32 protein-coding genes and 1 tRNA gene (2 of these 33 cut by a window edge) are annotated in these 57,671 nt (G+C 61.2%); 28 read left to right on the top strand and 5 right to left on the bottom strand.

All coding sequences use genetic code 11. The annotated features are described in order from the left end of the window. On the bottom strand, positions 1-26,339 hold the 5' portion of the coding sequence (locus ACYVIA_RS00720) for a tandem-95 repeat protein (RefSeq protein ID WP_460836921.1). Its footprint begins 11,980 nt before the window's first position; only the first 26,339 of its 38,319 coding nucleotides appear in the window; the start codon lies at positions 26,337-26,339; its stop codon lies beyond the left edge, outside the window. A gap of 588 nt (positions 26,340-26,927) precedes the next feature. Between ACYVIA_RS00720 and ACYVIA_RS00715 the strand changes: the two genes are divergently transcribed. Genes ACYVIA_RS00715 through ACYVIA_RS00700 form a run of 4 tightly spaced genes read left to right on the top strand, consistent with a single transcriptional unit; the run spans position 26,928 to position 29,562 of the window. Next, positions 26,928-27,668: a DUF4124 domain-containing protein gene (locus tag ACYVIA_RS00715; protein WP_460836920.1), complete on the top strand. Its 741-nt coding sequence runs from the start codon at positions 26,928-26,930 to the stop codon at positions 27,666-27,668. Positions 27,669-27,727: 59 nt separating this feature from the next. After that, complete coding sequence (locus ACYVIA_RS00710; protein WP_460836918.1) at positions 27,728-28,651, top strand: Lcl C-terminal domain-containing protein; 924 nt, start codon at positions 27,728-27,730, stop codon at positions 28,649-28,651. A gap of 15 nt (positions 28,652-28,666) precedes the next feature. After that, positions 28,667-29,296 carry a tetratricopeptide repeat protein gene (locus ACYVIA_RS00705; protein WP_460836916.1) on the top strand — a complete coding sequence of 210 codons (630 nt, stop codon included), beginning with the start codon at positions 28,667-28,669 and terminating at the stop codon, positions 29,294-29,296. A gap of 23 nt (positions 29,297-29,319) precedes the next feature. Next, positions 29,320-29,562, top strand: coding sequence for a diguanylate cyclase (locus tag ACYVIA_RS00700; RefSeq protein ID WP_460836914.1), 243 nt, complete (start codon positions 29,320-29,322; stop codon positions 29,560-29,562). Positions 29,563-29,856: 294 nt separating this feature from the next. Here the strand turns inward: ACYVIA_RS00700 and ACYVIA_RS00695 are convergent. Next, a tRNA-Arg gene (locus ACYVIA_RS00695) sits at positions 29,857-29,933 on the bottom strand. A gap of 447 nt (positions 29,934-30,380) precedes the next feature. On the opposite strand from ACYVIA_RS00695, the gene ACYVIA_RS00690 reads away from it, so the two are divergent. The 11 genes from ACYVIA_RS00690 (at position 30,381) to ACYVIA_RS00640 (ending at position 42,447) form a co-directional block, all read left to right on the top strand. Continuing rightward, positions 30,381-31,829: a PAS domain-containing sensor histidine kinase gene (locus ACYVIA_RS00690; RefSeq protein WP_460836913.1), complete on the top strand. Its 1,449-nt coding sequence runs from the start codon at positions 30,381-30,383 to the stop codon at positions 31,827-31,829. Positions 31,830-31,898: 69 nt separating this feature from the next. Further along, positions 31,899-32,549, top strand: a complete 651-nt coding sequence (locus ACYVIA_RS00685) for a response regulator (protein ID WP_460836912.1) — start codon at positions 31,899-31,901, stop codon at positions 32,547-32,549. 167 nt (positions 32,550-32,716) lie between these two features. Then, positions 32,717-34,471 (top strand): GGDEF domain-containing protein, encoded by a 1,755-nt coding sequence (locus ACYVIA_RS00680; RefSeq protein ID WP_460836910.1) that lies wholly within the window; start codon positions 32,717-32,719, stop codon positions 34,469-34,471. Between the two features lie 768 nt (positions 34,472-35,239). Continuing rightward, positions 35,240-36,769: a flagellin gene (locus ACYVIA_RS00675; RefSeq protein ID WP_460836908.1), complete on the top strand. Its 1,530-nt coding sequence runs from the start codon at positions 35,240-35,242 to the stop codon at positions 36,767-36,769. A gap of 70 nt (positions 36,770-36,839) precedes the next feature. Continuing rightward, entirely contained in the window at positions 36,840-37,214 is a 375-nt protein-coding gene (locus ACYVIA_RS00670) for a flagellar protein FlaG (protein ID WP_460836906.1), read from the top strand. Positions 37,215-37,320: 106 nt separating this feature from the next. Continuing rightward, entirely contained in the window at positions 37,321-39,306 is a 1,986-nt protein-coding gene (fliD, locus tag ACYVIA_RS00665) for a flagellar filament capping protein FliD (protein WP_460836905.1), read from the top strand. Between the two features lie 11 nt (positions 39,307-39,317). Further along, a complete protein-coding gene (gene fliS / locus ACYVIA_RS00660) occupies positions 39,318-39,812 on the top strand; it encodes a flagellar export chaperone FliS (RefSeq protein WP_460836904.1) in 495 nt (164 codons plus the stop codon). A 4-nt stretch (positions 39,813-39,816) separates the two neighbouring features. Beyond that, positions 39,817-40,155 (top strand): flagellar protein FliT, encoded by a 339-nt coding sequence (locus ACYVIA_RS00655; RefSeq protein WP_460836902.1) that lies wholly within the window; start codon positions 39,817-39,819, stop codon positions 40,153-40,155. 5 nt (positions 40,156-40,160) lie between these two features. After that, positions 40,161-41,279: a flagellar hook-length control protein FliK gene (locus tag ACYVIA_RS00650; RefSeq protein WP_460836900.1), complete on the top strand. Its 1,119-nt coding sequence runs from the start codon at positions 40,161-40,163 to the stop codon at positions 41,277-41,279. Further along, positions 41,266-41,553, top strand: a complete 288-nt coding sequence (locus ACYVIA_RS00645; protein WP_460836899.1) for an EscU/YscU/HrcU family type III secretion system export apparatus switch protein — start codon at positions 41,266-41,268, stop codon at positions 41,551-41,553. Before ACYVIA_RS00650 ends, ACYVIA_RS00645 begins: the two co-directional genes overlap by 14 nt. Positions 41,554-41,682: 129 nt before the next feature. Continuing rightward, complete coding sequence (locus ACYVIA_RS00640) at positions 41,683-42,447, top strand: flagellar brake protein (RefSeq protein WP_460836897.1); 765 nt, start codon at positions 41,683-41,685, stop codon at positions 42,445-42,447. Between the two features lie 300 nt (positions 42,448-42,747). On the opposite strand, the gene fliE is transcribed toward ACYVIA_RS00640, so the two are convergent. After that, a complete protein-coding gene (gene fliE / locus ACYVIA_RS00635; RefSeq protein ID WP_460836896.1) occupies positions 42,748-43,098 on the bottom strand; it encodes a flagellar hook-basal body complex protein FliE in 351 nt (116 codons plus the stop codon). A gap of 258 nt (positions 43,099-43,356) precedes the next feature. Here fliE and fliF point away from each other — a divergent pair, with 258 nt between their 5' ends. From fliF to fliR, 13 genes are all read left to right on the top strand, one after another. Then, positions 43,357-45,009, top strand: a complete 1,653-nt coding sequence (gene fliF, locus ACYVIA_RS00630; RefSeq protein WP_460836894.1) for a flagellar basal-body MS-ring/collar protein FliF — start codon at positions 43,357-43,359, stop codon at positions 45,007-45,009. Further along, on the top strand, positions 45,002-45,997 hold the full coding sequence (gene fliG / locus ACYVIA_RS00625) for a flagellar motor switch protein FliG (protein ID WP_460836893.1): 996 nt from the start codon (positions 45,002-45,004) through the stop codon (positions 45,995-45,997). The genes fliF and fliG overlap by 8 nt, the downstream gene beginning before the upstream one ends. Before the next feature lie 154 nt (positions 45,998-46,151). Continuing rightward, positions 46,152-46,820 (top strand): flagellar assembly protein FliH, encoded by a 669-nt coding sequence (locus tag ACYVIA_RS00620; RefSeq protein ID WP_460836892.1) that lies wholly within the window; start codon positions 46,152-46,154, stop codon positions 46,818-46,820. A 2-nt stretch (positions 46,821-46,822) separates the two neighbouring features. After that, a complete protein-coding gene (fliI, locus tag ACYVIA_RS00615) occupies positions 46,823-48,214 on the top strand; it encodes a flagellar protein export ATPase FliI (protein WP_460836890.1) in 1,392 nt (463 codons plus the stop codon). 29 nt (positions 48,215-48,243) lie between these two features. Then, a complete protein-coding gene (gene fliJ / locus ACYVIA_RS00610; RefSeq protein ID WP_460836889.1) occupies positions 48,244-48,684 on the top strand; it encodes a flagellar export protein FliJ in 441 nt (146 codons plus the stop codon). A 7-nt stretch (positions 48,685-48,691) separates the two neighbouring features. Next, complete coding sequence (locus ACYVIA_RS00605) at positions 48,692-49,897, top strand: flagellar hook-length control protein FliK (protein WP_460836888.1); 1,206 nt, start codon at positions 48,692-48,694, stop codon at positions 49,895-49,897. Between the two features lie 224 nt (positions 49,898-50,121). Next, entirely contained in the window at positions 50,122-50,640 is a 519-nt protein-coding gene (fliL, locus tag ACYVIA_RS00600; protein WP_460836886.1) for a flagellar basal body-associated protein FliL, read from the top strand. A 7-nt stretch (positions 50,641-50,647) separates the two neighbouring features. Then, entirely contained in the window at positions 50,648-51,652 is a 1,005-nt protein-coding gene (gene fliM, locus ACYVIA_RS00595) for a flagellar motor switch protein FliM (RefSeq protein WP_460836885.1), read from the top strand. Further along, a complete protein-coding gene (gene fliN / locus ACYVIA_RS00590; protein WP_460836884.1) occupies positions 51,645-52,067 on the top strand; it encodes a flagellar motor switch protein FliN in 423 nt (140 codons plus the stop codon). Before fliM ends, fliN begins: the two co-directional genes overlap by 8 nt. Next, on the top strand, positions 52,064-52,543 hold the full coding sequence (fliO, locus tag ACYVIA_RS00585; RefSeq protein WP_460836882.1) for a flagellar biosynthetic protein FliO: 480 nt from the start codon (positions 52,064-52,066) through the stop codon (positions 52,541-52,543). Before fliN ends, fliO begins: the two co-directional genes overlap by 4 nt. Positions 52,544-52,586: 43 nt before the next feature. Beyond that, on the top strand, positions 52,587-53,315 hold the full coding sequence (fliP, locus tag ACYVIA_RS00580) for a flagellar type III secretion system pore protein FliP (protein ID WP_460837620.1): 729 nt from the start codon (positions 52,587-52,589) through the stop codon (positions 53,313-53,315). A 9-nt stretch (positions 53,316-53,324) separates the two neighbouring features. Next, entirely contained in the window at positions 53,325-53,594 is a 270-nt protein-coding gene (gene fliQ, locus ACYVIA_RS00575; RefSeq protein WP_460836881.1) for a flagellar biosynthesis protein FliQ, read from the top strand. Between the two features lie 128 nt (positions 53,595-53,722). Further along, positions 53,723-54,508, top strand: coding sequence for a flagellar biosynthetic protein FliR (gene fliR / locus ACYVIA_RS00570; RefSeq protein WP_460836880.1), 786 nt, complete (start codon positions 53,723-53,725; stop codon positions 54,506-54,508). Positions 54,509-54,550: 42 nt separating this feature from the next. On the opposite strand, the gene flgL is transcribed toward fliR, so the two are convergent. Next, positions 54,551-55,771 (bottom strand): flagellar hook-associated protein FlgL, encoded by a 1,221-nt coding sequence (flgL, locus tag ACYVIA_RS00565; RefSeq protein WP_460836879.1) that lies wholly within the window; start codon positions 55,769-55,771, stop codon positions 54,551-54,553. 26 nt (positions 55,772-55,797) lie between these two features. Then, on the bottom strand, positions 55,798-57,671 hold the 3' portion of the coding sequence (gene flgK, locus ACYVIA_RS00560) for a flagellar hook-associated protein FlgK (protein WP_460836877.1). The gene runs 79 nt beyond the window's last position; the window shows 1,874 of its 1,953 coding nt (coding positions 80-1,953); its start codon lies off the right edge, out of view; it ends in the stop codon at positions 55,798-55,800.

The raw sequence follows: 57,671 nt of genomic DNA, 5'->3' as shown, positions 1-57,671 counted from the left end.
TCCATGCCGGTCACGGTCTCCACGTCCGCAAGCGCGATGCGCTCGATGCTGACCACGGTGTCCTGGACCAGCGCACCGGCACCGATCATGACGGTTTCGCCGGTTGCCGCTGCGACGGAACCGCCATCCTCGCGGCTCACGACCACGCCTGACGGCGTGGCAGTACCCGGGTCGTTGTCGACGAGCTGGGCTGCGTCGATGGTCAGGCTGATGTCGGTCTGGCCGATAGCCTGCATGACCACATTGCCGTTTTCATCGAGCACGCTGGTCAAGTGCACCACCGAGACGATGGCACGGCCCGCCTTCAGGGCGGTAATGAGGCCATCTTCACTCACGCTCGCAATGCTCGGATCGGAGACCAGGTAGCGCGTGCTGCGATGCAGTGCCTGGTTGGAAACATGAACATCCACGCGCTCGCCGGTGCGCGGATCATCCGCATGCACCTTCAGTTGCCTTGTTGCGCCCGGCACCAGTGCCAGCGTGCCGGGGTACACATCCACCAGCACCTGCGGAACGCCAATGGTGGCGTCCACAAGGTCGCCAACGCGGCGCGGAATGGTGACGATCTGCGGGTTGATGATGGTGGAGGCCTGGATGGTCCTGCCGATGCCGTCGGTACGCGACACAAGGATGTGCGCCGGGCTCAGCGTGGTGACGCGGATACGGTCGTTCGCATCGTCGATTTCGACCGGGTTGGTGACGACTGCGCCCATGCCGGCCATGTCGCCCAAACTGACATTGAAGTAACTGGCGTCGCTGATGACCACGCCCTTCTCGTCTTCGAAGTCCGCCACTGCGGAGACCACGGCGCTTTCACCCATGCGCATTGCCGGCAGGCTGGCCAGGTGAATTGCCAACAGCTTGGCGCCGCTGACATCGACCAGGATTTCAATCGGTGCACTTTGCGAGAATCCGTCATCCGCCACTAGCGTGATGCGGGCTTGTCCGCTATAGCCTGCCTCGGGCGAGAAGCTTAGCGTACGGCCGTCCACGCTCAGTGCGGCGCTGCCATGGCTGACGCCTGCAATGCGCCAGAACACGGTATCGCCTTCGAGATCCTCGGCAACGCTGCTCAGGCTGGTGCGCATGCCGAGGTCGGTATGCGTCTTGAGCTGCGGCTGCGCCGCGGCAGGCGTCGGCGCCTGGTTGGCCTGGAAGCCGGTGTTTGCAAGCAGCACCTGACGGTCCTGAGCATTAAACTGTCCATCGCCAGTGATATCGGCCTTGCTGTCGCCGGCAAGTGCCGCAGCCTGCCATTGCTGGCTGTCTGCGCCATCCACCTTTCCATCGCGGTTGAGGTCGCCGGCGACGCTGACACGTACGCTGGCGGCGCCGTCGGCGCCATGGAGGCGGATCAGCTTGACGCCATCCACGATGGCACGTACCAGCAGCGTCGTCTTGCCGTTGACGCTGGCCGTACCGAGCAACTGGACGCCCGTCACGTCGATCTGGGCGCCTGCGGGCAGATCGGCTTCGATCGCATAGATCACCGCGCCGGCACTGCCCGGTACATGAACTGCGGATGCAATTTCACTGGCACGCACTGCAAAGGAGATGCTGGTGGTACTGTCGGCGCTGACGTTGCCGTTCCATGTATTGGTCGCGGAGGCGCCTTGCCAGTTGACGGCAGCGCCGAGGCTGGCCGTGACCGTGTCACTGAGCAGCCCACCTTGCGAATCGTACGCGTAGGCCTTGCCGGTGCTGCTGCCATCCATTTCACGTGCCAGGATCAGGCGACCGATTGCGTCATAGCGATAGGCAATGGCGGCCGGCTGTCCCGAAGCATCGCGGTAGGAAACGCGGTTGATCCGCCCTTCGGCATCGCGCTGGAAGTCGATGCGGTCAAGCACGTTGCCATTAGTGGCGACGATGCCGGCATCGGAGACCAGCCAGCTTGCGCCATCGGCGAAACTGATTTGCGTGACATTGCCGCGCGCATCCAGCGTGTAACGCGTTCCGTCCGGCGCGGTCAGCACGAATGCGGTCGGCACCCATGGCAGGCCGGTCGCCTGGCTGTACAGGTATCCGCCCTGGCGGACGACAGGGTCGCCGAGCACATTGGAAGCGAAGGGTTCGGATCCGCTCCAGGCTCGCAACTGCCAGCCCTGTGCGTTGGTGAAGACCGGATAGAACACACGCGGTGCGCCCACGCCCTGCCCTGCCGGTGCCTGCGTGCCTAGCGTGAAGGAGAGACTGGTCAGTCCCGCACCGGCGGTCGCAAGTTGTGCCGGTACCGTCAGCCAGACGCGCGCACCTTCGCTCCAGGGTGCGGTTGCGCCGGACGCGGTGGTTGCCGGCTGGTCGGCGGTCAATTGCGTCGAAAGCAGCGGCAGGTTCCAGTTGCCGAAGTCGCCCTGTCCCTGCATCACCTCGCTCCATTCGCGGGTGAACGCGAACTGGTGACCGCCGAGCGTCGCGGTGAAGTCGGTTTCCGGACGTGCGCCGAAGTTCTTCTCCGCGCTGTCGACGATCACATGCGTGTTGAGTTCGGTGGAACGGCCTGCGACATCGAAAGCCACCAGCCGCAGCTGGTACACGCCGTTGGCAAAACGGCGCGGATCGATGGTCGCCAGGCTGACCTGCCCATCGAGCTGGGCTGATTTTCCGTCCTGCGATGCGAGCAGCGTCCATGCATCGGAATTGGCCGGAGCAATACCAAGCTGCCAGCCGAGCAGTTGCAGTTCGGTGATACGTGCAGCGAGGTTCGACAGATCCGAGAGCACCACCGGGGCGCCGGATTCAGTCGATCCGGTCAGCGCACCCGCCCAGCCCAGTTGCGGCGCCGCCGTATCGGCCGGGTCCTTGACCCGCAACGTCTGGACGTGCGTGGACACAAAGCCGTCGTTGTCGGTTGCGGTTACACGCAGTTCGATCAAGCCTGCCTGGGCAGGCACGATCTTCAGACGGCCAGCGCCATCCAGCGCGACCGGCTGCCACGCGCCGTCCGTGGCGCCCAGCGCACGCATTTCGACGGTAATGCCGGCAATGCCACTCCAGGCGTCGGCGCGCACGGTGGCGACGACAGCCTGCCCCGGCACAACCGGAGTAGACGGTGTGGTCGAAACCAGAATCTTCGGTGCGTAGGCTTCCGCTTCGGAAATAACGCGCAGCACAAAGGTGCTGGTCGTCACAGTGCGGCCATCGCTGACGCGCACCGTCACTGTCTGCTCGCCGACCTGTCCAGGACCAGGCGTCCAGACCAGGCGGCGGGTCTGTGCGTCATAAGACGCGCCTTCCGGCAGGTTGATGAAGCTGACAGCGAGCACCGCAGTCTGGTTCGCACCGTCCGCATCGGCGACGGTGATTCCGGAACCCGGGGTGCCGCCGAACTGCACCGGCAGCGACAAGGTGTTGCCCACCAGGACTGCATGGTTGGAGACCGCAATGGTTGGAGCACGGTTGACGTCGAGGACGCGCACCTGGACGGTCTGCGTCGTGACGGCCGTGCCGTCGCTTGCCTTGAAGGTAAAGGTATAGGCGCGGCTGGACTGTTCCGCGTTGTCGACGGTATTCGGACCGGGCGTCCATTCGAAACGGCCTGTGGCTGCATCGAAGAACACACCGGGCGGAGTATTGTCGTCGTACACCAGTGAGATCAGCGCAGCGTCGTTGTCGGCATCCACGGCCTGCACCTGGAAGCTAAGGGTTTCCCCTTCGTTCACCAGTTGCAGCGGCACCGGCTGGATGCGCGGCGTGCGGTTGACGTTCTGCACCGTCACTTCAATCGTGCGGGTGAATTTCGCCATGCCATCGTTGCCCGTGACCATGAAGCGCCACAGGCCCGGCGTACCGGTATTGCTGTCCTGGGCGGCAAACATGTCCGGCGTCCATGCCAGTCGTGCGTAACCCACAGCCGGCACATCAAGCTTCATGCCGCGCGGCAGCCCGGACGTGGTCCAGGTGATCAGGTCGGAATCGGTGTCCTGGCCGAACAGTTCGATGGAGAACGGCACCCCTTCACTTGCATTGACTCGCACCGGCGTCGCAGCGCCGGTATCGGCAACCACATTGCCGGTGACTTGCACGGCGAGCAGCTCCGGCGCCGCATTGGCGGCGCGGACGCGCAGGCGCAGGATCTGCGTGACCGTGTTCGGCACCGGATTCTGCGGCGTCGTGTAACCGCTTCCTGCAGGCGGCAGGCCGCTATCGCGCAGCGTGATCTCCACGTCGTGGTCGCCAAGGTCGTCGGCAACCGGCGTCCAGACCAGTGTCGCCTGGCCGTAGGAAGCGCCCGGCACCAGGACGGCGCCCGGCGGCAGGCCGGCGGCGCTCCAGGTGAGTGCGTCCTGGTCGGCGTCACTTGCCGAGAGTGCCAGCTGGAGCGTCTGTCCAACCACTGCAACGACCTGCTTCGGCGCGGTCAGCACCGGCGCTTCGGAGACGCTGCGAACGGTCAGCACGAAACTCTTCGAGTCGATCTGGACCTGGTTGACATCGCCGTCGCCGTTGTCGCGTGCAGTGACGGTGATGGTGTAATCGCCGCGATCACCCTCACCCGGCGCGAACCGGATCACGCCGGATACGCTGCCGTTCGCACCAGACCCATTTTGGGTATACGTGGCGAAAGACGGCAGTCCGCTGATGGTGATCTCGAGCGGATTGCCTTCGGCATCGAGCGCGCTGACCGGGATTTCCAGCACCGCGCCCTTGTCGACAAAGGCGTTCTGCAGTTCGCCCACCACCGGTGCACGGTTGGCGTTGGCCACCGTAATCGGGATGATGATCTGGCTCGAAGCGGGCGTGCCCGTGCCGTCGCCGTTGTCAGTTGCGGTCACGGTGATGTGGTAGGTGCCGGCCTGCCGGCGTCCCGGCTCCCAGACAATTTCCAGAGTTTCCTCGTCAAAGCTCGCACCTTCCGGCAAGCCCTGGATGTCATAGGTGACGGTCGGCGCAATGCCGGTCGAGCCGCCCTGCGCCGGCGTACCGGTCTGCAGACGGATTTTGGGTGCGAACGCCGGATTATCCGGGTCGAAGGCGAACACACTGATGCGCAGCGGCTGGCCCTCGAGCACGTTCCACTCTCCGGTTTCGACGAACACCGGCGCGCCGTTGGCGTTGAGCACATTGAAGCTGATGTCGCGCGTCACGCTGGTGGTGGTGAGCTTGCCGTTTGGCGCACGCCATTCGGCCACCAGGGTGACCGGAACGGTGAAGCTGCCGTGCTGGTTGAAGCCCGGCGTCCATTCCAGCCAGCCGGTGTCGCGGTTCAGGGTGGCGCCACCCGGCAGCCACGACGTCACGTAACGCAAGGTGACCGTCGTGCCATCCGGCTGGACCAGTCCGCCCGGCACGCTGCCAGCGAGTTGCAGCGAGTAACGGTCGCCTTCGCGCAGCGTCTGCGTGGCGATCGCCTGCAGTACCGGTTGCGGGCGGCTCTGCGCGACTGCAAGGTTGAACGTACGTGTCGAGGTGACGATGCCGTCGCTCGCCACCACAGTCAAGTTTTCATAGATGCCGGCCTGGTCGTGCGTCGGCGTCCAGGTCAGCACGCCGGTGGCGGCGTCGAACACCGCGCCCGGAGGCAGGTTCCTGAAGGTGATCGCGAGGTGATCGCCGTCCGCATCCGCGGCGGAGACCGGCAGGGTCAGCGTCTGTCCTTCCGCAAGGATGATGTTGCCGATGATGTCCACCACCGGAGCATGGTTGCCGCCATTGACCGGCACATGGAAACGCTTGGTGGCAACACCGCCACGGCTGTCCTGCACGCGTACGATAATTTCCGTGTCTGCCGCGGCGCCTGCGCCCGGCGTCCAGCGCAGGGTGGCGCGGGAATGATAACCGCGCTCGGACGGTGTGATGTCGGCGGACGGCGTGAGGGTGACGCCCGGGGGCGCCTGCACCAGCTGCCAGTGGAAGCGCGTGCCGTCGGCATCGACCGCCTCCAGGTTGCCGGTCCATTCCTGGCCGATGGTGGCTGCCGGCAATTCGACCGCGAGCGGCGAAGACGGATTGGTAATGCCCTGTACTGCCAGTTGCGGCGGCACGTTCTGCTGCGGCAAGGCATACACGCCATGGCCGAGTTCAGCCTTGACCAGGTCGGCCATGCCCGGATGGGTAGCGAACAGGCTGGCCGGAACGATCGTGACCGTGATGTTCGTCAGTTTTGCGCCGGCGACGAACTTGCCGCCGCTGGCCGCCAGTGCGGACGTCAGGTCGACGATCCATAGGCTGGACTGGTCACCGCTGCCTTGGGTCGCGTCTTGGATCTGGCCGCTGAACATGCGGTTCGGGTCGAGCAGCAGTGTCAGCGGACCCTTCAGGTCGTCCGTGCCGATATTGGTGATATCGATGTCGTAGCTGATTTCGCCGGTTGTGCGGTTGGCCCGGGTATTGGCGAAATCGAGCTTCACGCTGGTCGTCATGTCGAGCAGCGCAGTGAAGCGGAGTGTGTGGGTCTGCTTGAGCGGCATTTCCGCGCTGCTCAGCAATTGGGCGCCGACCTTCAGTTCATATTCGCCCGGCTGGACACCGGCCATGTCAAGCCACGCGGTGCGTGTCGCGGCATCCCAGCGCACGGCCTGCGGATGCAGGACGGCCGCGCCGGCAGCACCGATGACGGTGAGTGAGAAATTGTCCGGATTCAGCACGCTGCCCGCATCCGAAACCTGGCCGATCCACATGTCCTGGTCGAACACCACGCCGACCTGCGTCATCGGCACCGGTACCAGGGCGCCGTCGGCAATGGTGACCGACTTGACGAGCGGAGCCTGGCGCGGCGCGATCTCATCGATGCGATGAGTCTGTGCCACGAGGATATGGCCTTCTGCCGTCACCACGATGCTTTCGCCGCGCGTGCCGCCGCCCGCCACTTGCAGGGCGCGGCGCGTGGCCAGTTCGATCATCCAGACGCCGGACTGGTGCGGCGTGTTCTGCACACCGTTGACGACCGCACGCTGCTTCAGGTTGCTGGATGCCACCAGCACGCCTTCCAGCGGCGAACCCGCCTTGCCGAATGCAATGCTGTCGATGATGCCTGCCAGGCGGTATTCCAGCTCCGCGCGGCCGGTATTGGGTCCGCTCATCGGGAAGCTGATGATGTCCGTGGTCGGACTGACGCTAGCGGCAGTGATATCGCTGCCGCTCCAGCGCACGCCCCACAGGCGGCCGTCCGAACCGAAGGCCAGATCGCCGACGCGCTGCTTGCTGAAGCGGGTCCATGCCTGGGCGAGATCGGTTGCATCCGGATTGAAGATTTCGATGCCTTCGCCGGACGACACATAGATGCGTCCGGTCTCGGGATGAATGGCGAGTGCATGCGTGAGTGGCGCGTCGCCGGGGCCCTTGTAACGTTCGAGCACCGAGCCGCTTTCGACATCAACCAGCAGCAGTTCGCTGCCCGTCATGACCCACAGCTGGCCCAGCCTGTCGACGGCCATGTCGAGGACCGGCGAATCGAGCGTGAAGACCGGCGTCGTGCTGCGGCCGCCTTCCTTGCTGTAGCGATAGACCTTGTTGCGCTCCTCGCCTGCACTGACGAGGATGCTGCGATCCGCCAGCTCGACCATGGCGAGCGCGCCGATGTCGGCGTCGCCCGAGGTAAAGCCATCTGCGAAGCCGCGCAGGGTGAACGGCGCGAGAACCGTGCGCAGGTCACCGGTCTGCACGCTGGCCACCCGTCCGGGCAGCTGCTGCATGGCTTGGTCGAATAGCGCATTGTCGGCATAGCTGCGGTCGGTCGTGGCAACCGGCATCTCGGCAGACGAGGTGACGGTTTCGTTGGCGCCGATACCGTCCAGAACCTGCTGGCGCGCACCGTCGTCCGGCAGCACCGCATTGGAGACCGATGCCGCCTCGCGGTTACCCGCCAGGTCGGTGGCGACGGCAAGGAAGTCGTAACGCTTGCCGGTCTCGCCGGTGAACACGGCCTGGGTCTGGCCCGGTTCGACCTGGCGCAGCCATATCTTGAAGTCGCCGCCGTTTTCGGCGACGTAGACGGTCACCGACTTGACGCCGCTGGCGTCGTCTTTTGCCGTCCACTTGACGTCATAGGCCGGCGCCCCTTCCGTGTTGTTGCCGAGCGAGGTCACCGTCAGCGTGGTGACCGGCGCCGCCGCATCCAGCTTGGCGCTGGTCGACGAGCTCGCAACCGGAGGCGACTTGTCGAAGGTGATGCTGGCCGAGCTGATCACTTCCGCGCCGGATTTCACGCCGGCGGCGGTACGGACGGTGTAGCTGACGAAACCGCGCTTCTGCAACGAGGCATCGCCACTTGCGGCAGCAAGCAGGAGTCCGCGTACCGGATCACGCAGCACTTCGCCGGTATCCGGATCGATCGCCTGCAACAACCAGGTCGCGGTGCGTGTGGCCAGGTCGACGCCTGCACTCACGCGCAGGACGAATCCCTTGCTGCCGGTGAAGTCGAAATCGCCCTGGAAGTTGGCCCGGTCATCGGGAATATGGATGTTGATATCGCCGATCTTCAGGTCACCCAGGCGCAATGTGCGCGCATCGAGGTCCGCATCAAGCTGGGTGGTGATACGCAGCTCGCCGACCGCATTCGCGGAAGGATTGCCGAAGGCAATGTTGTACGGAAGCGCGGTCTCGACCGGCAGGTAGCTGTTGCCGTCGGCGCCCAGCACCGGCTGTGGTCCGCGCACGCTGACCAGGCCATCCGTTGCCGACGTTTGCTGGCGCGATTGCAGGTACTGCATCAGGTTCAGGCTGGCCGGACCGACCGGTTCGTAGTTGCTGTTCAACAGCCCGATCTGGCGCAGGTATTCGAGCTCGGCCTTGTCACCGGCGAACACGTTGAAATTGATGAAGTGCGTGTCCTGGGTGGCATTCAGGTCGAAGAAGGCCGGGTCCGCCATGTTGCCGACGCTTCCGCTCGTTGCCTTCATGGCTTCCGGATCGCCGGCCCAGCGCGCGGTGTCTCCATACCACTGCTGCACCTTGGTGAAGAAGCCAAGAATGTCACCCTGCGAACGATAGTTGTCGCCGCCCTTGCTCAGCAGGATGCCGCTGGCCAGCGTGGCGTTCAAGCTGATGACTTCGACGTTGTCCCGGATGGGCGGAGCTTCCGAAGATGGACGCAGCATGCCCGCAACTTCCAGGGCTGCAAGCCAGCCGGATACCCACTGTGCCTCGTTGGAAGCGAGCACCGTCAACGCGGCAGGAGAATTGACGTCGTTCAGGATCGCCATGCGCAGGCGCTTGGCGTGCTTCGTCTGGTCAGCAATGAATTCCTCACGCGTCAAGGGGGTCACTGCGCCGACCACATTGAAGCGGAACGGTAATGCCTTGGCTTCTGCCTCCGTAAAGTGGATCGAGTCAGGTCCCGGCGGCGACAGGAATTTCGCAGTCAGTCCCTCGGCAATCTTGTCCAGGTCCTGAACACCGCCGTCGAGCAGGCCTTGCGCCTTCCAGTCCGGACGGATCATGTACATCTTCTCGCGGAAGCCTTCGAAATCGTAGGCCAGCCATTCCTTCAGGCCCGGATAGGTCTGGATTTCGAAAGTCATCCCCGCAAAGCCGTTGGCAGCCACATCGAAGGCATAGCCCGGCGTCAGGTTGAAGCCGTTGGTGTTCAGCGTGCTGTCGAGGCTCGCCCACGGGATGTCGCTGCGTCCTGTTCCATTGGTTGGCGTCGGCCCGTAACCCTGCGTATTGGCAGAGTCGGCACGGGTCTGACCGTCAGGCGCGCCGCTGACATTACTCGTATAAATCAGGTAAGGCAGGTTGAGAAGACCCAGCATGCTGCCATTGCGGCCCATTTCGGGCGCGCCAAAATCGAAGCGCACATATGGCGTGTCGACGTTCGTCAGGCTCTGCAGCGAAACGCTGTAAGTGCCCTTGTCGCCCGGTTCCATTTTGCGCGGGCCGCCGATGCCGATGGTGACATCGGCCTCGATGCCGCGCTCCACGAGATAGCGGGCCGCCTCGACGACGCGTTCGCCGTTCGGGTTGATGACCACGACGTCGTACAGGCCGTGCGGCATGAAGCGCATGTCGAACACGGCACGGATATGCGTGGCGTCCAGCACCTGCCAGCGCTCCGACTCGGCCTCATGCACGCCCGGACGGACCAGCTTGACGAGCGCGCCCGGCTTGAAGCTGGAGCCGTAGATGTCGAGCGTGACCCAGCGATGGTCGTTATCGCCGGTTCCGCCCTGGTCGGGCGTGACCTTGGTGACCGATAGCGGCAACAGTTCGGCGCGCAACTGGACCGGTGTATTGGCCGCGCTCTGGCGGGCCCTGACCAGCACGTAATAGTCGCCTGCCTTGGTGCTCGGAATCACGACCTGCTGATCCACCGACAGCGGGTTGCTGTAGGCGGCATCGAACGCAAAGCTGGTCGGTATATCACCGTAACGGATGAAGAGCTCGTTGGCGCCATCGGCAGCCGATGAATCCAGCAGCACACGCAGCGTCTCGCCGCTGCCTACCGTGATCTTGTAGAGCCTTTCCTGGCCGGCGCTGAGCGTGGTGCCCAGCGTGTTGGCGATTTGCAGTGCCGGCACGGTCGTCTTGATGGTCGACGACGAGGCCGTGCGATTGTTGGCTTCGCCCGGCGCCATGTTCAGGCCGGTCGATGTATAGACAATCTTCCCTTCGTAGACCTCGTTGTAGATATCCGGACGGACGATGATGCGCCAGTTGCCGTCGCGCAGCGGCGGCAGCTTGGCCTTGAGGACACCTGTGTAACTGCCGTTGGCGCCCAGGTTGCCGACATGCTCAGCCTTGCCGAGCAGCACGTCGCCAATATCCCAGTTGCCGTCGGCGGACAGGTAAAGCGCATCGGTCCAGCGGCCGTACGCAATATTGTTCGAGTCATTGGCGATGGTGAAGCTGATCTCCACTTCATCGCCAACTTCCGCTTCGGCCGGCACATTGATGCCGTTGACCTTCAGGTCCGCAGGCGGTGGAAGCTCGATCAGGATCGGCTGGACCGTTGCAGTGGCATTGTTCTGGTCCTTGCCGAATTCGCGCACGAAGCCGAATTCCTTGCCGCCCCATATGTTGTTGGGGTCGGTTACGACGAAGAGGTAGTACGGGCCTTCCAGGTTGCCCGGGGCAGTCACCTGCAGGGTGTGGCTGTAGCTGCCATCCGCCGCCAGTCCGCCGGAATGCGACACATAAGCGACGTAGGTATCCTGGTTGACGTCGAGGAAGCGGTCCTTGGACAGGTACACCATGTCCCACCACTGCGACTGGTCGGCCGGTGTCGCGCCTCCCTGGTTGACGACGCGGTAGGTCATCTGGAATGTCTGTCCGGCCAGGACGCTGGGCGGACTGGTGACTTCCGCAACCTGCAGGTCGGGCGGCGTCGCCAGCGTGACCGGCAAGGCCACGGATCTCGTGTTGTTGCCCTCTCCTGCGAATTCGCGAATGGCGCCGGGAGCGTCATCGGGACGTGAGTACAGCAATGCAAGAGAGTTCAGGCCCTGGCGTACCGTGCTGTCGCCGCTGTTTAGCTTCTCAACGATCTGTGTGTCGGTCTTGACGATCAGGCGGAAGTCGCCGCTGATCGAGTCCGGCAGGCGGATCTTTGCCGTGCGCGTATACGACTCGCCGGGCTTGAGGTAGTCATTCCGGCCGTCGTCCGGCGTGGTGTCGCTGCCGGCCATGACCTGTCCAACGATCAGAGCGTGATCGCGCAGGTCCAGGGAGCCGTCACGCGACAGGTAGATGCCGTCATACCAGGTATTGGTGCGTGTCGCGCGGTTACCGCGATTGGTCACGGTATAGGTGACCGTCACTTCCTGGCCCGATACCGGGTTGGTTTCCGAGAGGACGATGCTGTCGACCTGCAGATCCGGTTCCTGGTAGGTGATGCGAAGAGCGGCGCTGTTGATATTGTTTTCAAGCTTTCCTGCCTCGTATACGGTGCCGTGGCGGGAATACCGCTCCTTCGCGTAATACTCGGACACGAAAGCATTATCGTCCGCGTAAGCCGACGTACCCAGGTCACCCTCGTTGTTCGGCCTGTCGGCCTTCGGCTTGAAGTCCTGAGCGGGACTGGCCACCCGTCCAAATTCGTTGTACGCAACTCCATCAATGAGCACGACGTATTCATTGTCGGTGATGACGTATACGTAGTAATCGCCGTCAGCGCCTTCAGGCAACGTGGCCTTGATCGAAGTCGTGTAGGACTGTCCGTTCGCCAATCCGTGGACATTGGAGTGGGTTGCGGTGCCAACCAGCGTCGCCCGGCTCGGAATGAACGTCGGGTCCTTGCTGATGTAGACCGCGTCAAGCCAGTTCTCAGTGCGCGGCCACACGGACTCGCCGAAGTTGGTCACGGTCCATGTGATGACGGACTCCTCGCCCGAGAAGTTTTCCGGCTGGGTCACGATCGAGGTCACACGCAGGTCGGCGGGACGGCTGGCCACCACGGAAAGCGCGGAATGGATGTTGTTGGTCTCGACCGACTCTTCGATGCTGTCGCGGGATTCAGTGACGACGTGCAGGTAGCGTCCTGCGACCGAAGGCGCAAGATGCACGGTCTGGTTAACGCTGTAGCTCTCACCGTTGCCAAGGTTGCGCGACTGGTTAATGCGGGCAATCTCCCACTTCTTCGTCGAAGCGTCGAAGTCTGGGGAATCGGTGAGGTAGACAACATCCAGCCATTGCCCCTTCAGCGCATCGCCCTTGTTCTGGACCGTATAGCCGAAGGAATAGTCGGCTCCGGAAAACGCTGTCTGCGGCGCGGTAACCTGGGTTACCGCAAGGTCGACGACCGGAACGGTACGTCCGATGATGCCGATGGCGCGCGCCTTGTAGTTATTGTTGTCGAGCTGGGTCGGATCGTCCGGATTCACGTTCGAGGCGAGCGTGTCCTCCAGGATAGCGTCGTAGGTATCGCTCCAGACGGTAATGTAATAGCTGCCGGTCAATGCATCGTCCGGGATGGCGACCTGCGCCGTGGCGAGATAGTCTTCGCCGACGGCAAGGTTGCCGAGATGGGTGAACGAGCCGAGCAGCCTGTCACCCTTGTGGGCGCCCGGCCGGGTCTTGTCGCGCGCCAGCCAGATGGTATCGGTCCAGCTATTGACGGATGCGGACTCGCCGCGGGTCGTGCCGCTGCCACTGTTGGTGACCTTGTAGCGCACTTCGATGCTGCTTCCATGCACAGCCTGGTCGGGCGCGACAACGCTGCTGGTGACCAGGTCGCCGAAGGGGACTGCATCGACGTAAAAGTTCGCTGCGCGGACGTTGTTGGCTTCGTTGGGATACTCGTCAACCTGGTAATTGCCGTCTGCCTGGATGATCAGGTAAGCGTCGCCACGGAAGCGGATCGGAATATTGACGAGCGCAGTCTCGATCGTATAGCTCTCGCCAGGCGCCAGCGCCGAACCATTGGTGAATTCGCCAATGAGCTGGTCGGTGCCGTTGAGATACGGATCGAGCGACAGGTAGACCTTGTCCGTCCAGCGTCCGCTGGTCGCCACCGAACCCATGTTGGTGATGGTGTAGCGGATGCCTGCGCCGGTGCCGGAAGTGACATGCGCCGGAACGGTCAGCATGGTGACCCTCAGGTCCGGCCGCGGGTTCATCTGGATCGAGGTATCGGCCGCTCTTGTCAGGCTGTTGTTGGTGCGTGCCGCCGGGTCTTCATAGACCGTGTTGGAGATGTTGCTGGTGACCTTGATGCGGTACAGCCCTTCGATCTTCGCGGGAACACGGATCTGTTCGGTACGGGTGTAACGCACGCCGGCTTCCAGGCCGCGATCGTACTGGAACTCTCCCAGCACGATACTGTTTCCGCCCGCGACCGGGACCAGCTCGACCTTGTCGGTCCAGATGCCGGACGCAGAAACCTCGCCCTGGTTGAGGACCGTCCAGGAGATATCGATCAGGCCCCCTTCGGCGGCAATCTCGGGCGCAGTGACGCTTTCGACCTTCAGGTCAGGCGACTTCGACAGCTCGACCGGCAACACCAGGCTGTTCCTGTTGTTGTCACCGAACACGAATTCGAACGGGCCGGACGAATTGGAGGAGCGCACATGCAGATAGTACGTACCCGAAATACCCTGCGGCAGGACGACATCCAGGCTGGCGGCATAACGATCTCCGACCATCAGCCGGCCGAGGTGGCTGACCGAACCGAAGTTTGCAATACGATCGGAACCGTCCGCCTTGCTGCTCAGCCAGACCTCATCGGTCCACGTTTCCTTGTTGGTGATGCCGATGCCGTTGTTCACTACTTCCCAGGTGATGCGCAGCGGACGTCCGCTGGCGGCATTACCTTCGGTCGTCAGCGCGGCCACCTGCAGGTCGGCGTAAGCGACAGGCATGATGTCGACGTTGTGGTCGGCCTTGCCTACATTGTTGCTCTCGACATTGTTTTCGAACACTTCGGCGCGTGCATCAACTGACACGAAGAGCTTGTAGCGTCCGACGCTGCCCGGCGGCAGGTACAGCTTCTCATTGCGCGTATAGGATGCGCCAGCCGCGAATGCGCCTTCATGGCGGTACTCAGCCACGGTCCAGTCATCCTCGTTCCCAAGGATGTCATCCTTGGACAGGACGATACGGTCGGTCCAGGCGGAATTGACCGCACCGTAGCCCTGGTTGGTGACTTTCCACGACAGGTTCAATGGTGCCGGATCGTCGATCACGATCTCCGGCACCACGATGTCCGACACGGCCAGGTCGGCAGGCGCATCGAGCCTGATCGCGGCGGACAGGGCATTGTTGCCAGTGCGGCCGTTCTCGGGAATGGAGCGAGCGCCGTTGGTATCGACAATGACGAAGAAGCCCCCGGTCAGATTGCCCGGCAAGGTGATGGTAGCCGTTCCGGTATAGCTCTGGCCCGGTTCGAGGAAGCCGCTGTGCGTGATTGCGCCGTTGAGCACGATATCATCGGCGCTAAGCGTGCCGTCGCTCGAAAGAATGACGCGATCGGTCCACTGCGAAAGGTCGGTCACCGCCACGCCGTCATTGCGCACCGTCCAGGTGATCTTGATGCTTTCACCGCTGCGCGCGGCGGCCGGCACACCGCTCAGGCTTTCCAGTCGCAGGTCCGAATAGGAATCGCCGCGCTGGGAAGTCTTCTGGATGACGGCGCTGTTATTGGTTTCTGCGTTGTTGGTGAGATTGGTTTCATACAGGACGCCCAATCCTGCCGTGTTCTGGTCGGCGGTCACCGTGAAACGGAGCTCGCCCGTACCGCGCAAGCCGCCCGGCAAGCGGAAGGTGAAGCTGCGTTCGCGATATTCGCCCGGTTTGATCGGGCCGGCCGAGGCGTCCAGCGCTTCGTAGCGCAGGCGCGTATCGAGCAGGACCAGGCTGGCGTCGAGATTCCTGACGACGATGCGGTCGTCGAATCCGATATTGGTTGAGCTGCTGCCGAGGTTCCAGTCTTCCCATCGCAAGGTGACCAGATCGCCTGCGAGCAGGCTGTCGGCCTCGATGCGCAGGTTCCTGACGACCATGTCGGGGCCGGAATTGACGATCAGCTGGGTCGTGTTGTTTGATTCCCCGGTGCCGGCGACGTTGGCTTCGGGGATCTCGGACGCACGATCAGCAATGACGCGCACCGAGAACCGGCCGGAAGCAGAGGCGCCCACAGGCCAGTTGAAACGTCCCTCGCGGCTGCGCGACTGCCCTGCCGCAAGGACACCGTCGGACAGCAGGTCACGCAGGTTCACGACCGCCACCAGTTCATTGGTGGAGAGATTGCGCACTTCCAGGCGCTCGCTCCACGGCAAGTCTACATCCCTCGTGCCGCGGTTTGCGGTACTCCAACGCACCGTGACTTCTTCTCCCGGCTGGTAATCGCTGGACGGACTGAGGGTGACATCCTCGACAACCAGGTCTGCATAAGGTGACAGCGTGACCGTGGTCTCCAGGCTGGCGGCATTGTTGCTCTCGCCGGTCGCAGTGGCGTTGCCTTCCTTGAGCACGTTATCGGCGTCGGTCAGCACAACGACGCTGATCCGGCCGGCCGCAACCGAGCCGTCCGGCAGACGGATATCGATGCTGCGCGTCCGCGCTTCACCCGCGCCGATGGCGCCGGAATCAGCTTCGTCGTAGGGCACCGATACGCTTGCCAGCACCTGGCCGTTGTCCAGGTTGCGGATCACAATGCGATCATTCCAGCTGCCTTCAGCCGGGAGCTGACCGCGGTTTTCGACAACCCACTCCACGCGCACGGTCTGGCCAGTCTGCAGGTCCGAGGCCGGACTGAGTGTCAGGCTGTTGAGCGCCAGGTCCGCTGCCGGCTTGACCACGATGGTGTCCAGCACGACCGGCGGATTCTCCGGCACAGGCACGACGTTGAAGCTGTAGTTCAGGAACGCGTTTGTGTTGTAGCTGCGGCCTTCCAGCACCAGCAGATAGGAGCCCGCCATCGTGAACGTCTGAGGCTCCACGTCGTAACTCAGGCCATCACGGAAAACCTGGTTCCCTGCCGGATCGTACAGGTGCCACAAGCCATCGGCCGACAACTTGGTGTCGAAGAAGTACCTTTCGCCCGCATTGGCATCGAAGCGATACATGGCAATGCCGTTACCAGGCGTGAGCGTGTCGGTCACGACCGTTCCCGCCGTGATCGTCGATGCGGTGGCCGCATCGACAGTACGGAACGAGAAGTTGACGTTGGATGTCGATTTGTTTTCGACGGTCAGGTAATAGTCGCCCGCAGCAAACTGCTGCATGTGGTCGCTGCCGTAGTAGTCGTTCATCGACTTGTAGAAGACCTTGCCTTGCGGACCAGTCATCTGCCAGGCCATGCCACTGACTGCCGTCAGACTGTCGAATGCGATCCACGCCGCCTGATCGAGATGCAGCTTGTAACCGTAGGCGGTACGGGCTTCGGCCGTGCCGCTGATCGTGCTGCCGATCTCGATCGGCGTGTCGATCAGCTGCATCACCTTGAACGTGTAGGTTTGCGCGTTGCTGCCGTTGGTATTCTCCCCTTCGAGGACCAGCGTATAGGCGCCGGTCTGCGCGATGGCGACGGCTTGCGATTCGAGGTTGTAGTTCTTGCTGGCGTTGAAGACCTCCTGTCCGCTCGGATCGAAAAGGCGCCAGTAGCCGCTGAAGTTCTTCAGATCCTGGAACAGGTAACGCTCACCTTGTACCGCATCCAGGCGATACACAGCCGTGCTGCTGCCGGGATTGAGCGTGGCGTTGACGGTCTCGCCCGGCGTGAGGACGGTCGCACCGCCCTGGTCGAGGACCCTGAACCGGTAGTTGACATACCCGCTCCACCACGAGTTGTTGGTCGCATTGATGGTCAGCACATAGTCGCCTGCCGCAAGCATCTGCATGGCGTCCCGTGAATAGCCTGGATGGGCAGTGCCGGTGAATACCTGCCCATCCGGACCGTCGAGTCTCCAGGACGCGTAGGCGGAAGATGCACTGCCGACAATGTTGTCGAACGCAAGCCAGGCCGCCTGATCGAGGTGCAGCGCGAAGCGGACCGGGTTGTACGTATACACCGTCCCTGTCAGCGTGGTATTGAGCGGGAGCGGAAGCATCCCGTTACCGACGGTAAAGCGGAACGACTGTTCTTCTGTCTGTGCAGCCGGAAGGTCGAACAGCAGGAAGTATTTTCCTGATTCCCATAGGTTGTAGCGTCCGCCGTTGCCGTTGGCGTAACCGCTGGCGACCTTTCCGGAAGGCCCATAGAGGTGCCATGTCACGCCGGAGGCAGCGCCGTCGGTGAAGAAGTATTCGAACTGATCGCCGGAGTCGACATCGAAGGAGTAGATCCGAAGGCTGTCATCCGGTCCGAGCGTCAGATCGACATCGCGCAAGGCAACGATCGGCGTGGCGCCAGCAGACGCGACGTCGACGAGCTTGAAATCGATCGTATCGACAGACGGCAGGCCGTAATCCGGCCGGATGCGCAAGACGTAGCTTCCTGCATTGTCAATGGAGATTGCCGACGACCAGGCGTTGTTCAGTCCCCCGGAAGCGATGATGTCGCCGTAAATATTCAACAGCTCCCACTGCAGGTTGCCGCTGTCCGACAGGACATCGAGCCACAGGTTTGTGCGGCCGGCCACATCAACCTGGTAGCTGACCGCTCCGTCGGGGCCCGGTACGCCGGTGGTGGCCTGGTTGAGCGTCAACACGAGAGGCGCGGCCGGTGTGATCGTTTCGAGCGCGAAGGTATAGGTGGACGCATCCGGATTGCCGGAATCGGGATCGGCACTCCAGAGCAGGTAATAGCTGCCGTCGGACGGCAGATCGCGCAGGATCTCGCTTTCGTCGAGGGCATGGCCGCTGGCCAGCACTTGGCCCGACTCGTCCACCAGATGCCAACTTCCAATGAGCGTGCCGGTTTCGACCGGCGAATAGAGCACACTGTCGCCTTCGATCGCATCAAAGCGGTAGACGACGGTCTGTCCAGGTGCAAGCGTGCCGGTGGTGTCGGTACCCGTAACCAGTTCGCCAGCTGCCGATTCGATGTTCAGCAGGCGGAACGTGAAAGGATCGGTGCCCGGCACGTCGTTCTCTTCCGAGAGAAAACGGATCGTATAGACGCCTTCCGTCAGATGGATCGGCGCCTCGCCTTCGTAGTTGGAATAGAGCTCTTCGCCATCCTCATCCAGGATGGTCCAGTGTGGCAGGCTGTCGCTCATGCTCTCCAGCCACAGCAACGCCGGTTCGTCCAGCGTCAGCTGGTAGGACAACAAGCCGTCCGCAGCAGGCGTGCCGGTCGTGACCTGGTCAGGCGACACTGCAGCCGGTACGCCTTGCGCAACATGGGTGAACCTGAAGGAGTAGTTGCTCTCGGTGCCATCCCAGCTCTGGTCAGTATCCCAGACGATGAAATACTCGCCGGTCGATGGCAGGTTGCGAAGAATGCGGTTGCTGTCAATCCATGCGGTGCCATAGAATCCACTCGCTCCGCCTTCGATCCACTCTCCACCTTCGATCCACTCTCCGCCTTCACCGCCGCCGGGTTCGCTCAGGTCCTGTCCGGATGCGTCGAACAGGCGCCAGCGGCCGTTCAGACTGCCGAGGTCGATGGGCGCATAAACCAGGCTGTCGCCGGCTGTTGCATTGAAGCGATATGCAAGCGCCAGGCCAGGCAGCAGTGTGCCGGTCGACTCTTCGCCGGACAGTGCCGGCGCATCCTGCATATCGAGCAGGCGGAACTTGTATTCGCCGTTGTAGCTGCCGAGTTTCAGCTGGTATGTGCCAGCCTCCAGCAGGAACATCCGGTTAAGGTAAGAATCGCTGTTGCCGTAATACCAGTATCCGTCGTCGATCTCCTCGCCGTCGCGCATCAGCTTCCAGCCGATGTCGTAGTTGTTGTCGCCCATGACGACGTCCAGCAGCACGAGCTGCTCGCTGTCGAGTGTGAAGGTATAGATGTCGGAGACCGAGTTGTCCAGCGTGCCTGCGTTGAGCGCCCCGAAAGTCAGCGGATTGACACGCTCGGTGACGCGGTCCAGCTCCAGTGTGGTATTGGCCTGGGTATTGGCGCTGTCATGGTGCAACGCGATGTAGTACGTGCCATCCTGAGGAATGCTCACGCGCTGGAAGGAGGTGTTGCCTTCATAGGCCCAGCCCACCGAATTCATGTTGGAGTCGTAAATCGTCCACGAACCCGTGCCCGGCGAGCGGAAAATGATGTCGCCCGCGGTGAACGACGCCTTGAACAGGCGCGGGCCGTTGCTTACCACATCCGATTCGATCGTCACAAGCGGAGCCTGGCCGCTGCCATCGATACGCAGGCTGAATTCCACATCGGACGATTCACCATATTGCGGTTCGATGACCGTCAGCGCGTACTCGCCCGCTTCCAGTCGCACAATATTGGCAGCATTGGGATGGGCGTAGAAATTTCCGTCCGTCACGGTGCCGCTCGTGCTGACCAGCCGCCACTGCAATTGCCTGCCATCGCCGGATTTTCCCGAAATGGCAACCAACCCGGGCTCCGTCAGGGTGAAGCGATAGCTCTTGCTGGAGTTCGAAGTCAGCTCGGACGTAACCGATGTGCCAAGCAGGAACGTATCGCCTGCAGGAAGAAGATCGGTGTGGCTGTCCAGCGTCAACGCAAACGCATAGTCGGTTTTTTGCGTGTTGCCGAGTTCGCCGTCGATCAACAGCGTATATACGCCGCTGCGCGTAAGGTTCTGGCTTGTTACGTCACCAAGTGCATCACTGGTTGCCGAATGCGCTGAAATGACCAGGCTCCCATCAGGGCCGAGCAAGCGCCATGAAATGCCACCGCCGGTCAGTGCGGACGGAACGATGGAGATGAGGTCGCCGGCTTGGGCGCTGAAGCGATGCGCGACCGATTCGCGGCCTGTTGCCAGGCTGCCGGTGAGCGGCGCGCCGAGGGCCGCGCTGTTACCGGCGACCTGGTCCAGAGAAGCAATGCGGAAACGGAATTCGGGTGCAACGCTGCTCGGCTCTTCCAGGGTACTCGGACGGGCGATCTTCAGCTGGTAGCTTCCTGCCGCCAGGTTGATCATCCGGTTCGACATGAAGGTATCGGCGTCGAAACTCTCGCCCCGGATGAAGCCGCCGGATTTGTAGCTGAGGGTGTAGGTGAAATCGGCGCCGCCTTCGAGCGCATCGAACAGCACCGAGGTGGCCGTCGCGAGCGTGAACTCGTACACGATCTCGTCGCCCGATGCCGGGAATGCACCGTCGATGGTCTCGCCGACCGTCAAGGCATCAGGAGCGAGCGGCGACATGCCAATGGTGTACATCAGGCTGGCTGCGGAATCGCCCTTGCCGAAAACGACCAGCACATACTGCCCTGCATCGAGTTCGGAGGTGTCGCGTGTTACACCACTCGGATTGCGGCCATTGTCGTAGACGATGTAGCCGTTGCGGTACAGCGCCCATTCGAGCTGGCTGGCATCCGCCGTCGCGAGATCAATCCTGAGGCGTTGGCGTGTGTCCAGTGTGAAGCTGAAGGCGGCGACATCGCGTCCTGTCGCCAGCGACATTTCGGTCGGTGCGGCAGGCAACTGGGCCGGCGCCGTCGTGTCGAGCAGCTGTACGCGGAAGTCGCTACCTTCTTCGTTCATACCCGAGATGGTCAGCACGTAGTCACCCGCAGACAGGTGGACGAAGCCGTCCGGCCCGCCGGGGACAAGATCGTCCCAATCGAGAGAAACATCGCCCGCCGGAACCAGGCGCCAGCGCATGCCCTCCTCCGAGCCTGCATCGCTGATGAGCAGGCTGCGCGGCGAATCGAGGCTGATACGGTAGCTGCGATACTGGCTCGGGCCCGTCGTGGAACCTTCGATGATCTGCCCCAGCACGGCGTCCTCGATGACCTGCTCCACGCGGGTGAGGTCCAGCGTATACGAATACGGACCTGTATTTTCAAGGGAACCGTCGACGACAATCAGGTATTCGCCCGACTGTCCATCGGGGAAGAATTCGTAGTCCGCATCCGCCAGGTCGAGTGTGGCAATCTTTTCGCCGGATGGAGCATAGATGGTGATGGTACCAGCCGCATCGCCTGCGGCGGCCGCGCGCAACAGCACATGATCAGTGGACTGCAGCGTGAGGCGGTACATGTTCGCAGCCTGCGGCAGCGCTTCGGTGGCTGCATGGCTCACACCCACGTCCAGTGTGGAAGCGACCGTCACGTCGAGCAAACGAAAACCGTAGGCGCCCGGCACCGGCACCGAGGAGGAATTGCCCTGAAACACCAGGCGGTACTCGCCTGCCGCGAGATCGGCCACGTACAGGCTCTCATTGCCGTTGCTGCTTGCGACCGTTTCGCCTCCCTCGTCGAAGAGTGCCCAGGCGATGTTGGTACCAGACAAGCCATCCAGCAGCACTCGCTTTTGTGAATCCAGCGTAAATGTCCAGGTTTCGGATACACCGTATGCATCGATGCTCGAGTTGACGGTACTGCCGAGCGTTACTGCACTCTCGCGGCTTCGTACGAGTCGTGTCGAGAAGTTCAATTCGACAGGCTGGGTATTGGACAGCGCACCTGCAATGAACAGGTAGTACCGTCCGGCAGCCTGCAGCTGCAGGCTCGTATCCCGATTTGCCTCGTCCGGATCGATGATGTCATTGCCGGCAGCATCCATCAGCCAGATCCGCGCCGTAGCGGCCGGCACGTTCAACGCGTCATAACTGAAGTAGTCGCCGGCGGCCGCATCGAATGCAAGCACGGTGGTGGAATTGCCGGGTGCCAGTGTGATCTGGTGCGGGCCGTTCAGCGCCTGCGCAGGTATCGCGTTCAGGTCATGCAGGCGGAAGCGGACCGGTCCGGCGGAATTCGACTGCGACCAGACTTTCAGCGTGTAGTTGCCGGCGACGCTGGCATTGAGCAAGGCATAGTCCGGGCCATTCTCGGCCGAGCCGAAGGAAACACCGTACCGTACGGAACCATTGGGTCCGATGAGATCCCAATACAGGTCGTTGCTGTTGACGAGGCTGTCGAACAGCAAGGTCGTGGGCTGTGCGAGCGTAAAGGTATAACTGGCCGTCTGCCCTGGTGCGTCGAGCGCATCGACGATGTCAGTGTCGAGGGCCATGGGCAGCGTCTTCTGCGTTGGACGCCGCAAGGCAATGTCGATATCGGCCGCAACGTTGGCGCTTGCGTTGACGGCGAAGTAATAGACGCCCGGCGTCAGCTTGAACGGCGACGAATCCCAACGCGCTTCGGAACCGCGTTGATAAACCCCGCGCTGGTTGTATATCCCCCAGGTAGTGGCCCAGCTTCCGGTGTTGGAGTTGGCCATGAGATCGACGAAGACATCCTGCTCTTCCGTCACGACCAGCTTACGAATGACTGTCCTCTCGGCCGGCGTGAGGGACGCGTGGAGCGATTCCGAGATGCCGAGAACCGTGGCCTTGGACAGGTCGCTCAACCTGAAACTGAAATTGTCGGTCCTGGTGTCCGGATGCGAGACCAGCAGCTCATATTCGCCGGCTGGCAGTTCGAGAATCTGCATGCCATTGATAAAGCTGCGCTGGCTGACCTCGGTACCGCGCGGTCCCTTCAGTGTCCAGTCGGACGTGCCGGTTCCGGTGCTCACCATGACGGTTGTCGGCCGCTCAAGGATGAAGCCGTACTTGACGCTTTGACCGAAATCGGTGAACGAGCCCGTGATCAGCGTGTCGAGCGACAGCGTCGCCTGCGTGACGACTTCGGGGATTACATTGAAGCTGTAGCTGTATGGCGCCGAGCCGTAGCCCACGCCTGTACCGTTCTGATAGTTGCTGACGACGACGAGGTATTCGCCGGTGGCCGTCATTTCAATGCCACCCTGGTCGTACTGCAGGTTGCTCGAATGGATCACGCGCCCGAATGGATCGATGATCAGGAAGGCGCGGTCGCCGGTGATGCCGTCGAAATAGATGCGCTCGCCCTTCGTGGCGCTGAATCGGTGCAGCTGTGTGGCGTAACCGGGGTCCGCCTTGCCGCTGTAAGGTGTTCCGGGTGTCAGGGTCGCCGCCGCGTCGCTTGTAAGAACACGGAACTTGAAGGTGGATGGAACCGTCTCCGTGGTCCGCACGGAAAGCGTGTAGCGGCCGGCAGCCAGTGCCAGCACCTGCGCATGGTTCCCCCCATCAGTCTGTCCGAAGGAAGTCCAGTCGCGGACTATTCCATGCGGCCCGCTCACTTGCCACTGGCCGTTGTAGGTCTGCGAGACTGTGGTTTCGAGCAGGTCGAAAATGGCAGTGGTCGGCGTATCGAGCGTGAATGTATAGCTCGCGGTATCGTGCGCACCGGCGACGCTGCCCGAGATGACGTCGTTGAAGACCAGGGGGGCGGTCTGAACGGTCTGACGATTCAGCCTGAACGACAGCGTGGTGGTACCGGACTGGTTGTAGGTCGGTTCGTTCCATACCGTGTAAGTGCCTGTCGAAGTGGCAGTGAATGACTGCGATCCGGTCGACAGCGTGTTCACAGTCCGCCCGTACTGGTCCACTACTCGCCAGAATCCGCCGCCGGAGGTCTGGACGATGCTGAAGGTTTCTCCTGCAGCTGCCGTAAAGCGATAACCGATGCTGGCATTGAATGGCGAACGCGTCCGGGAAATGGCTTCTCCGAAAACCAGCTCGGGCTGGGTCGCGGCATCCAGCAGCTGGAATGCAAATGCGCCGGTACCGCTGGCGGCCCGAATAGTCAGCGCGTATTCACCGGCGACCAGATTCAGGACCGGATCGCCGGCATTGGCGTCGCTGGACTGGAAGTTGCGTGCATTGACTTCGACGCCGCGCGGGCCGACCAGGGTCCAGGTCCGGCCCGACGAATTGGTCTGCGAGTCAAACAGCAGGACGCTGTCGGCAGTGAGCGTGAAGCGGTAGGTCTTGGTTGCACCCAGCGTCGGAAGGCTGCCGCTGTATGCATTGTTCAGCATTAGCGCGTCGCCCGGAGGCAGCGCCGTTTGCGGTTCATTGCCCGCTGCATTGAACTGGAAGCTGTAGTCAACCGGCTGCGCATTGTCGCTGCGTCCTTCGATGAGCAGCGTATAGGTGCCGCCAAGGGCAAGCGTAAACGCCACTCGGTCCGCATTCAGGTCACTCGTGCCGGCCGCGTCGCGCCCGTAGGCGTCGATCAGGCGCCATGTCGCCGCACCGCCGGTGACGAAAGTGCTGTCAAACGAGAGACGGTCGCCCGCCGCCATGGTGAAGCGATACGCCGTGCTGCTGTTGCCCGGCGAAAGCGTGCCCGTCGTCGCGCTTCCCGGCGTCATCGCAGCGGCCGCACCGAGATCGAGCAGCCTGAACCCGTAGTTGCCCACGGCGGCGCCGACACCCTTGACGACGAGCCGGTAGTCACCCTCCGGCAGGATCGAAACCGCAGCCGCGGCCTGGTCGAACGGCACGTCCGCCAGTTCCACTCCTCGCGGCCCCTTGAGCGTCCAGCGCAGGTCATTACGGTTGGTGAGGCTGTCCAGCACAAGCTGCGTCGTGCCGGAAAGTGTGAAGTCGTATGTCGCAATCTGTCCGGGAACCGTCAGGCTGTCGGATACCGTTCCGGCCAGCGTGGCGGATGCCACGAGATCGGTCGGACGATGCAGGGAGAACTCGTAGGAAATCGGGTCGGTCGCAACGGTCGCGGCCTCTGCATCGAGGACCAGCCAGTATTCGCCGGCGGACGTGACGGTGATCCGGTTACGCGCATCGGTCAGGTAAGCCGCCTGCATTACGCGTACGCCATAGGCGTCGACCAGGCTGGCTTTTACCTTGCCGTTGGTTTGCGAACGTCCTTCCAGCATGATGCTGTCGCCGGCCTGCAGCGCGATGCGGTACAGGCGCGAGCCAAATGCCTCGATGGTGTCGGTGATGATGCTGCCCGGCGTCATGCTTGCGGCACCGGCACCTGTCAACAGCCGGAATTTCGGTGCGCCGAGTGTGGCCAGGTCACCGTCGATCGTCAGCTTGTAGTCACCGGCGGGAAGATGCAACCATGCGGACTCGCCGTGCAGCGCTTCCGCATTCAGCATGCGCCGCGCAACTTGCTGGCCTGACGGTCCGGTCAGCGTCCAGTAGAACTGTGCGGAGCCGCTCAGGTCGTCGAACATGACCGCGGTCTGCTCGGAAAGGCTGAAAGTGAAATCGGCACTCTTGCCGAAATGATCGATGCTGGCTGTCGTCGTCTGGTTTAAGGAGACGGCCGTGGTGGTGTCAAGGACCGGTTGCAGGTTGAAGTTGAGATTGACCGGGGTCGTGTTGCTGTTCGCGCCTTCTATCAACAGCAGGTAGGCGCCGGAGCGCGCCACCGTGAACGTGTCCAGATCGGTGTTCGCATTGGAGAGCGAACCTTCCTGGCGACCGAACGGATCGATCAGGCGCCATTTCACCGTGCCGCCGTTAAGCGAATTGCTCTTGAAGAAGAACTTGTCGCCTGCCGTGGCATTGAAGCTGTACACCGCGGTCTTGTTGCCCGCGTCCAGCGCCAGGTTGATGTTGGTGCCTGGGGTGAGTGTCGCGGCGGCACGGGCATCGATCACGCGCAAGCCGTAAGCGCCGGTGGCATCTCCGGAAGCATCGACCGTAAGCTTGTACTTGCCCGCAACCAGTTCGTAGGCGGGAGCCTCCCAGTCGCCATCGGTAGAGCTGAACGAGCGGTTGGCCACCTGCCCGCTCGGACCTTCGAGCTTCCAGGACATGTTGGAACGGTTCGTCAGGCTGTCGAACACGACGCGGGCCGATTCCTCGAGGGTGAATTCGAAGCGATCCTGCTCGCCGGGAGCTGCGATATCGCCACTGATCGTCAGCGCCGCGGGATTGACGTCGCCTGCCAAGAGCACGCGCGGTTCGAGCGATTCGAACTTGACCTTGCGCGCGCTTGCGGGAGCTGCCTTCGCCTTTTCGGGAGCCGGTGCAACATTCAAGGCGGGCTTGGCCTTGAGCGCGTTGCGTACTGCACTGAGCAGCGGCGTCAATTTGGCTTTCTTGTTTTTGTTTTTGCTGGAACCGTTCTTCATCCCTGGCTTGGTCATGTAACCCCCGGTATAGAGTGATTTGTCGCGCCTAATTTGCGCACTGGAAAAAATTGTTCCGATCGCGACTGGTGTAGAGCTGTGCGAATCGGGCATTTGCCAAAGGCAGGAGGGAAACGGGGAGGAAGAAGGAAGAGGAAAGAGGCGTCGGACGTACCCATGCGGCACACGCTGCTGTAAGACAGACTCCGATAACGCAACCTGTTGCAAACGGCTTGACCGGCCGTCATCCTGCTCATCCAAACCTATCATCTACAGCGTTGCGAGCGCGCACACTTTTGATGGCTGTACCGAGAAAACTCCGACCAGCGCCGCAATGCATGGAGAAGATCCATTGCCTTTTTACAAATGTTGGCAGAATTTTATTTGCTGGTTATCAATAAGTACAGCGCTTTTGTGCAAGAACGACAATGATTTTCATCCCCCCTATCCACGTCGAAATATTTGTGCTCCGAATACTTTCTGCAGGAGCGTTTCGTTGCTTTTCACACTCAGCGAGGCGTTTTTCTTGTTTTAATGCAAATACGCGAGCTACAATCCGCGCGTCATTGCGAGTAAGGGCTGCATGTCCCAAACAAGGAGACCGTCATGAAAAAGTCGTCATGGAAGACCGCAATGTCAGCCTGCGCGGCGGTGTTGTTCCTCTTTGCCGGCAGTGTCCATGCATTGAACAAATGCACCGATGCGGATGGCCGCGTGTCGTACAGCGACCAGCCCTGCGCAGCATCTTCCCAATCCGCTTCACTCGGGATCAGCCACTCTCCGGCACATAACGACAGCAATGCCAGTTCTTTCCTCACCAGCAACATGAAAATCCTGTACGGCTGCGACCGGGGAAAGAAAGACGCTTGCTTCGAAAAGGAGATGCTCGACAAGCGCTGCCTGCTTCAACGAAAGCAAGGCAGCGGCGAGCCCCTGTCCGATTGCCGGGCCTATGAAGCCGATCGCGCAAAGTTCCGGGAATGGCTCCATGCATGCAGGACGAAGAACCATGCGCAAGCCTGCCTGCCCCTGGACTGCATCGAAGGCAGGCAAGGCGCATGCGAGCAATGGCAGCAGGCACAGCAAGCGAACCGGCAAAGCCACGACGAGTTTCTCGCCAAGGCACGCAGCCAAGGCCTGCCTTCGGGCAAAGGATGGACGATGACGCAGGCGTGGCGAGCCGCCGGCGACGGCAGCCAGTCATCCATCGTGACCTGCCAGTCGGGCACATCGGTGGCATTGCACCGAAAGCCGCCGCAGACCCAACGCATCCTGACCGGGCTGACTGGCGATGCCTACTTCACCACGGTGGAAGACGCCGCCATGAAAGCCTGCACGGGAAATTGACAGAGCGGCCACGCTCATGCATAGGGCGCCTTGAAAACTGAACAGCCGAGGAGACTGGAATGAACAAAATGGCGGGCACTGCGATGCTGATGGTAACGGCCTTGATCGCCTCGTGCGATGCCATGGCCCAACCCGCAGGCCGCTATACGTTGGTGGAGGACGGATATGCGGTAGTCGACCGCAAGACGGGGCTGGTGTGGAAGCGCTGCCAGGAAGGAAAGCAATGGGATGGACGCTTCTGCAAAGGCATAGGCAAGGAGCTGGGCTGGGAAGATGCGCGGCGGGCATCGAGTGACGCGTGGCGCCTGCCCTCCGTCAGCGAGCTGAAGAGCCTGACGGGTCCCGCAAACTACGACGGCGCCACCATCGATGGGGCCGCCTTCCCGGACACCGATCCCGGACTCTTCTGGTCAGCCTCTCCCAGTGACAACGATCCGGCCGCAGCATGGACCGTCGATTTCGAAAAAGGCGTCGCCTTTGGTTATACGAAACGCAGCTACAAGAGTCTCTTGCGGCTGGTGCGCGACACGCGGTCGCCGGAATTGCGCCAGGACGCACCAGCCGTCATCACGATCCCGGCAAGGGTGCGATTCGTCCTCGCGGACAATGGCAGCACCGTCATCGACAACAGGACCGGGCTGACCTGGAAGCGCTGTCAGGAAGGAAAACAATGGAGCGGCATGGACTGCGAGGGCGCGGGCCGCAAAATGAACTGGCATGACGCAACGCGCGCAGGGGCAGGCGGGTGGCGAGCGCCGCAGGTCGGCGAGCTGAAAAGCCTCCTTGAATTCCGCAGGGCCGACTACGAGAAGATCGACCCGCGTATTTTTCCCGGCACCGAACCAGGCGCTTTCTGGTCCACTTCGCCCAGCGACACCAATCCCGGCGCGGCCTGGACCGTCGACTTCGGCAAAGGCTACAGTTTCGGCAATGAACCGCGTTACACACTTGCCTACCTGCGGCTGGTCCGCACTGGTCCTTGAATGAGAAAACAAATCATGCACAAACTGATCACCGCCCTGCTCTTGTCCACCGCCCTGGTTCTCGGCGGATGTTCGCGCCACCATGGCGACCTGGAACGCGGCATGACTGCCTATCGCAACGGCGACTATGCAGCCGCAGTCAAGGAATTGAAGCCGCTGGCCGAAGACGGCAATCCGCAGGCGCAATTCCAGCTCGCACGGATGCATGCTGAAGGCCAGGGGCTGCCACACGATGATATGCAGATGGCGAAGTGGATGCGCAAGTCGGCAGAACAGGGATATGTGGAAGCGCAATACCATCTGGCGGAACTGTATGCACGGGGCTTCGGCGTGCGTGAGAATCCGGCGCAGGCGCTGCAATGGTTCATCAAGGCCGCCGACCAGGGACATGCGCGGGCGCAGTTCAATGCGGGCGAGATGTATGCATCTGGCGGCCCGGGAGTGAAGAAGGACGTGGTGGCTGCCTACGCTCTCTACAGCCTCTCCGCCAAGGGGGGCGATGCCTCTTTAGGAAATTCCGGCGAGTTGGCGCTGGATATTCTCTCGCGGAAAATGTCGCGGGAAGAAGTTGAAGCCGCGAAGGCGCTCGCAAACCAGATGACTACCGCTGGAAACGCCCCTTCAAAAGTACTTGCCCAGCGATAGGGCCTGTTCAGACAACTTGTTAATTGCCGTGGCGGTACCAAAACTATAAGCACTCATGCACGCAAGGAGTAGTCATGCAACTGAGTGCCACACAAATTCAGCAGATCGGGAATTTGCTGCCGCGCCAGGCCGGCGACGAAGTGCTGCGCCAGCTTGGCTCCATCCTCACCAACAGTGTGCGTGCCTCCGATGTCGCGTGCCGTTTCGGCGGCGAAGAGTTCCTTGTCCTGTTGCCCGCCACTGGAAGACCCGGTCAGCTGTCCTGACGGCGCTGTACCGTGCGAAGGAAGAGAGACGCAACCGCGTGGTTGTGTCGGACGATGCATGCACGCCTGCCGGTGGAAACATGCTTGCTGCATGAGACAGGTTGCGCAAGCGCGCATTACTGTCCCCTCACCTTCCGAATACTGAGAATGTTTTCTTGTCTTTCGGAATGTGACTTATCAAAGAACAAGTCGCGGTGCTGCAAGTGGTGAATGGCAGGTAACAGGGACAATCGCGCAAAAAGCCGCGCGTAAACCAGAAAGGGCGCCAGATCTTTCAATCTGGCGCCCTGTATATGGCGCGGCCGGCAGGAATCGAACCCACGACCCCTTGGTTCGTAGCCAAGTACTCTATCCAGCTGAGCTACGGCCGCGAAAGACAAAATTATAGCACCAGTTTATTTATTTTTGGAAGCCCTTTTCTGCGATGAGTTTGCGATGAGTCTGATTCCCTCGTTTACTGGATTTCAGGCATCCCTTTCTCCGCGCCTGCCCTTCCCTCCATCTTTGAGAAAAATTCCATTACTGCGCCCCCGGGTTTTGCAGGAATTTTGTTGAGAGCACTTAATATCTTAAGGAGCAAGGCAGCGCCCCATGCGATGCGGATGCGGGATGACGAAACATCAACTGCCCCAATACTCGACGTACCTCGCCGCACCTCGTCGCACCTCGTCACACGACATGCGCCCGATATTTCAACGCGGCGGCATGGGAATTGCTTGTAAGAATTCTTCTGGAAACGTATAACGAGTATTTCTTAATGCGCTGTATAAGGACGCGCCAGTGGTGATGATCAGAAAGACAAGGATAGAAAGCGCAGCATGACACAAGCAGAATGGCTGCCCATCATCCTGCAGGGTTCGTTCAGCGAGATCTACGTCCTGGATTGCGCCACGCTGCGCTTCGTGCAGACCAACCAGGCCGCGCGAAAGAACCTGCAATACACCGCCGGCGAGCTGGCCAACCTCACGCCGCTGGATATCGCCCCAACCATCTCGCGCGAGGTACTGGAGAACGTCCTGCTGCCGCTACGCTGCGGTCGCGCGAGGCGCGCGTCGATGGAGACCGTCCACACACGCAAGGACGGCTCGACCTATCCGATCGAGCTGCGCCTGTTCTGCCACCAGTCCGATACCGCGCCTGTCTACATTGCCATCGGCAACGACATCAGCGCCCGCCAGACGTCCGCGAAGGAACTGCGCGCCAGCGAAGCCCGCTTGCGCGCGATCGTCTCCAACACGCCGGGACTGTTCTTCCAGCTGCAGCAAAAACCGGACGGCAGCACCTCCTTCCCCTATCTGAGCGAAGGCTGCCAGGCACTGCTGGGGATCAGCGCGGAAAAGCTGCTCGCGACCCCTAACCTGCTGCTGGAGCTGATCCTGCCCGAAGACCGGCAATCCTATCGCGATGCAATGCAGACCTCCGCCCGCGAGATGAAGGAATGGAACTGGGAAGGCCGCATCCGCATCGAGAAGTGGAAAGACATCAAGTGGATCAACCTGCGTTCCACCCCGCGTGCGCTGCCCGGCGGCGGCGTGCAGTGGGACGGCATCATGACCAACATCACGCAGAGCAAGCTGGAAGAAGCCGAGATCAAGCGCTCGCGCGCCCAGCTCGCGGAGCTGTCCGCCCACGTCGAGACGGTCAAGGAAAAGGAACGCACCCGCATCGCGCGCGAGATTCATGACGACCTCGGCGGCAATCTCACGGCGATCAAGATGGCCATGGCGCTGATGAAAAAGCGCCTTCCACCGGAAGACACCGCCCTTGCCGAAAGGGCAAGCTATGTCGTGTCGCTCGTCGACCGGACCATCGAAGCGGTGCATCGCATTTCCGGCGATCTGCGTCCCAGCATTCTCGATTTCGGGATTGTGGCGGCCATCGATTGGCAAGCCCGGGAATTTGAAAAGCAACTCGGCATCCCGTGCGAGTTCACCACCAACGACAAAGAAGTCGAGCTCGGCCCTGATCAAGCCACCGCCATGTTCCGCATTTTTCAGGAAGCGCTCACCAATATCGGCAAGCATGCCAATGCCAGCCGGGTATCGGTGCACCTCGAACGCAATACCGACAACGTGCGCCTGCAGATCATCGACAACGGGCGCGGCATCGAATCGACCGACCGCCTGAAGCCGAAGTCATTCGGTATCCGCGGCATGGTGGAGCGCGCCAGCGCGCTCGGCGGAAAGCTATCGGTCAGTAACGCCGAAGGCGGCGGCACGGAAGTCACGCTGAAGATTCCGATATCGAAGCCGCAAACGAACAACTAATGAATAGCTAATGAACAGCTAATAAGTAGCGACCACGCAGCAAACAAGTAGCAACAAGAAAGCAACATCATGACAGCCAATGAATCAATAAGAATACTGATCGCAGATGACCACGCGATCGTACGGGAAGGCCTGAAGCAGATCCTCGCCGACACCAAGGACATCGTCGTCGCCGGCGATGCCGAGAACGGCAACGACGCCATCAAGCTCGCGCGTGGCACCGAAGCCGATGTCCTGCTGCTGGATATCTCGATGCCGGACAAGAGCGGCATCGAAGTGCTCAAGCAGATCAAGAAGGAAACGCCGAAACTCGCGGTGCTCGTGCTGTCCATGCATCGCGAAGACCAGTACGCCATCCGCTCGCTCAAGGCAGGCGCCGCCGGCTACCTCAACAAGCAGAGTGCGCCATCCGAGCTGGTCGACGCCATCCGCCTGGTCGCCTCCGGCCGCAAGTACATCAGCCCGGCGCTGGCGCAGGAACTGGCCAACCACGTCGGCGACGAAAACCGCGAAGTGCCGCCGCATGAAACCCTGTCGGACCGCGAGTACCAGACGCTGGTGATGATCGCCTCCGGCAAGACCGTCAGCGACATCGCTGCCGAACTGACGCTGTCGGTCAAGACGATCAGCATGTATCGCTCGCGCCTGTTGCAAAAGATGAAACTGCGGCACAACGCCGAGCTGACGCACTACGCGATCAAGAACAACCTGGTCGATTAACTTCTGCCAGCCGGTGTTGGGAAATCGGCACAACCATTTCCCGACACCACCGGCGCCGCGCCGCATGCGGCTTCAATCGCGCAAAATGGCAATAGTTTCAAGCCCTGATCCGCCCATTGACGCGATTCCGGGGCAATTACTATTGCCGGAATCAATCGCAAGCCGCCATGCAAGAACAACTCAAACCGGGACCAATGAGCCCCGCTGACATCGCGCGCGAGGCCTTTCGCCGCCTCGCGGTGCGTCGCATCGCCCCGACGCCGGACGCCTACCGCGAGATCTACGAAGAGATTGCCGGAAAAAGCACGCAGGGCAACCAGGGCAGCGCCGAACAGGTGCTGGCTGACTTTGCTAACGCCCTGTCGAATGCCGCAAGCGCCCCTGACGCCGTCCGCCGCCGCGCTGCCGAGTTCAAGCGCGCCGCCGACAAGCGCGACTGGCAGGAATACAGCCGCCAGCTTGCTGCGCTGGTGGAAGCGCACCTCGCCAGACAGGAAGAGCCCGCCGCAGCAGCAGCCTTAGCAGCAGCTCCAAACACAACGCCCGCCGCCACCGAGCCAGCAGACAAGAAACCGGCCGCATCCATCCCGCTCGTCGACGACATCCCCGCGCCTGCGGCAAAACCGCGCTCGATTTCCCTCGTCGATGATGACGAGGACACAGCCGCCCGCCAGAAACCGGTGCGCGGCCCCGCCGCCTCGCCCGCTGTTGCCGAAACGCGCAAGATGCAGCTCATGCGCGACCTGCTCACGCGCACGCTGACGCTCGCCGTCGGATCATTGCTGCGCGGCGTGCCTGCACTGGCAGAGGAAGCGGAAGCACTGGCTGCGTCGATCAAGGAAGCCGCGACCGAGCAGGAGCTCAACAACATCAGCACCCGCCTGAAACAGCTGTGCTTCAAGATCGAGCTGAAAGCAGACGACCTGACACAAGAGCGCGAGCTGCTGCTGCGCCTGTTCAAACTGCTGCTCGATAACGTCGGCGAACTGCTCGAAGACGACTCCTGGCTGAGCGGCCAGGTCGCCGCCGTGCAGAATGTACTGAACGGCCCGATCAATCCGCTCGCCTTGCAGGACGCCACGCGCAGCCTCAAGGAAGTGATCTACAAGCAGAGCGCGCTCAAGTACAGCCTCGCGGAAGCCAAGGCGACGGTGAAGACGATGATGATGACCTTCATCGACCGCCTCGGCGCCATCGCCAGCAGCACCGGCAACTACCACGAGAAGATCGACAAGTATTCGCAAAAGATCAGCAATGCCAAGGAGATTGTCGAACTCAACGCCATCCTCCAGGACGTCATGCACGACACCAAGGTCGCGCAAACCGAAGCACTGCGCTCCCGCGACGACATGGTCGCCGCGCGCACGCAAGTGCAGGAAGCCGAAGCCCGCATCCAGGAACTGGAAACCAAGCTCGAACAGCTAAGCGAACTGGTGCGCGAAGACACACTGACCGGCAGCCTCAACCGGCGCGGCCTGGAAGACGTGTTCGAACGCGAGCTCGCCCGCTGCGAGCGGCGCAATTCCCCGCTGTGCATCTCCATGCTTGATCTGGACGACTTCAAGCGTCTGAACGACACCTACGGCCATGCCGCCGGTGACGAGGCACTGATCCACCTCGTGCGCGTCATCAAGGACACCCTGCGCACGCTGGACGTGATCGCCCGCTTCGGCGGCGAGGAATTCCTGATCGTTCTGCCCGACACCACGCTGGACGATGCAGTCAAGACCATCACCCGCGTCCAGCGCGAACTGACCAAGCAGATCTTCATGTATAACCAGCAACGCCTGCTGATCACCTTCAGCGCCGGCGTCGCGCTGCGCCAGCCCGGTGAAGACTCGACGGCGCTAATCAAGCGTGCGGACGAAGCCTTGTACGCGGCGAAGAAGGCGGGGAAGAACCGGGTCATCGCTGCCGTCTGACGCGGCATGCTCTATCGCCTCGCTTTACTTGAAAGAGCGAATCAAGGCGACGGCATTAGGCGCCCTACTCCTTCCCCTTCAAGGGCACCCGGCGTTGGGGGAAGGCTGGGATGGGGATGGGTTGATGCTGCACGAAAATTCCCCGTTCCTCTCCTGAGCTCCACGGAGCCAAACGCCCGTGAACGATGGGAACCTTATAGCAACCCTGTCTTTGAAGTTGCTGACATAACAACAACGCCAACTGACAGTCCGGCACAAGACGCGCTATAACGGCGCGTTTTCTGTTTTCTTTAGGGCTTCTTCTTTTTTTTGTTCGTATTGTGTGTGGAGCCCTCCCCGCTTGACGGCTTGTTTTCACGGCATGAAGCCCTCGCGCGCCATCTATTCCCGTTACAAGCAGAAACACACAACTCGTCACAACTCGTTGATTTGAAGAAACTTTTCTGCCGCAGCAGGAGAGGACAGTACGTGGCGTTCTCACACAAGGCCATGGCGCCACTTGCCAAAGAATAAAGACCACCCGCCACGCAAATAGTTTTTTTGCGCGCCCACCATTAAAGAATTTTTCCTACCCGTCGAAGAAGCAGGTGTCTGGCGCAGGATCAGGCAGGACTGAAAAAAGAGAAAGCGAAATAAGCCCTAAAGTTTTTTCAGACCCGTCCGATAACCCTAACAACAGCGGTTCAACAGCCCAAACATCCTGGGGTGAACCGAGGTTGAAAGACCTAGCCGGTACGAATCGGACCCCAGTCAAACAGGAGAAATATCATGGCTGCAGTTATCAATACCAACATCTCGTCGCTCAACGCACAGCGCAACCTGACCACGTCGCAAAGCGCACTGTCGACCTCCATCCAGCGCCTGTCTTCCGGCCTGCGCATCAATAGCGCCAAGGACGACGCCGCCGGCCTCGCGATTTCCGAGCGCATGACCACCCAGATCCGCGGCCTGAACCAGGCGGCCCGCAACGCCAACGACGGCATCTCGCTGGCGCAAACCGCTGAAGGCGCGCTGGGCGAAATCGGCAACAACCTTCAGCGCATCCGCGAACTGGCCGTACAGTCGCGCAATGCCACGAACTCGACTGAAGACCGTGCAAAGCTGCAGAAGGAAGTCGATCAACTGAAGTCGGAGATCGACCGTGTCGCCAACGACACCTCCTTCAACGGTATCAAACTGCTTGATGGTAGCTTCACGTCTCAGGCATTCCAAGTTGGCGCTAACCAGGGGCAGACGATCTCGATCACGGGTATCGCTGACGCGAACAAGGATGCACTCGGCAACTGGACTGACATTGCCAGAGTAGCTGCCACTGCGGGCCCGGACGGTGGCGCCACCGCTGCCACCAAGGCAATGGGGGCATTCACTGCTTCTGCAGGTGGCGACGGCACAAGTACGTTCACTGGCACTTTCACGGCCGGGACCGACACCTTGGCTGTCGACGTTACCGGCCCCGTCAGTGCCACCACCCTTGCAGCTGCTTATGTAGCTGAAGGCTTTGCTGCAGATGGCACTGGAACTGTCAACGGGTTCAGCTTGAACTTGGGTGCTGCGACAACAATCGAAGGAGCGATAACTGCTGGTAGTTTGACCGTCAGCCGTGCCGACGGCACCAACTTTACCTATGCAGAAACTGAGGGCGGCACTGCATACGGTACGAGCGGTGGCTTTAACGCAGCTCCGGCCGGTGCCACGGCCAACGGTGCGGCCGCCAGTTTTACTGCTCTTACAGGCAGCGCATTCACCATCAACAATGTCAATATCGAGGTGGACGCCGCAGCTGATGCCGAGACCCGCTTGACCGACCTCGCCAAGGCGATCAACGCCTCGACCGCTGGTGTAACAGCCACAATCGAAGACGGCGCATTGAAACTGAGCTCCAAGGACAACACTAAAGACTTGGTTATTGGCGGCACCAGTGCTGCAACCGTGCTTGACCAAACTGGCTTAGCGACGGGCACCACGGCCCGTGAAGATGTGACTGGATTCGATGCAATCGACATTTCCACAGTTGATGGCGCTGATTCCGCCATCCTGGCAATGGACGCAGCCTTGGACGCAGTCAATAACGCCCGCGCAGACCTCGGTGCAGTACAGAACCGCTTCACCTCGGTCGTCGCCAACCTGCAAACCACGTCGGAAAACCTGTCCGCCTCACGCAGCCGGATTCAGGACACTGACTTCGCAGCAGAAACGGCTTCGCTGACCCGCGGCCAGATCCTGCAGCAAGCCGGTACCGCGATGCTGGCACAGGCCAACTCGTTGCCAAACAACGTGCTGTCCCTGCTCCGCGGCTAATCCAGGCCCGCAGACGCAAAAAACCCGGCCGGCGTTACGGCCGGGTTTTTCAACTTGAAGGGAGGCCATCATGGCAATACCATCTATCAATACGTCGGTCAGCATCGGCATGGAAAGCCTGCAAAAAGGCTCCGTCGCCGCCGAAACGCCCGTCGCCGCCCGCCCTGCCGCCGCCCCGGCAGAAGCCGTCACCAGCGTCCAGCAACCGGGCACCGTGCCCAACATGCGGGAACTGGACCACGCGCTCGACAACATCAACAAGATTGTGCAGATCCAGTCACCCGGCCTGGAATTCTCGATCGACCCGGACAGCAACCGGACCATCGTCAAGGTGATCGACAGGCAGACGCAGGAAGTGCTGCGCCAGATTCCATCCGAAGAAGCTCTGAAGATCTCGAAGTCACTGGACCAGCTGACCGGCCTGCTGATTCGCCAGAAAGCGTAGACCGTAGCACCCGGCGACACCTGAACAGAAAGGGAAATCGCCTTCTAAAGTCAGCTTTGGCCCTGCCGTTAACAGGTTACATTGTGTTTTTCCACAGGAGACTTGTGTGGCCACATCCGCAGTCGGTTCTGCTTTAGACGTCAACAGCATCGTCAGCCAACTGATGCAGATTGAACAACAACCGTTGACCAGTCTGAGTAAGAAGGAATCCAGCATCAAGGCCAAGTTGTCGGCGATCGGCAACCTGAAGTCTGCCCTGTCGACCTTCCAGACGGCGGTGCGCGGCCTGTCCGATATCAGCAAATTCCAGGCAGTCAAGGCGACCGTGGCGGACAGTGCGATTGCCAGCGTTTCCGGCAGCGGCAGTGCAGTGCCAGGCACCTACTCGCTGGAAGTGAGCAAACTGGCGCAGGCGCAGAAACTGGCCTCGGCCGGCCAAGCCAGTGCGAGCACTGCGATTGGCACCGGCACGATTACCTTTGATTTCGGCACCATCAAGACCGGTACTCTTGACCCTGCCACTGGCAAATATTCCGGCGGCAGTTTCGAGAGCAATGGCACTGGGGTCAAGACCGTCAAGATCGACAGCGCCAACAACTCGCTGTCCGGCATCCGGGATGCGATCAACAGCGCCGGCATCGGCGTGACCGCCTCCATCGTCAATGACGGCGGCACCTCGCCCTATCGACTGGTGCTGACACAGCAAAGCACCGGCAAGACGCAGAGCATGAAGATTTCCGTGTCCGAAGACGGAGACGCAGCACTCAAGAGCCTGCTCAACCACGATCCAGCCGGCACGCAGGGCCTCTCGGAAACCATGACCGCACAGAATGCGGAATTCAAGGTTGACGGACTGTCCATTTCCAAGACAACCAACACTGTCAACGATGTCATCCCCGGCGTCACGCTGACGCTGAACAAGACCAATGCCGGCAGCACGACAAACATCTCGGTCGCGCGGGACACGGCGGCGGTGACGGCATCCATCAACCAGTTCGTCACCGCCTACAACCAGATCAACAAGACCCTGACCGGTCTGTCGTCCTATAACGCCGAGACAAAGCAGGCTTCTGTCCTGACCGGCGATGCGACGGTGCGCACGATCCAGACGCAGATTCGCGGTCTGTTAAGTGCGCCTGTTGCCGGTGGCGGTGCCTTTTCGGTGTTGAGCCAGGTTGGTGTGAGCATCCAGAAGGACGGCACGCTGGCGGTAGACAATAGCAAGCTGGAAAAGGCGATCAACAGCAATTTCGGCGATATCGCCAGCCTGTTTGCCGCCGCCGGCAAGGCCACGGACAGCTTGGTGTCCTATGTCAGCGCAACTGACAAGACGGTGCCGGGGAAGTACGACGTCAATGTCACGCAGCCTGCAACGCAGGGACAAATGATTGGCCAGATCGTCGCCCCACTGACCGTCGACGGCAGCAACGACTCGCTGGAGGTGAAGCTGGACGGCACGACCGTCACGATCAAGCTCAACCACGGAACAAGCATCAATGCGGATACGCTGGCTGCGGATATACAAGCCAAGATCAATGGCGCGACGGAATTCGTCAGCGCCGGATCGTCGGTGACGGTTACCAATAACGCTGGCGCACTGACACTGGTATCCGCACGCTATGGCTCTGCGTCGAACATCAGCCTTACTGGCAGCATTGTCACCGTGGCCCCGGCGGACGTGACGGACGGGAAGGACATCGTCGGCACCATCAACGGTGTGGCGGCACGGGGCTCAGGGCAGTTCCTGACCGGTGCCGACGGCGATGCTTCGGAAGGACTGAAACTGCAGATAACCGGCACTGCAATCGGCAGCCGGGGCAGCGTCGGTTATTCGAAAGGCTATGCGTATCAATTCGACAAGCTGCTGGATACAATGCTCGCCAGCGAGGGCGCAATCTCGGCCCGCACCGACGGTTATAACGAATCTCTCAAGAACCTTGGCAAGGAGCGAGAACGGCTGAACGACCGGCTGGAACAGATAGAAAAACGCTACCGTGCGCAGTACACCGCACTGGACGTCATGCTTTCGAATATGTCCCAGACCAGCAACTACCTGTCGCAGCAGCTCGCCAGCCTGTCGCAGAACGGATAAAGGGGAAATCAATGTTTGGATCAACACGTAGCGGCGTCAACGCCTATGCTGCCGTCGGTGTCGAGACCGGCGTCACGGCCGCAAGCCCGCACAAGCTGGTCGTCATGCTGTATGAAGGCGCCATGGCCGCCATCGTTTCGGCACGCCAGTCCATGGTGGCCGGCGACGTCGCGGCGAAGGGCGCTGCCATTTCCAAGGCCATCTCGATCATCGACAACGGCCTGCGCGCCAGCCTCGACAAGAAGGTCGGTGGCGAGGTCGCATTGAATCTCGATGCACTGTATGAATACATGAGCAACCGGCTGCTGATTGCCAACCTGAAGAACCAGCCGCAGGTGCTGGACGAGGTCTATCAGCTGATCAAGGGGCTGAAGGATGCATGGGAGTCGATCGCTCCCGACTCTGCCACGGCAGCCGCCGCACAACAGCCGGCACCGGCGGCACCCAGAATGCCAGCGTACGACCCGCTCGCGCCGCAAGCCAAATCCAGTTTATTGAAGGCCTGATCAAATGGATAACCAGGAAATCCTTGCCCTGTATGAAACCGTGGCGGGCATCACGGACCAGATGCTGGAAGCTGCACGCACCGGCGACTGGGAAAAACTGGCCGTGCTGGAGTCGCGCTGCTCCAGTCAGGTCGAGATCATCAAGCAGAACGACCAGCCGCGTCAGCCGCTAACGCCGATGGCGCGCGAGCAGAAGACGCGCATCATCAAGAAGATTCTTGACGACGACCGCCAGATCCGTGACATCACGGAACCGTGGATGGCCAAGCTCTCCATGCTGATGAACAGCACCGGCACCGAACGCAAGCTGTCGAAGGCGTACGGCACCAGCCAGACGGGCTGACGGGAATGCTGTCGCGGGCCGAACTCAATCCGACCAGGCCGCCTGGCTCGCTTGAGTCGTCGACGCCCGTTGTCTCCTCCACCGATCCCAAGCTGGAGGTTTTTCGCCGGCTGAACCAGATCGGCATCGGCCGCGAAATGCAGGCTATCGTCGATTCTGCACTCGACGACGGCACCTACCTGGTCAAGATTTCCGACGCGATGGCGCGCATGGCGCTTCCTGTCGGCACCAAGGTCGGCGACACGCTGTCGATGATCTTTATCGCGAAGGAGCCGCGCCCGACCTTCCTACTGACGCAGCAAGGCAGCTCGACTGCTTCCCTCAGCACTGCGGCGCGACTCATCGATCACTTGTTGCACGCAGCACAGCAGGACGGCGCGCCGACTTCTGTCGACGGACAGATGCCCTTGCTTGCTGCCGCTGGCGCTTTCGATCCGAAGCAGCTTGCCGCTGCCATGCAAAAATCGCTTGGCTTCAGCGGCCTGTTCTACGAATCGCATCTTCAGGAGTGGCTGAGCGGTGGCCGCTCGCTGGCCGATATCAAGCAGGAGCCGCAGGCCCGTCTTGGTACCGGCGCGTCGCAGGAACTTGCGCCGAATCTGGGCAATCTCGATATCGGCAAGCTGGCCGGCCATCTGCGGGAAATCGGGCTCGGCGCGCAGCATCTTGCCAACCTGATCAGCCAGGCACAGCGGCATCCCGGTGCGGATGCGGATCTGATCTCGCAACACCAGCTTGCCCCCCTGCCCACGCTTGACCCCGAAGCCGCGCGCCTGATCAACCTGCAGCTCAACACGCTGGAGCACCAGCAGTTCCGCTGGAATGGCGAGTTCTGGCCAGGGCAGCCGATGGAATGGGAAGTGACGGAGGAAAAAAACGGAAACGGGCAGTCGCCGGAGGAACAATCAACGTGGAGCAGCGTTGTGCGCTTTGCGCTTCCGCACCTCGGCGATGTGTCGGCGACCATCCGGCTCGTGGGCGACCGTGTGCATATCCAGGTCGACACCGCTGACGACGACGCGGCAGCCACGCTGCGCGCGCACAGTGCCTTGCTGGCCGATGCGCTGGAAGCGGCCGGCTCGCCACTCGACTCGCTGCTGGTCAAGCGCAATGAACCTGCCTAAGCCGACGCAGACGGCGGTTGCCCTCGCCTACCAGACCGGCGACCTTGCGCCCAAGGTCGTAGCCAAGGGCCGCGGGCTGATTGCCGAACAGATCATTGAACGCGCGCGCGAGCACGGCGTTTTTGTGCACGAGTCAAAGGAACTGGTGGCACTGTTGTCCCAGGTTGACCTGGACAGCCACATTCCACCCGCCCTGTACAGGGCAGTGGCGGAATTGCTCGCATGGCTTTACCATATCGACGCAAACAAGAACTCAGGAGACAAGACGCCATAGCAGGTTACTGAAAAGCTGCTGCATGAATGCAAACGCCTGACCTTTGCCACAGGCCGCAGTTGCTGTTTCACCAACCTGCCAGAGCGCCATGTGCATTTTCATTCACAGGCAATTCATTAGCAGGATCACATGTCATTCAAATCCAAGTTCGGGACCGAAGACGTCAGCCCGTATCTGGTGCATTCACGGCGCGAGATCATCGCGCTGCTGCATGCCATGGAAGAACGCGGCCAGCTGGTCAGCATGCAGGCCGACGGCGGCGCCGACGCGGTGGTCACCTCCGTGCTGGCGGTTGACGAAGCAAGCGGCATGGTGGTGATCGACAAGGCACCGAGCAACCTCGTCAACCAGCGCATCCTCGACAGCGACAATGTGTCGTTTGAAACGGTGCTCGACAACATCCGCATCATGTTCTTCTCGGACAAGGTCGGCGAATGCCTGTACGAGAACCTTCCCGCGCTTTACATCCCCATTCCCGCCAGCATGGTGCGCCTGCAGCGGCGCGAGCATTATCGCGTTGCAACGCCGATTGCTTCCCCGGTGCGCTGCACGATCACCATCCCACCGGACGATCACGGCGTTGGCGGGACGACGGTGGTGGTGACCTTAAAAGACATCAGTTGCGGCGGCATCGCGCTTGTCGATGAAAAGAAAGTGCTCGACAACACGATCGGGCGCGTTTATGAAAACTGCAAGATCGACCTGCCGGGCGGGATGCTGAATGTGAAGCTGCAGGTACGCAACTCGCTGGACCTGACGCTTACCAGCGGCAAATCGCTACGCAAACTGGGTTGCATGTTTGTCGATTTGCCGAATCCGATGCTTGCGGCGGTGCAGCGGTATATCACGAAGCTTGAGCGTGAGAGGAATGCGAAGGCGACGGGGATGAGTTGAGGGGGGTGGGGTGGCGTTGAGGTGGTTTGGGAGAAGTGCTTTAAGTGCTACGGCGTTGAAAGCTTAATTTCACGGCTCCTTCCCCCTTGCAGGGGCGCCCGGCGTAGGGGGAAGGTTGGGATGGGGCGGCCCGCGTAGGGGTAGTGAGGTCGAACAATTGCTGGAGATAGATCTAGCACTCTACCCCCACCCTAACCCTCCCCCTGCAAGGGGGAGGGAACTTTGAAGTGACGCTTTGTGCGCAATACTCTTAATGTCTCGCACAAGAACAGCGCCGCACCACACCGCCCTCCAACCCCATCACACCTGCATATTCATGATGTCGTGATAAGCCGACACCAGCTTGTTGCGCACCTGGACCGTCGCCTGAAACGCAATATTGGCTTTTTGCGAATTGATCATCACGTCCGACAGGTTGATACTGTCGTCACCCATCACGAAACGCTTGGCCATGTCTTCCGACTTGATCTGCGCGCCATTGACCTGATCCAGTGACGCCTTCAGTGCGCTGGCAAAGTCGACCTTCTGCGCTGCTTTCTCTCCCTGGACGGGATTGATGCCGCCCACGCCAGCTTCAGGGCGGGTCGCTGCAGCCTTCAGCTGCGAAATCATCGCCTCGATCCTGCTTGTATCGATCATTCCGGTTTTCATAGGCCTCCAATTCAATGCATTGCGGTGCCGGCATAGCAGCACACTTTTTCACAGCGCTACGGTATCACGCGAAAACACCAGCTTGATGCAGGATAAGCGCCGAAAACCACGGTCTGTTCCACGGTTTAATTTTGACTAACACAGCGACAATCCTGCACTAAGGCATAAACCACGCGCGCTGCGCGAACACTTTGCACGACATATTTGCAGGACAACAATGACCAATAACATCGGCAACAACAACGCACGAGGCGGATCATGGCTGTGACCGGCGATAGCGCAGCCGTGGTGCCGGCACCGACCGGGCTTGCCGCCTTCACACAGTCGCCAGGTGGCCGCAACCTTTTCCTGATGGTAGGCATGGCCGCGGTGGTCGCGGTGATGGCTGGCGTGTGGATGTGGAGCCAGCAGCCGGACTATCGCGTGCTGTTCTCCAACTTCTCCGACCGTGATGGCGGCGCGATTGTCGCGTCGCTGCAGCAGATGAATGTTCCGTACAAGTTTGCGGACGGCGGCGGCGCGATTCTCGTCCCGGCCGACAAGGTGCACGACGCGCGCCTGAAGCTGGCGTCTGAGGGCCTGCCCAAGGGCGGCAATGTCGGCTTCGAGCTGATGGAAAATCAAAAGCTGGGTATCTCGCAATTTCTCGAACAGGTCAATTTCCAGCGTGCGCTTGAAGGCGAGCTGGCGCGATCCATCCAGTCGGTCGCCGCGGTGCAGGCCGCACGTGTGCACCTCGCATTGCCGAAGGCATCAGTATTTGTGCGCGACCAGCAAAAGCCGACCGCGTCCGTACTGCTCAACCTGCATCCCGGCCGCGCGCTCGATCAGCAGCAGGTGAGCGCCATCGTGCACCTGGTGGCCAGCAGCGTGCCGGACCTGCCGACGAAGAACGTGACCGTGGTGGACCAGAACGGCAACCTGCTGTCGGACATCGGCAAGCTCGGCGCCAATGGGCTTGACCCGAGCCAGCTCAAGTATGTGCAGGAACTGCAACTGAGCATCGTCAAGCGTATCGAATCGATCCTGACGCCGATCGTCGGCGCGACCAATGTGCGCGCAGAAGCGACGGCCGATGTCGACTTCTCGCATTCCGAACAGGCGGCTGAAACTTATCGGCCGAATCAGGATCCGAACGCCGCGAGCATCCGCAGCCAGCAGATCAGCGAATCGCAGAGCAATAACCCGCTAGGCGCGTCTGGCGTGCCGGGCGCGTTGACCAACCAGCCGCCGGCACCGGCGACTGCACCGCTGACCGCACCACCGGCAGGCAATAACGCGGCCGCACCGGCGACACCGACGGGCAATTCGCAAAAAGACATGACCGTCAATTACGAAGTCGACAAGACGGTGCGCTACGTGCAGCAGCCGATGGGCGGCATCAAGCGCCTGTCGGTGGCGGTGGTCGTGAACTACAAGAAGGTGATCGGCAAGGATGGCAAGACGTCGATGGTGCCGCTGACGGATGCCGAAAAGACGCAGATCACCGACCTGGTCCGCGAGGCGATGGGCTTCAACAAGGAGCGCGGCGACAGCCTGAACGTGGTCAACAGCCCGTTCGCGTCGGACAAGGAAGAGATCGTTGAGCCGCCGCTGTGGAAGCAGCCGGAAATGATCGATCTGGCCATGATGGTGGGCAAATACCTGCTGGGCGCGATCATCCTGCTGTACCTGTTCTTTGCGGTGCTGCGCCCGATGATGAAACGCGCGACAGCGGCGCTCTTCCCTCCTCCGCCGGAGCCTGCGCCTGAACTGGAATTGGAAGACGACGTCGTGCATCTTGAACACGGAAACGCGATGGGAGCGAGGCCGCGCACGTACCAGGACAACCTGGACGCGGCAAAGGAACTGTCGAGGAAGGACCCGAAAATGGTCGCCAACGTTGTGAAGGCATGGGTGGGAAATGAGTGAGGACGGCGTACTCAAGGCTGCAATCCTGATGCTCGCGCTGGGCGAGGAAGAAGCCGCCGAGGTGATGAAGTATCTCGGCCCGCGCGAAGTGCAGAAACTCGGCGCGGCGATGTCGACGATGAAGGCAGTGCCCAGCGAGCAGCTGGAGAAGGTGCTCAACGATTTTCGCGACGAGACGGAGCAGAACACCTCGCTCGGCGTGGACTCCGACGAGTACATCCGCAGCGTGCTGACCAAGGCGCTCGGCGAGGACAAGGCATCCTCGCTGCTGACCCGCATCCTCGGCACGCGCGACGCCAGCGGCATCGAAAGCCTGAAGTGGATGGACGGCCAGTCGGTGGCCGACCTGATCCGCAACGAACACCCGCAGATCATCGCGACCATCCTCGTGCACCTCGAGCGCTATCACGCGTCGGAAGTGCTGACCTATTTCACCGACCGCCTGCGCAATGACGTGGTGCTGCGCATCGCGACCCTCGACGGCGTACAGCCGACGGCATTGCGTGAATTGAACGAAGTGTTGACCAAGCTGTTGACAGGCAACGAGCAACTGAAGAAGAAGCCGATCGGCGGCGTGCGTTCGGCTGCGGAAATCCTCAACTTCATGTCGGGCGACATCGAGCAGTCGGTGATGGAGAACCTGAAGAATTACGACAACGACATGGCGCAGAAGATCATGGACGAGATGTTCGTCTTCGACAACATCATCGACATCGACGACCGCGGCATCCAGATCCTGCTGCGCGAAGTGCAGTCCGAATCGCTCATCGTCGCGCTCAAGGGTGCCAACCAGGACCTGCGCGAGAAGATCTTCAAGAACATGTCGCAGCGCGCTGCAGAGATGATGCGCGAAGACCTGGAGTCGAAGGGACCGGTGCGCCTGTCCGAAGTGGAAGCACAGCAGAAGGAAATCCTGCAGATCGTGCGCCGCCTCGCCGACGAAGGCCAGATCATCCTCGGCGCCAAGGGCGAGGATGCATACGTTTAATCGCACCAGCTCTTATCGCTCCTTCCCCCTGGTAGGGGGAAGGTTGGGATGGGGGTTGAGTCGTCGAATCGGAAAAACCGTTTGCTCGACCACTCTACCCCCACCCTAACCCTCCCCCTGCAAGGGGGAGGGAACTCTACCAGGGACCAGTTCAATGAGCTCCAACGTCATCCCCAAGGAAAAACTCTCCGCCTACCAGCGCTGGGAACTCGCGTCCTTCGGCGACGACCGTCCCAGCGCACAGCACTCCGCCGAAGCGGCGGCTGCCGCCAACAAGCAGACGGCCGAGCAGATTGCCAAGCTGCGCGAACAGGCGCAGCAGCAAGGCTACGATGAAGGCCATGCGGAAGGTTATGCGGCAGGCCGTGCCGCCGGACTCGAAGCCGGGCGCGCGCAAGGCGCACGCGAAGCGCAGCGCATGCTGCAGATCGCGGACGCCTTCGGCAGCGAAGTCGCGCGCGTGGACGAAGCCGTTGCCAACGATGTGCTGGACCTGGCGCTCGATCTGGCCAAGGCCATGCTGAAGACCGCACTCAAGGTTCGCCCGGAACTGGTGCTGCCAATCGTCAGCGAGGCAATCCGCTACCTGCCGAATGTTCAGCAACCCGCCCTGCTCGTACTTCACCCGCAGGATGCCGAACTTGTCCGCAGCCACATGACCGACGAACTCGCGAAAGCCGGCTGGCGGGTCTCGGAAGACCCGCAGATGGAACCGGGCGGCTGCCATATCGAAACCGCCAGCAACCAGATTGACGCTTCCACAGCAGTGCGCTGGCAGCGCATCGCCGACGCCCTCGGCAAGCACGCCGACTGGATGGAATAGGCATGCATACCGAGCGCTGGCAAGCCTATCTGCGCGACTGCAAGGCACTGGCAGCCATCCCTGAACCGATGCAGGTATCGGGGCGCGTGACGCGTGTGGCCGGCCTGGTGATGGAAGCGGTCGGTCTCAAGCTTGCCGTCGGCAGCGCCTGCACCGTGCCTCTGCCCAGCGGCACGAAGATCGAAGCGGAAGTCGTTGGCTTTGAAAATGACAAGCTGTTCCTGATGCCGCAAAGCGATGTTGAAGGCATCGTGCCCGGCACCCGCGTGTATCCGGTGGAAGTGGTGCAGAGCCTGCCCCGCCCCGGCACCGTGAGCCATCCCCGCCGCCGTCCCAGCGATCGCGGCCGCCACCTACCGGTCGGTGATGAACTGCTCGGCCGCGTGCTAGATGGTGCGGGTCGTCCGCTCGACACGCTCGGACCACTGCACTCCGCGCACTCCGCACCGCTCAACGTACGCGCCGCCAACCCGCTGGCGCGCGCACCGATCACCGATACGCTGGATGTGGGCGTACGCGCGATCAACAGCATGCTGACAGTCGGGCGCGGCCAGCGCATGGGCCTGTTTGCAGGCTCTGGCGTCGGCAAGAGCGTGCTGCTCGGGATGATGGCGCGCTATACCAGCGCGGATGTGATCGTGGTCGGGTTGATCGGCGAACGGGGACGCGAGGTCAAGGAATTCATCGAACAGATTCTCGGCAACGAAGGGCTGGCACGTTCGGTCGTCGTTGCCGCACCGGCCGACACGCCGCCGCTGATGCGACTGCAGGGCGCCGCGTACACGCACACCATCGCCGAATACTTCCGCGACCAGGGCAAGAGCGTGCTGCTGATCATGGATTCGCTGACGCGTTACGCGATGGCGCAACGGGAGATTGCACTTGCCATCGGCGAGCCGCCGGCGACCAAGGGCTATCCGCCTTCCGTCTTTGCCAAGCTGCCGACGCTGGTCGAGCGTGCCGGTAACGGCAAGAGCGGCGGCGGATCGATTACCGCCTTCTACACCGTGCTGACCGAAGGCGACGACCAGCAGGATCCGATCGCCGACTCGGCACGCGCGATCCTGGACGGCCATATCGTGCTCAACCGCAGCCTGGCCGAGGCTGGCCACTATCCGGCGATCGACATCGAACAGTCGATCAGCCGCGCGATGCACAACATCACCAGCGAAGAACACCAGAAACTGACGCGCCGCCTGAAGCAGTTGTATTCCCGCTATCAGCGCAACCGCGACCTGATCAGCGTCGGCGCATACAGCGCCGGCTCGGACCCGTTGCTGGATCAGGCCATCGTGCTGAACCCGAAAATCGAAGCATTCCTGCAACAGGGAATCAACGAGCGCTCCGGCATTGCCGAGAGCTTGGGGGAACTTGCCACGCTATTCGGGGGATAGGTTTTCAGGGCGCAGACCTATAATGAATCATGGCAACAAATTCTGCGCTCGAAACACTTATCGAACTGGCAACGAACCAGACTGACGAGGCTGCGAAGCGGCTCGGCAAGGCGATACGTGCCTGCCAGGACACGGAACAGAAACTCGCCCTTCTGCTGCAGTACCGCGACGATTACGACGCACGCTTCAAGGCTGGCATGGCCGGTGGCATTACCGCCGCCGGATATCGCAACTTCCAGCTCTTCATGGACAAACTGGACAAAGCGATCGACGGCCAGCAGCAGATCGTGAACGATGCAAAGCGACGGATACAGGAAGAACGCCTGTTGTGGCAGTCAAGCGAACGCAAGCGCATGTCCTACGACACGCTCGCAACCCGCGCGCAGCAGGTGCAGCAGCGCAAGGACAACAAGCGCGACCAGAAACTGATGGACGAACACGCCACGCGGCAAGCAAATTACAAACGGTAGACCAACCATGCAGACATCCCAGGTAAGCAATCCGGCCAATATGTTCACCGCCCCGTCGCCTGCGAACAAGCAGCCAGACGCAAACTCCGCTGCGCAGCCGTTCAACCAGGTGCTGTCGCGCGAGATGGACGGCCGCCGCAATACCAATGCCGCCGAAGCGAACAAGACGAAGGAAGCCTCGCCGCCCTCTTCCTATGCCTCGAAACAGCCGGTGAAGAACAACACGACCAAGCAGGCAGAGTCGAAACCGGCCGCAGAGAGCAAGACCAAGGAAGAAGCCGCTGCCGCAGAGGATGTGCCGGCAGATGCAGCGCAGGCATCGGAAGACATGCTGGCGCTGGTCGCCAACGTGAGCCAGCTAACCGCACCGGTCGAGGAAGCCGCCAGCACGGACGCACTCGTTGCAGAAACCCCGGTCGCCACCGATCCGGCACTGCTGATGGCGGGCGCCCAGTCCGACAAGAACGCCGGCCAACTCGCCGCACAATTGGATGCCCTGGCACAGACGGAGAAAGCCGGCGCGCAAGGCAAACAGGATGTGGCTCTGTCAGCCGCCATCGACCGCAGCGCAGCGCAGCAGGAAACGACCGTGCCAGACACCGAGCTGGCGACGTCGCTTGCCGCCCTCGGCGCCGATGCGAAGGACGCCAAGCTCACCCAGGCACCGACGGACTTCTCCGCCGCCGTACAGAATTCCATGTCCGCCATGGCTGCTTCAACGGCTCCGGTACAGAACGCTGCCATGCAGGCAGCAAACGCCGTCGACCGCCTGACGCCGCGCGTCGGCACACCGGGCTGGGACCAGGCACTGGGACAGAAGGTGGTATGGATGGTCGCCGGCGAACAGCAGAGCGCATCGCTGACACTGAATCCGCCGGACCTCGGCCCGTTGCAGGTGGTGTTGAACGTCTCCAATTCGCAGGCAAACGCAACCTTTATCGCAGCGCAGCCGGAAGTTCGCCAGGCGCTGGAAGCCGCACTGCCGAAGTTGCGCGAAATGCTCGGCGATGCCGGCATCCAGCTGGGTCAAGCGAACGTCAACAGCGGCGAACCGAATCAGCAGAACATGTTCGACCAGCAGGCGGCACAACGCTCCGGGCTGGGCGGCGGGCGCCGCGACGGCATCGATGCGCCCAGCACAACGGCATCCGTACACGGCGGCCGCGTGCAGACGGGCAGCTCCGGCGTCGGGCTCGTGGATACCTTCGTATAAGGGCCGGATGCCAAGGATGGTCGGCGAAGGATTGGTCCCGAACCCCTGCCGAGAAACGAAATCGCTTGAAAGACATTGACCTGACCTGTTTTTTCGACACAATCTGCCGTTACCTTACTAACAAGCAGAAACATATCGATAACAATCACCTGCCCGCGGTAAAAGCGCCAGCATAAAGTGGAACGCAGGAGCGACAGGTTCAAGAGCAGGAAAGAGGAATAAAAATGGCAACAGCCCCGAAACCAGCAGCAAAGGCCAAGGTCGTCCCGATCGACGACGCGGCCGGTGCAGCTGGAGCACCAAAGTCGAAGAAAAAACTGTTCGTTATCATCGGTGCCGTCGCGCTTCTCGCTGGCGGTGCCGGCGGCGCATGGTTTTTCATGAACCAGAAGGCCGAACCGGACCAGCCGAAGGAAGTGGCACCGGCGCCACCGGTGTTCGTCACGCTGGAACCGTTTACCGTCAACCTGCAATCCGATGACGGCGAACGCTATCTGCAGGTCGCATTCACACTGCAGGTCGGATCACAGGAACAGATTGACCAGATCAAGCTGTATATGCCGCTGCTGCGCAGCCGCATACTGATGCTCCTGACAAGCAAGAAAGCAAGTGAACTGGCAACGGAAGACGGCAAGCGCAAGCTGCAGGACGAAATCCTTGCGCAGGCGAAGCTGCCTTTTGCCCCCAAAGGCAAGCCGCAGGAAGTAAGCGCCGTGTTCTTCACCTCTTTCGTGATCCAGTAACACGACCATGGCCGATAATTTCCTATCCCAGGAAGAAGTCGACGCCCTCTTGAAGGGCGTGACCGGCGACCAGGACGACAGTTCGGTCCCGATCGACGAATCGGGGATACGTCCGTACAACCTCGCCACGCAGGAACGCATCGTCCGTGGCCGGATGCCGACGCTGGAAATCATCAACGAGCGCTTTGCCCGTTTGCTGCGCATCGGTCTGTTCAACTTCCTGCGCCGCAGCGCGGAAGTGTCGATCGGCCCGGTTCGCGTGCACAAGTACAGCGAGTTCATCCGCAACCTTGTCGTTCCGACCAACCTCAACCTCATTCACATCAAACCGCTGCGCGGCACGGCGCTGATGGTGTTCGACCCGAACCTCGTGTTCCTGCTGGTCGATAACCTGTTCGGCGGCGATGGGCGCTTCCATACCCGCGTCGAGGGCCGCGACTTCACGCAGACGGAGCAGCGCATCATCCAGCGCGTGCTGAGCATTGTTTTTGAAACGTATGCGAAATCCTGGGAACCTGTGTACCCGGTTCAGTTCGAATACATCCGCTCGGAAATGAACACGCAGTTTGCCAACATCGCGACGCCGAACGAAGTGGTGGTGGCGACCACCTTCACCATCGAACTCGGACCGGTCAGCGGCGAAATGCACTTCTGCACGCCCTACTCGATGATCGAGCCGATCCGCGATCTCCTCACCAGCAGCCTGCAGGGCGAAACGCTGGAGACGGACAAGCGCTGGGTGCGCCTGATGACGCAGCAGATCCAGACGGCGGAAGTCCAGCTGATTGCGGACCTCGGCACGGCCGAGATGACACTGGGCGAAATCCTGAACATGAAGGTGGGCGACGTCATCCCGATCCAGATCCCGGAAACGGTGGCGGCCAAGGTCGACGGCGTGCCGGTGATGGAATGCACCTACGGAAAGCTCAACGGCCAGTACGCGCTACGCGTCGAAAAGCTGCTGAGCTACAGCACCAACGAATCAATGCAAGGAGAAGATCATCATGGCTGACGAAAACGGTAGCCAGGACATCGCTGACGATGACTGGGGCGCGGCGCTTGCCGAGCAAAGCCAGGCGGAAGCAGCTGCGGCCGCGACAGCCAAGCCGGCCGCTGCTGCCATGTTCCAGGACTTTGCCAGCAGCGCCGTCAAGACCGGCACGCACAACGACATCGACTTTATCCTCGACATCCCGGTCCAGCTGACCGTGGAACTCGGCCGCACCAAGATCGCGATCAAGAACCTGCTGCAACTGGCGCAGGGTTCCGTCGTCGAGCTCGACGGCCTGGCAGGCGAACCGATGGACGTGCTGGTCAACGGCTGCCTGATCGCGCAAGGCGAGGTGGTGGTGGTCAACGACAAGTTCGGCATCCGCCTCACGGACATCATCACGCCGTCCGAACGCATCCGCAAGCTCAACAAATGATTCGTCCGGTCCTTCTGCGCGCTGTACTGCCAGCGGCGGTAATGCTGGGCGCGCCGCTGCATGCGATTGCACAAGCCGCGGCAAGTGCGCCTGCGACTGTACCTGCAGCCGTGCCAGCAGTTGCGGCACCGAGCTCCGCGGGCAATCTGCTCCAGGTACTGCTGGGCCTTGTTGTCGTGCTGGCACTGATGGCAGCCACCGCCTGGGTCCTCAAGCGCATGGGCGTGGCCGCGGCCGGTGCAGGCAATGTCGCCCGCATCGTCGGCGGCGTCTCCGTCGGCAACCGCGAGCGCGTGGTCGTCGTCGAAGTGGCCGACCAGTGGATTGTGGTCGGCGTTGCACCCGGCAGCGTGAATGCGCTGTCCACCATGCCGCGCCAGGAAATCACAACAACGACACACATACCACCCGGCGGAAAGAACTTCGCCACCTGGCTCAAGCAAACCATCGATAAGCGTAATGGCAATCAGCAATAACACCGGTAGGGTGCGCCCTGCGCACCGTATCGTGACGGCGTTCATGCGCCTCCTTCCCCTGGCACTGCTCGGCATGCCACTGCTGGCAGTCGCCCAGGTCGGCATGCCGGCCGTCACCAGCACCCCTGCACCCGGCGGCGGCCAGACCTATACCCTCAGCCTGCAGACACTGATCTTCCTGACAGCGCTGACAATGCTGCCTGCAGCGCTGCTGATGATGACCAGCTTCACGCGCATCATCATCGTGCTATCGCTGCTGCGCCAGGCGCTCGGCACGCAGACTGCACCGCCGAACCAAGTATTGATCGGCCTCGCGCTGTTCCTCACGTTGTTCGTGATGAGCCCGGTGCTGGACAAAATTTACACCGACGCCTACCAGCCGCTGTCGGAAAACAAGATCAACATGACGCAGGCGCTCGAGCGCGGTGCCGTGCCGCTGAAGGAATTCATGCTGCGGCAGACCCGCCAGGCCGACCTCGCGCTGTATGTGAAGCTTTCCAACAGCCCGCAGCTGAACGGCCCGGAAGACGTGCCGCTGCGCGTGCTGGTGCCGGCCTTCATCACCAGCGAGCTGAAGACTGCGTTCCAGATCAGCTTTGCGATCTTCATCCCGTTCCTGATCATCGACATGGTGGTCGCCAGCATCCTGATGTCGATGGGCATGATGATGATGTCGCCGGCCATCGTGTCGCTGCCGTTCAAGCTGATGCTGTTCGTGCTGGTCGACGGCTGGCAGCTGCTGATTGGTTCCCTTGCACAAAGTTTTTATTGAGGATTCGCCATGACTCCTGAAAGCGTGATGACAATCGGCCGCCAGGCCATGGAAGTAACCCTGATGGTGGCCGCGCCGCTGCTGCTCGTTGCGCTAGCCGTCGGCCTGGTCGTCAGCATTTTCCAGGCCGCGACGCAGATCAACGAAATGACGCTGTCGTTCATTCCCAAGCTGGTCGGCATCTTCATCACCCTGATCCTCGCCGGGCCGTGGATGTTGACGATCATGCTCGACTACATGCGCCAGATGTTCACCAGCATACCGGGGATGGTGGGATGAGCACGGCGCAAAGCAAGCTTTGCGCCGTGCTCATCGGAGTCGCTTGCAAGCGGTGACGTGGGTGACAGCGATTAAGAACAGAATCTTTAACACGCCCCGCACTCTCGCGTCCGACATTCACCACCCTCATGATCACCCTCAGCAGCGCCGAACTCTACTCCTGGGTCGCCGCCTTCGTCTGGCCGCTGACCCGGATCCTCGGCCTGATCGCTACGGCTCCGCTGTTCGGCAACCTCAGCATCCCGGTCCGCGTCAAGGTGGGGCTGGGCGTGCTGCTGTCCATGGTGATCGCCCCCACCGTGCCGGAAGTACCAGCGATCGACCCGATGTCGCTCCCCGGCTTCCTGATCCTGATCCAGCAGCTTGTCATCGGCCTGGCAATGGGATTTGCAATGCGCATCGTATTTGCGGCGGTGGAGATGGCCGGTGAAGTGGCGGGCCTGACGATGGGTTTCGGCTTCGCCGTCTTCTTCGATCCGCAGACGCGCGGCCGGTCGTCGGCAATCAGCCAGTTCCTTGCCTTGCTTACGCTGATGCTCTTTCTGGCACTGAATATTCACCTGATGATGCTGTCCATACTGGCCGACAGCTTTGTGACAATGCCGATCTCGGCAACGCCGGTGGGCACGGGAGGATTTCGTCAGCTGGCGAACTGGGGCGGATTGATCTTCAGTGCCGGCGTGCAGCTCTCCCTGCCAATTCTCGCTGCCCTGCTGCTGACCAACATCGCGCTCGGCGTACTGACCCGCGCCGCACCGCAGCTCAACCTGTTCGGTATCGGTTTCCCGATCACACTGGGCGCGGGGTTGATCCTGCTGATGCTGATGCTCCCCTATCTGGCCACACCGCTTGAACGGCTGTTCCATGAGGGACTCGGGATAATGCGGCAAATCGGCACGGCGGCGCCGCAATAAGGGAGGAGTTGCGAAGGCGCACCGGCCTTCGCAACGTGCGGGTTACATGTAATTGAACAGCGACAGGCGTGACGTCTGTACGTAGGCCTGCTGTGCGGCTTCCAGCATGATCTTCTGCTTCGACAGGTCGGTGATCGCCTTCACATAGTCCAGATCCTGCAGCTCGGACAGCGATTGTGCGTACAGCGTATCCCTTCCCTCGCCCTGTGCATCCAACGATTCCAGTTCTTTCAGGCGCGAGCCGACCGCAGCGCGTACCGTGAGTACGTTGTCCAGCGCCTTGTCGAGATTGTTTTGCACGGTGTTGAGGCCGTTGCGCAATTTAGCCTGTCCTGCAGCGCCAGTTGCCGGCGTTTCCAGGATATTGATCAGGAAACTCACGGTCTTGAAGAGGCTTTCGCGCTCGCTCGGCTCGACCGAGAAGCTGTCGCCGTCAGCTGGGTTGCCGGAAATGCTGAACTGCATGCCGTTAAAAGTGATCGACTCCCCGCTGGTATAAGGTCCAGTCGTCAGCGGTGCACCTGTCCGATTCGGATCCTGGGTGAGGTCGTAGACTGAATACGTCGTGACGCCGGCTGCAACAGTAAAGTCCACAGCATAACGATGATCGTTCAGCAAGCTTTTATCGACCACGGAGCCTGTAGAAATGATGCCGGTTCCGTCATTTTTAAAAGAGGCTGCCGTCGTGAATGTACCGTTTCCTGTCCGCCCGCCTTCAAACACCACGCTGCCCGGATCATTCGTCTCGATCTTGCGCATTGGGCCCACCTGCAGCGTCCGCTGTCCCTGGTCGCCGTCATAGCGCGCACCGCCCGCGATTTGTGCAAAGGGCTGGTCGCTGACGCGGTAGCCGGCAAACAGGAAATTGCCCGCACCGTCGCGTGTGTTGGCCTGGCCGAGCAGGTCATCGAAGCGGCCGCGCAGTTCTGTCGCAAGGTACTTGCGCTGCGTGTCATCGAGCGTGCCATTGCCCGCACCGACGACCAGCGCCTGCACGTCCTGGATCAGGCCGGTCACACTTTGCAGCACATGCTCTTCCATGTTGAGCGCACTCGTCGCCGCCTTACGGTTGGTGGCGAATTGGCTGTTGATCGATTGCGACTGCGTGAGTTCCAGCGCCTGCGCAGCAGCCACCGGATCATCCGACGGCACAAGAATGCGGCGGCCGGCGGTCATCTGTTCCTGCGCCCGGGCCAGGCTCGACTGCAATTCGCCGATACGGTTCGAGCCGGTTTCAAACAGAGTATTGGTGCTGATGCGCATGATGAATTACCTCAAACTGCCGCTTTTTAATTTCCACCCAGGGTCAGCAGCATGTCAAACAACTGGTTCGCTGTTTGCATGAGCTTGCCGGCTGCCTGGTACGCTTGCTGGTAACGCAGCAGGTTGGTCGCTTCCTCGTCCAGGTTGACGCCGGACTCCGACTGTTGGGCGGCCACTGCCTGCTCCAGATAGCGGGTCTCCGCCTTGCTGGCCACTTCCACTTCCCTTGTCTTGTTGCCGACTATGCTGACCAGATGCCCATAGGCGCCCTGATAAGTCGCGGTGCCGTTGGACAAGGTGTTCTTGGATTGCAGCTCTCCCAGCAGTACCGCATTGCGGCTATCACCCCCGCCATCATTGGCAGCGATGGTAAAGCTGTCGCCGGCGGCTGGCGTTCCGGTGATCTGGACGGTCCAGCCGTTGTAGGAGATGGTATCGCCGGATTTGTATGAGCCATCCACAGGGCCGCTGGCAAGCGGAGTCGACAAATCGTTGCTATCGAAATCATTGCTATCGAATAGCTGGTACTTGCCTGAACCATCGAATCTGATGGTAATGCCTTGCGTCAGCGTGTTGCGGTCCACCGGTGCCGGTCCGTTGACCGTTCCGGCGCTGATCTTTCCCGTGCCCGTATTGGTGGCCGGCGCTGCGGTGCGGATTGGCGCGGAGGCGGCTACCTCAGCCACGTCCTTGATCGCCACCTTGATCTCGGCAGCACCCAGTGCAGCCGGCCGGATCAGGAACTGGTCACCTTCTGCCGGTGGGTTGGTTGAAATCTGGTCCAGATGCACACCGGGAATCGCCGTCCGTGCGCCGTTGAAGTCGCCCGAATACACCTGCTGGTTATCGGACAGGCGCGTGATCACGAACTTGCCATCGGTGCGCTGCAGGCGATAGTCGCTGGTCGTCAGCTCGTTGGCATTCGTGATCGTGAAGTTCAGCTCCGCGGAGGCGGCAGCATTGTTTGTGGAACTGGCCGCGGCAGCGTGCGTCAAGTTAAGCGAGAAAAAATCCTTGCCCATTGCGCCGGTCTGGTCCTGACCCAGCCGGTGCTGCGCATTGAAGGTGGTCGCCAGACCGATGGCAATGCGCCCGAGAGAATTCTGCGCAGTATCCAGCGTCTGCGAACGGAACTCGAACAGGCCACCGAGCTTGCCGCCCGGCAGGCTGCCTTCCGGCAGCGGATTGAGCTTGCCGTTCGAGGAATAGCTGACGCCGATGCGGTTCGGATCGGTCGGCGATTCGGTCGCGACCAGGTCGTAGGTCTTGGTGCCGACGACCAGACCCTGGCCGTTGCCAATGAAGACGTTGTAGCTGTTGCCCTGCTTGACGACGGTCGTCTTGATTTCCTTGCTCAGCTCGGTCATCACCAGGTCGCGCTGGTCCAGCAAGTCGTTCGATGCCTTGCCATTGGCGGAGGCTTTCTCGATCGCATCGTTCAGCTTGGCGATCTGCTGCGCATACACGTTGATCGAGCTGATGCTGGACTCGATCTGCCGGTTGACGCTTTCGCCCACCTCCCTGATCTGGTTATCGAGGCTCTGGAAGCGCGCAACCAGCGCTTCGGCATTCGACAGTGCGGTCTGGCGCGATTCATTCTTGTTGGGATAGGAAGCCAGGTCATGCACGCCCTTGAAGAATTCCTGCAGCGACGGCGAGAGCCCCAGGGCAGGGTCGGCCAACTGGTTGTTGACGCGGCTGATCTGTGAGTAATACGTTGAAAGCTGGTTCTTGGTCGTCTCGGCAGAGCGCACCTGCTCGCCCAGCAGTTCGTTGTACACGCGCTTGACGTCGGTAATTACCGTGCCCTTGCCGATATAGCCAAAGCCGAGATTCTGCGAACCGGCCGTGCCCTGCACGATCATCTGCCTGGAATAGCCCGGTGTTGCAGCATTGGCGA

This window comes from Noviherbaspirillum agri, from assembly GCF_054780595.1.
Note: the sequence above shows the minus strand (reverse complement) of the source record. Positions and strands in the feature narration are given on the sequence as shown.

Excerpts from the sequence above, each read along its gene's own strand:
- ACYVIA_RS00715 (WP_460836920.1), top strand. The coding sequence starts at position 26,928 with ATGAAAAAGTCGTCATGGAAGACCGCAATGTCAGCCTGCGCGGCGGTG.
- ACYVIA_RS00710 (WP_460836918.1), top strand. The coding sequence starts at position 27,728 with ATGAACAAAATGGCGGGCACTGCGATGCTGATGGTAACGGCCTTGATC.
- ACYVIA_RS00705 (WP_460836916.1), top strand. The coding sequence starts at position 28,667 with ATGCACAAACTGATCACCGCCCTGCTCTTGTCCACCGCCCTGGTTCTC.
- ACYVIA_RS00690 (WP_460836913.1), top strand. The coding sequence starts at position 30,381 with ATGACACAAGCAGAATGGCTGCCCATCATCCTGCAGGGTTCGTTCAGC.
- ACYVIA_RS00685 (WP_460836912.1), top strand. The coding sequence starts at position 31,899 with ATGACAGCCAATGAATCAATAAGAATACTGATCGCAGATGACCACGCG.
- ACYVIA_RS00680 (WP_460836910.1), top strand. The coding sequence starts at position 32,717 with ATGCAAGAACAACTCAAACCGGGACCAATGAGCCCCGCTGACATCGCG.
- ACYVIA_RS00675 (WP_460836908.1), top strand. The coding sequence starts at position 35,240 with ATGGCTGCAGTTATCAATACCAACATCTCGTCGCTCAACGCACAGCGC.
- ACYVIA_RS00670 (WP_460836906.1), top strand. The coding sequence starts at position 36,840 with ATGGCAATACCATCTATCAATACGTCGGTCAGCATCGGCATGGAAAGC.
- fliS (WP_460836904.1), top strand. The coding sequence starts at position 39,318 with ATGTTTGGATCAACACGTAGCGGCGTCAACGCCTATGCTGCCGTCGGT.
- ACYVIA_RS00655 (WP_460836902.1), top strand. The coding sequence starts at position 39,817 with ATGGATAACCAGGAAATCCTTGCCCTGTATGAAACCGTGGCGGGCATC.
- ACYVIA_RS00650 (WP_460836900.1), top strand. The coding sequence starts at position 40,161 with ATGCTGTCGCGGGCCGAACTCAATCCGACCAGGCCGCCTGGCTCGCTT.
- ACYVIA_RS00645 (WP_460836899.1), top strand. The coding sequence starts at position 41,266 with ATGAACCTGCCTAAGCCGACGCAGACGGCGGTTGCCCTCGCCTACCAG.
- ACYVIA_RS00640 (WP_460836897.1), top strand. The coding sequence starts at position 41,683 with ATGTCATTCAAATCCAAGTTCGGGACCGAAGACGTCAGCCCGTATCTG.
- fliE (WP_460836896.1), bottom strand. The coding sequence starts at position 43,098 with ATGAAAACCGGAATGATCGATACAAGCAGGATCGAGGCGATGATTTCG.
- fliF (WP_460836894.1), top strand. The coding sequence starts at position 43,357 with ATGGCTGTGACCGGCGATAGCGCAGCCGTGGTGCCGGCACCGACCGGG.
- fliG (WP_460836893.1), top strand. The coding sequence starts at position 45,002 with ATGAGTGAGGACGGCGTACTCAAGGCTGCAATCCTGATGCTCGCGCTG.
- ACYVIA_RS00620 (WP_460836892.1), top strand. The coding sequence starts at position 46,152 with ATGAGCTCCAACGTCATCCCCAAGGAAAAACTCTCCGCCTACCAGCGC.
- fliI (WP_460836890.1), top strand. The coding sequence starts at position 46,823 with ATGCATACCGAGCGCTGGCAAGCCTATCTGCGCGACTGCAAGGCACTG.
- fliJ (WP_460836889.1), top strand. The coding sequence starts at position 48,244 with ATGGCAACAAATTCTGCGCTCGAAACACTTATCGAACTGGCAACGAAC.
- ACYVIA_RS00605 (WP_460836888.1), top strand. The coding sequence starts at position 48,692 with ATGCAGACATCCCAGGTAAGCAATCCGGCCAATATGTTCACCGCCCCG.
- fliL (WP_460836886.1), top strand. The coding sequence starts at position 50,122 with ATGGCAACAGCCCCGAAACCAGCAGCAAAGGCCAAGGTCGTCCCGATC.
- fliM (WP_460836885.1), top strand. The coding sequence starts at position 50,648 with ATGGCCGATAATTTCCTATCCCAGGAAGAAGTCGACGCCCTCTTGAAG.
- fliN (WP_460836884.1), top strand. The coding sequence starts at position 51,645 with ATGGCTGACGAAAACGGTAGCCAGGACATCGCTGACGATGACTGGGGC.
- fliO (WP_460836882.1), top strand. The coding sequence starts at position 52,064 with ATGATTCGTCCGGTCCTTCTGCGCGCTGTACTGCCAGCGGCGGTAATG.
- fliP (WP_460837620.1), top strand. The coding sequence starts at position 52,587 with ATGCGCCTCCTTCCCCTGGCACTGCTCGGCATGCCACTGCTGGCAGTC.
- fliQ (WP_460836881.1), top strand. The coding sequence starts at position 53,325 with ATGACTCCTGAAAGCGTGATGACAATCGGCCGCCAGGCCATGGAAGTA.
- fliR (WP_460836880.1), top strand. The coding sequence starts at position 53,723 with ATGATCACCCTCAGCAGCGCCGAACTCTACTCCTGGGTCGCCGCCTTC.
- flgL (WP_460836879.1), bottom strand. The coding sequence starts at position 55,771 with ATGCGCATCAGCACCAATACTCTGTTTGAAACCGGCTCGAACCGTATC.